Raw genomic sequence first — 57,671 nt, 5'->3', positions numbered from 1 at the left:
TGCTAGAAGACATAATGGTGATATTTTTGTTGCTATTCATGCAGATGCATTTAATAACCCACATTCTCATGGTGCCTCCGTATTTGCATTATCCCAAAGAGGAGCAACGAGTGAAGCTGCTCGTTGGCTTGCTGAAAAAGAAAACTATTCTGAATTAGGTGGAGTGAATTTAGGTGAGTTAGATGATCGAAATGGGGTAGTGCGTTCCGTATTAATTGATTTATCTCAAACGGCTACGATTAATGCAGGCTTACAAATGGGAGGGCGAGTTTTAAATCAACTCGGCAATTTTACTGATCTACACAATCACAAAGTAGAGCAAGCTCGTTTTGTTGTTTTAAAATCTCCCGATATTCCTTCAATTTTAGTTGAAACAGGATTTATATCGAATCCTATTGAAGAGCGGAATCTCACTAGTCCTGCTTATCAAGCTCGTTTAAGTCAAGCCATTTTTCAAGGCATTAAAGGATATTTCTGGGAGCATCCTCCGCATGGATCACGTATTGAAGCAATGGCAACAAATACAATTCATTTAGTTCGAACTGGTGAAACGCTGCCTGCTATAGCGGCTCGTTATCATGTTTCAGTCACAGCACTCCAATCAGCAAATCATTTGCGAGGTATCAGTCGACTTCGACCTGGGCAGAAATTGGTGATTCCTCCAGCATGGGCATGAGAAGTAATAGTTCAGATCCCTCAAACTTATATCTAAGCAAACGGTTGGAGGGTGATCTATGACCATGAGAATTCGACAGCTACCCCCATTAATAGCCAATCAAATAGCTGCTGGAGAAGTAATAGAGCGTCCAGCATCTGTAGTAAAAGAATTACTTGAAAATGCCTTTGATGCAGGGGCTTCTGCAATTACTATTGAAATTAGTTATGGCGGCCTAAATCAAATTAAAATTAGTGATAATGGAATAGGAATTGTGGCAGATGATTTGCCTTTGGCTATTGCGCCCCATGCTACGAGTAAAATTAATTCACTTGATGATTTGTACGCAATTGAGAGTATGGGGTTTCGTGGCGAAGCATTGGCCAGTATTGCTTCAGTAGCTAAAGTCAGTATCAGTTCTAGACCAGCACAGCAAGAAACAGCGATGGTATTGCGTGTGCAAGGTACGGAAATAACGTGTTCTTCTTGTGCCCGTGCTGTAGGAACTACGGTAGATGTTGTTGATTTATTTTTTAATGCCCCGGTGCGAAAACGATTTTTAAAGAGTGAAAAATTAGAGTTTCAAGCAATAGAAACAGTGGTGAAACGTTTTGCTTTAAGTGCACCTGGAATTGCATTAACCCTAAAACATAATGGGAAACAGGTGCTCTTACTTCCTGCGGCAACAAGCGAACAATCTCAATTAATCCGGATAACTCGAATAATGGGTAGTGCGTTTGTTAAAGAAGCGATCCATCTTGATGTGGATCATCATTCAATGAAACTGCGTGGGTGGATAAGTGGTACTAAATTCCAGCGTAGTCAAAGTGATCGTTTATGGGTTTATATCAACGAACGCATGGTAAAAGACAAGTTAATTCATCATGCATTAAAGCAGGTTTATGATGGTTTATTACATCCAGGTCGCTTTCCGGCATGTGTGTTGTATTTAACAATAAATCATGCCGAAGTTGATGTGAATGTACATCCTACAAAGCATGAAGTACGTTTTCAGCAGCCGCGGTTAATTGTTGATTTCTTTACGTCACAATTAACCGCGGCATTGGGCGCTCAAAAAGAGAGGAATCAAGAAACCGTACGTAAATTTCACGCCAACCAAGCAAAAGAGATTTATGAGCCATATCCTAAGCTGACTCTAATGAGAGAGTGCATTAACACGCTTGATCAGCCTTGGATTATTTTAAACAATCACTATATTTTGGTTTTTATTCAGCAACAGCCTTATATCGTTAATCTTATGGCGTTACAACAATATAAGATACAACAACAAATGTCTGGATTGACTTTCCCCCTAGTAAGTAGACCCTTGTTGGTGCCGATTCGTTATCCTCTACCTACCAAGTTTGTTACGAATCGTTCGGATTTTATTTATTGCTTGAGTCAATTAGGAATACATATTGGAGATTTTGGAGATCAGGAGATATCAATTCGGAGTATCCCACTTTGTATGCCCTATTTGGACTTACGCTTATTTTTGGATGCTGTAGCTGATCTGGAGGTAGTTCACTTTCCCAAACTAATCGAACTCATGAGTCAAGCACAAGTTTTTGATCCTAGGTTATTAAGTCTTGAGGAAAAAATGGAGTTAAATGAGTTGTTATTAAACGCTCACGGAGAAGAACATAAAAAAACTGGATTATTTAAAGCATTAACCGTTGAAGATTGTCGGAACTTCTTAGATGTCTAAATTGATTTTTTGTTTAATGGGACCTACTGCTGCAGGGAAAACTGCTTTAGCTTGTGAGTTAGTAACACATTATCCTTTTGAAATTATCAGTGTAGATTCGGCGATGATTTATAGGGAAATGAATATTGGAACAGCCAAACCTAGTCCTAAAGAGTTACATAGTGCTCCTCATCATTTAATTAATATTAAAGATCCCGTGGAATCCTATTCTGCAGCTCAATTTTGCAGTGATTCTTTATCTCTATGCGATGAGATTTTTATGAAAGGTAAGATCCCATTACTTGTTGGTGGGACAATGATGTATTTTAATGCATTACAAAAAGGCCTAGCTGCCTTACCTGAGGCTGATCCGGTCTTACGCGAACAACTAGAAAATGAAGCAGCGATGCATGGTTGGGGAAGACTGCATGAACAATTAATGCAAATTGATCCTGATAGCGCTACACGTATTCATGCGAACGATGCGCAACGAATTCAACGTGCATTAGAGGTATATTATTTAAGCGGAACGACTTTATCCACTTTTTTCGAGCACCAAAAGGAAAAGAACGCACACCATTTTGTCAATTTTATCCTTTTTCCAGAAAATCGAGCATGGCTACATGAACGTATTGCCCAACGTTTTGATCACATGTTACAGGCAGGATTTATTGAGGAAGTGAAACAACTACGGCAAAAATGGCAGTTATCGATAAACTTGCCCTCGATGCGTTGCGTGGGTTATAGACAAGTTCTAGAATATCTTCAAAATGATTATGGCTATTCTACAATGCGTGACAAAGGAATTGCTGCTACGCGTCAATTAGCTAAGCGTCAATTAACTTGGTTAAGGCATTGGGAGGACGCTTTATATTATGATCCGCAAAACGAAGCTTTTCGCGATCAGATTATAGCGAAAACCAGGGAAATATTAGATAATTCTTTTTTTGGATAATCCTAAAAAACCTTTATTAAAGGAACATTATGTCAGAAACTAAACCAATACCCGCGAGTACCCAAAAAAACTATGTGGTACATCATGATGAATTACCTCTGAGTTGTCCAACAAAAGATATGGTGCTATGGAATGCACACCCTAAGGTTTATCTGCCTATAGAAAAAACAGGAGTAGAGGTTTGTCCTTATTGTGGTTCGCGATTTGTTTTACAGAATGATTAAGTAATAGCCTAGGTTCCTTCCCATGTTAATGTTGACTCTAACGGTTGCAAATGCGGCCGTTTCTGACAGAGGTGGATCACCTACATGATTCATTCGATTTGTATTGTAAGATTATCTGCTTTAGGTGATGTTCTAATGGTTGTTCCTCTCATTAGAACTTTACAGGCGAGTTTGCCACAAGCTCGGTTGACTTGGATTATTTCTAAACCGGCTTTTGATTTGGTAGAGGGAATGGATGGCGTTGAGTTCATTTTAATTGACAAGCCCAGTAGCATTAACGATTATTGGTCTTTTAAGAAACAAATGAAAGGACGGGCTTTTGATGTACTTTTAGCCCCACAAGCGAGCCTTAGGACAAATTTACTTTATCCATTAATTCGTGCGAAACGCAAAATAGGTTACGATGACCATAGAGCAAACGATGCTCATGGCTTGTTTGTTAATGAGCGAATTACACCAGGATTGGAACATACTTTAGATGGTTTTTTAAAATTTGCTCAAGCGTTAGGGGTTCAGGAGCGAGTCATTCGCTGGGATTTACCTATTTCTCCTGCTGATTATCAATGGGCTGAACATTATTTGCCCAAAGAGGGACCTATATTAGTCATTAATCCTGCGGCGAGTAAGCCAGAACGGAGTTGGCCTATTGCACGTTATATTGAAGTGTTACAGCGAGCTCAAGCCAGATGGAATGTACACGTGCTCATTACTGGTGGCCCAGGTGATTTTGATAAACAGCTTGCCGAACAAATCACAAAAGTTATTCCAGCAATTAATCTTGTAGGCAAAAGCAAACCGAAACAACTATTAGCGTTGATTAGTAAAGCATCTGTTGTTCTTTGCCCTGATACGGGGCCTTCTCATATGGCTACAGCTGTAAATACTCCTGTTGTTGCATTGCATGCTGTAACCAATCCCCTTATTTCTGGTCCCTATCTTTTTCAACATTTAGTGGTGGATCGTTATCCTGAGGCAGCAAAAAAAATTTTAGGAAGCACATGCATTGAAGAAGTATGGGGACAACATGTACATGGTGATGAACCTATGCAATTAATTTCAGTTGACGAGGTGATGGAAAAGCTGTCTCTGGTTTTAGATTGCTCCAAAAGTACTAAAGTATGTTAATAACGAGTTCGACATAAAAGGCATAGAAAGCCTTTTATGTCGCTAAACGAACGGGATCCAGTTTAATCCACATCTTTGATGAAATCACAGAGCAGAGCAGCTGGATGTGGTTTCTTAAATGACTTTTCGTGTCGTTCACATTCTTAAAAAATACGCGTGCAAAGCATGTGAACCATCCAACTTGCTAAATTACCTAAGCAACCAATTGATAAAGCCATGGCTTCTGCAGCTCAGTTAAAATTTTAGGAAAATATCAAACAACTTATTGGAATATCAATCTAACTTTATCTTAATCGCGAGATAATAAACTAAAAGTACAAATAAAATTCTTGAGCAGAAGTAATCGCTTTTTTTGCTTAGAGTATAAGGAGCTATCACAATGCCAACAGTAAAAGATACATCAAATTCAGATAGGTTCGGGCTTCGCAAAGCTCTTGATACATACTTCGAAGCTCCTAATCCAGATAACCTTACCGCATTTGAGGATATATTATCAAAAGAGGAACATTCCCAATTAGAATCATTTCTTCAACAAAAGCAATGGCTGGTACAACTATCGAAAGTGTTAAAAGATGATCGGGTCAAGGCAATCTTAACTGTTTTTGAAAAATATAACTTTAAAGCTCCAAAACAAGAGGGGTTACCTTCCAACTTAATCCCTTTTTATGTTCATCCCAAAAGAAGAGCGGCTCTAAGGCTCGAGGACTTTATAGCTCATCCGAATGTGCTTACTTGGGATGAAGTATATTCTGATCATAAACCCCAACTAATTCATTGCAGTACTGAACAAAATAAGTCATTTGATGTAGTTACATACAACGTAGCATTAACAGGGCCATTAATAGTGAATGACATCAATGATCCCGATAATAACGTACGAGGCAATTTATGGAAATCGGTCCCTGAGGGTTTTGAAGCAAGCAAAGAAGTTGAAAAAATGTATTTTGAGCGTGAGAAAAGACTCATTCAAACGCTACAAAAACGAGCTATTTCCGCACCAATTCTTTTATTACAAGAAACTACAGAAACTTTTGTTAAGAATTTGCAAAAAAATCTAGGTGATGATTGGGAGTTTAAATTTTCGAAGGGAAATATCGCGACTCTATGGAATACGAAAGAGATTTCTTTTATGAAAATGCAAGAAGATCCTAAGCTCAAAATTAGCTCAATAGAGTTTAACTATCAAGATGAGACTTGTATTATCTCCAACGGTCATCTTTCTCATGCGGATAAGGCTACAGAGGGGGAAGAGGTCCTAAATAATATGTTGAAGGAATCAAACAATCATTTCTTTTGTGGTGATTTTAATCGCCGTCTTCCTCCTCTTGATGATGGCTTTCACCATAATGGTACAGGAAATAACTTCGCTAAGTTTCGTGAAGAATATGATTGTACTGATGGTGGATTTACTTTTAGGAAGAACAAGATAGTCCGCTTACCATCACAAATTATCGATGAACAAACCGGTTGTGTTGTCAAATGTCGTGACGTTTCTGTTGCCGAGGCGTTGAAAAGCGATACCTATCAAGAGTGTATTTTTCCGCAGAATTATGATTTAGATGGATTTCATGAAAAAATTGCTAAATTGAATATCGAAATGAGCTCCATGACGCTTGAGAAAAATATCTATAATGTATCTCGGGTAACCCTTAAATCCCAAAACAACATAATTTATGAACTTGCAAAAGAATTTCCCTATCTAGAAGAGCCGGAAAATAAGAACGGAGAATTTACCTATGTCATTTATACTAGCCCGTTGGTGATGCAGGTTAAATTAATAAACGAAATCAAGCAGAATTCGGATATCAACATTGAGCCCTTAATCAAAGCAATCAAACAAGTTTTAAGCACAAATGTAAATGCCTCTTTAAAACAACAAGCACTTAATGATTTTAAAGCGTGTACAGACTCAATACTCGCTTCAAAAAGTAAACTGAGCACAGGATTTAAAATCTCCACGATGGCGTTAGCTATGGCAACTACAGCCTTAATTGCTCTAGCTGTAGTTTTCTTGCCTCCTTTAGGTATTGCTGCTGGAATTACTGCTTTAATGGGTGTGGGGCTTGTTGGAATAAAGGGAATAGTTGATAGAAAAGAAGCAAAGAAGATAACCGAATTAGTAAACGAAGTACTAATCGCAGGACAACAATCAATAAACAATCAGGTTAAACCAGAAATGCCTCTGGCTCCCACTTCAGCCCGGATATTGCAGCGACTATTGCTGCAAGAGAATAAGGGGAGCTTGCAAAATCTCAGCCCAGAGCAACGGAATAAAGTAAATAGCAAGGATAAAGAGAAAGCCGCGGAGAATTTAAAACAGGCAATGTTGACTAGAACATTGGAAGAGGTCGGAAAAAACAATAATACTGAATTAGAGCAGCAAGAAAAAGATTCAGAGATAGATTCAAAATCAGAAATATGTTTTGGTTATGGTTTAAAATAAGAGCTTGAAACTAGACTGGGCAGAAGAGCTGCCGTATTTAAAGATCATGCTATATTATTTTTGAAACATAAATGTTCTTCGTATTTTTTAATTTCCTAAGCAAAGCCAATGCAGGTAATAAAGCGGTTTCTTCTTCGGGACAAAAATCCATTGCAACAGCAAATCCAATATGCTCCTCCTCAGGTAAAGTTAATTCTCTATTTAAAATAGGCCTCACTCTATCAATCAGTGCTTGCATTGCAATATCATCTATCGAAGTAAAATGCATTTTTCTACTAGATAACATCTTTCCCAAGGTTACATGTAGAGCATATTTTAATAAATATAGAGCATCTTCATGTACCTGATCTAGGTTATTTAACTGAATCAGACCTTCTTCATTATATAAGTGTGTAAAATCGTATTGCTCAGATAAAAAATCTTTGTGAAGAATATCTGATTGTTGCACATGACTCGTCTGGCTTCTAAAGAAAAACAAAACAGTATTGTTACCTTGTAGTTCATTAATTTTAAAACATCCCTGAAAAATAAAAGGGGTTTCCCAAACAGCAACTAACACAAGGGTTTCAACATTAATTCCTATAAAATTTTTCTTAGTTGACATTATACATCAGTTCTGAATTTAATATTGTGGTTGATATTACCATCAGGTTGACACCAACAAAACTTATTTACTGAAGCAAATATTCTTAAAATATCACCATATATTACCTGTGCCTCTAATAAAAATAACTTTCGATCAATATAGTTAATTAGGTACTATTAAATGACATTTTCTTTCCACGTTTTCGGAAGCGTTGTCTGCAGTTATGTTAGAAATACAACCACTCCAAAAAGGATGGGCAGTAGCAGTAGTTTTACTATTTAATGATTTCTGAGTAGCAGAAGGCTCTTGGATACACATTGATTCACTATTATACCTTGGGGTATGTTTGTTTATTTTAATATGAGATCCCTCGAAGGAAGGTTCTTTGAATTCTTGCTTTGTTTTTTCTTGCAAATGCTCCAAAGGCTGTTGTTTAAAGCGATAAACGTTCATGAAGGTGATACAGGCTTGAGTAATCATTAATGCGACACAAATAACAGGGTTAAGGGTAAAAATTGCTGCTGCCGGTATTGCGGCACTGTTATAAATCAAATTCATCGCTAGATTTTGATTTATATTAGCTACAGTTTGTTTTGAAACTGCAAAAGCGGAAGCAATAGGTAATAAAGTGTCATTATGAATGACGATGCCCGCTACTTGTTGTGTCAACTCGTCACTGCCATCAGAGGCTATAGCAATACCTAGATCACTGGCTGCGATTGCCTCAGCATCATTTCCTGCATCACCTATCATGGCTACCCTTCGTCCTTGCTTTTTTAGAGCCTGAATATAGGCTGTTTTTGATCGATGATTGTTTTCCATAGAGCTTGCGATGCAATTGGCATAAACTTTTTCGATGCCAAGAGCTTTTGCATAACGAAGAGCAGTTTCTTCATCAGCACCAGTGCATAAATGAATTTCTTTTCCCATGGTTTTTAATGCATTAATGGTGCGCTGTGCCTCTTTACGTAAAGGATCGGTTACTACCATAACCCCAATGATTTCTTGGTTACGTGCAACATAAACGAGTTGATCACCTGCTGCTAATGGAAGGTGTTTGAGTTCTGATGGGATCGCAACGCCTTTTTCATGCATTAATGCTTTGCTGCCAATGGTATAGTGATTATCCTGTACTACTCCGCTTACGCCTGAGTGATATGTTTCATCAAGCTCAGTTGCCTCTAATTTTGGGTTGTTGTGCTGGCTAGCAAAGGAATAAATGGCTTTTCCTATGGGGTGGCTTGATTTCTTTTCTAAGGATTCGCAAATGGAAAGAAAATCTGCTTCTGAAAGCTTGCTGTTATCCAATAAATAAAGATTTTTTATCTTAGGTACCCCGGTAGTTAAAGTGCCATTTAAGTCAAAAATTACCGTATCGATTTGTTCGGCTTGTTGTAATGTTTTTGCGCTTTTAAATTGCACACCATTTTCTGCAGCCTTATGCATGCCAGTGTTTACTGCTAGCGGGGTAATAAGACCCAAAGTACAGGGGCACGCGCTGGCTAAAATTGAAATCACACATTGAAGTGCTACAGCAGCTGGGAAAAAGAATCCCATAATTACTCCAGAGATAACTGCCAATGCAATTACTGTTGGAATAAAGTAAGTCAATAATTGCTCCGTTTTGATTTCAATGGGTGCTTTTTCTAATATGGATTTCTCTATTGAGGCATCAAGTCGTTTCAGATAAGAGTTGGTATGAGTGTGAGTAACGCGAATTTTTAACGGATTTGTATTTTCAGCTAAGCGCATGCCTGCCAATACTTTTTTTTCGGCTGAAAAATAATGAGGTCGGGTCGCTCCTGTAATAATTGTGTCATAAATAATGCTGTCATTCACACAGATACCATCGAGCGGAATAATTTCCCCTGGATGAATAACGATCACCTCATTTAGTTTAATATGCTCTAATTGAGTTTCTTCAATATCAAGATCAATTTGTTTTCTTGCCATTTTAGGTGCTCTGTCTTGAAATCGAGCAGTACTTATTTTTTCTTTAATCGTTTCTTCTATGGCAATACCTATGTGTCTAAAACCATAGATAAGCAATCCCGCTTCAAACATCATTGGCAGCCACGGGACAAATAACGAAGCAATGGAAACAGCCAAAATGGATAGTGAACTTAGAGCAAATAAACTATCCATGGTTAAGATGCCGGTTTTAGTTAATTTTGACCAAGCTTGGTAATAAGAATTTGCTCCTAAGGCCAATGTGGTTAAGGTACTGAAAATGGCGATTGGAATCATAAATGCAAGAGAGCCCCCTGTAGCAAGACAAGCAATAAGCACAGCAAGTCCAGCAATACATCCTACTGCACCCAGAAACCAATGGGAGGCGACAAGCGCTTTTACTTTGGTAATCAGTGTATTCCAAGAAAGTGCTTGCTGAGGTTGTTCTTGGAGCTTATTTTGAATTGCTCCTTTTGGAGCGGATTCCGGAGTGTATTCGTACTCCCTACAGCTGAAACCAATATCTTCTATCTCTTCTTTTAATTCAGACCAAATTATTTGATGTGCTCGTGTATCTTCGTCGTTATCAAGGGTTACAAGCGTTTTTTTAGGATCAGCTGTTGTCAGGTCTACATGAAAGTAGTGTAGTTTATCGCCAAATTTGCTTCTTAGGCAGTGCTTTATGCCGTTGCTACAATTAACACAGGTCATTCCCTCAACATAAAAAACATAGGTTTTAGACATAGTTTTTTCTTAAAAACATGAAGTTACGATTTGCGTGAAATCATAACACATATAGCATTTTTTGCACCATTTTTTTATGAACATGTACTACACATTTAATAAGAGTGAGTTTGGAAGTCCTGGGCAAAGCGCTTTACCCAGGAAATGGAGTTTAGAAATTTATTGTTGCGGCGGTTGCGAAAAATCAGCAGAAGGTGGAGTGGAACGAAGACTTTGCATTAACAAAATAGTGTTAGTGAGTAAAAGACGCTCATGAATTTGACGATCTAAGTACATTTGGTAATTGATTTCTGCAAGTAAGATGGCGATTTCTTTTTCTACAGATGCAGATGAACCATTATTAATTTGGCCAATCCATTGTGTGTTACCTACTGCACCTGTTTCACCTTCGACCGTTGTGGGATTAAAAATTCGCCATGTTGCCATATTAAATTCATTCAATGCCTGGCTTGTTGATTGAGGTAGTTGCTGGACAAAATTAGTAATAGGAGCTTTGGGGCCCTGTGGTAACCTTTTTGACAAAATATAATATAAGTTACTTATTCCCACTGAATTTTGAGCGGCATAAGTGCGCAAGCTCGCAAGATACCGAGAGAGAGTTGCTTGAGCTTGCATTTGTTGAGTGGGTGTGACCGTAGCGCTATTTGAAGGAGCTGTGGCTTGAGTATACAGATTATCATAATCTTTCCAAACGGGTAATTTTATAGGGACTACACCACCTGTAGCATAGCGAATAAAATTGGCTGCTTGTTGTGCTTGGTTATTTGCGGTTAACCCTTGCGCTCCTTGTCCTCCTCCTGCGCTCGTGGTTGAGTACATCAAAGGAGCAATTAATGAATTGCTATTAACCTGTCCTAAAAACGTTGTAATGTAATCATAAGAAAAATAAGATGGAGCTGTTGAGCTATCTGCAGGAGGAAGAGGGCCTATCACATTGCTCGCAACAAGACTCTCCGTAAGGTAAGGACAGTCTGGTATCACACCACTTCCATCATAGTTTATACAGTAGCTATAATCTGGAGTGCCTAAAATGTTTAATATAGACTGAGATACGGGATCTGATATTTGACCTGTTTGGCTGCCTTGATTTGTTTGGCTGCCTTGATTTTTTTGATCAATTAAGCCATTGACCCCAATTCCAGTTTGCGAGGATGAGGAATCAGGAGAAGAATAACCTGGAAAAGTAGCATTCGCATAAGGATTCAACGTGTCAAAAAGATTTTTGTCCTCCTGAGGCACAAATGTTCCAAGATTACTCATGTTAAGGCTATTAAATGGAATAGCGCCTAAAAAGCTATAAAATAAAGAAACTTGCGCGGATTGCGCTTGATTCAATGTTATGGTAAGAAGGGGGCTACCATTAAGGCCTAACTTATTGGGTTGGGTGATATCATAGCCTAGATATTGTCCCCAATTGGTTAAATAGGTAACTATTTCTTGCAAACTACTAGATGCTTGCTGTTGTTGATACTCGGTCGTTGTATCATCTGCTGTGGCAGGAAATGCAGCAAAGCAAAGCAAATTAAGCAATGCAAATTTAAATTTTAATTTCATTTATTCTTCCCCTTCGAGTGCACGTAAAACAAGTTTTAGACGATATTGGCAAAAAACTCGAGACAATAACCTTAGGCGTTCAAAAACAATATTTCTTTTGAGAAAAATTCCAGCGGGATCATTGCTTCCAGTGCTTGTCTCTTCCGCATGAATTAAAATGCGTGAAGCGCTACCGGGGTGGACGGTATCAATTGCTTGAAGCAAACGAAGTCCTCGACCGGATTTGATGTTTCCTACGATACGAATAAATTTTTCTTCTTCTGCTAAGAGCCCCATATCGATTTTTTCTATGTCATCAAGTTCATTGCCTAATTGCTCCATGGCTCTTTCAAATTCTGGATTTCCATCTAAAGTCCAATCTTCAACGCTCTCCATAAACGTGATAACTCTATAAATCATAGGATCAATATATTCAAACCAGTACTTGGCTGAGGCTTCATGACTTAAATCAGGCATTTTTTACTCTTTCTTTACTGTAAATATGGAATGGACGAACTCTATACTTACTACTATAGTATATTATGAAGGTTAAAATAAAGAAGTAAAAAATATGAAAAAACACCATCATTCACGCATTGTAACTTTGTTTTCACGAATATTTAAGATTCGTAGTTGGTTTGATTGGGAACGGATGAAAGCAATCACTGTATCTTTGGGGAATGGGATTAAACACTTATTTGTGCCTCATCAAAATATTGAAACGGAGGAATCATTTACTGATGCTACAAAGAAATTTGGACTCAGTGATGAACGTTTACTTGCCCAACAAAAAGCACTATTTCGCTTAAGTATGTTAATGATGCTTGCTGCAGTTTTGATTTTATGTTATGCAGGTTACCAGCTTTACTTGGGGTCTCTCAAGGCATTCTTTGTGAGTCTTGTCGTTATGTCAATCGCATTGGTTTTAGCCTTCCGTTATCATTTTTGGTACTTTCAAATTAAACAGCGAAAGTTGGGATGTACCTTCAGTGAATGGTATAGGCAAGGTTTATTAGGGGAGAAGAAATGATTAAACTAGCCGTCTCTGTGCTTCTCTTTTTATTTTCTGGTTTGGTTTTAGCAGCTGATGGCTCTTTGAGTTTTGCTCCTCCTGCCAGTGATTATTCGGTCGTATTTCTTGGCAATTTATTCGGTGTTGTTGACGGGGTGTTAAGCGGTACTGGAAGTCAAATTATGGGAAGTATGTTTGGCGTGTTTAACGCGGCAGTCCTCGCCATTGGTGGCATTGTTATTTTATATACGCTTATAGTAGCCACCATGAATACGGCTCATGAAGGGCAGATGCTTGGGCAAAAGTGGTCGTCCATTTGGATTCCTATTCGCGCTACAATCGGTTTAGCATTATTAATTCCCAAAGCCTCGGGTTATTGCATGATGCAGATTTTTGTGATGTGGGTTGTAGTGCAAGGGGTGGGGGCCGCCGATAAAGTTTGGGAGGCTGCGTTAAGTTATCTAAATCGTGGTGGTGTGATTATTCAAGCACAACAATCAAATCCTGCGTCACAACTTACTTCGAGTCAGGGAGCCGGAATTGGTGGTATTGCTAACGGTGCCGAAACGATACTTGCTGGTCAAGTATGTATGTTAGGTTTGCAGACCCAGCTGGAAAATGTAAGACAATCTTATCTTTCTGCAAAAAGTGGAGGGGATTGCAAGAATGCTACTCCAGGTTCACCAATGGATACATTTTGTAAAACTCCTGTTCCTGATTTTCTAAGCTCGGTCAATGCAGTTGCTGCACAAACGACACAACAAACCGCAAAGCCCACACCCTCAAGTTATAGTGTTAAAATGCCTAATTTTGACTCTGGACCTTACACTTTTTTAAATGGAATTTGTGGTACCCTACAGTGGAACAGTCTTGCAACGAGCTACCCTAAACAATTTGGCGGATTAACTACCAATACGAGTGGGATTAATACAGGAAGTGCAAATCAAGGTACTGGAACAAATAATACTACAATTTCTGGCAAGAATGGTAATCAGGTAACCTTGAATCCTTCAGAAGTTGCTATGACTCAGTTATCTCGTGCTATTGCTGTTCAACAAATGTATACTGATTTGTCTTCAACAGCCCGTTTAATAATTAGTAATGACCCTCAAATGTCGTCAACTGGTAGCAGTGGTACAACTCCTACGCCTCCATGGGCAACTCAACAATTTGGTATCCCTTATACTACAAATGGATCGGCATGCAATGAGACAAAAAATGAATGTGTTACGTGGGGACCTGTGCCGGGTACTGTAGTTGGGGGAGTTTTATTTAACGGAACAGAGTTAACTAACGCGATTAATAGCTATAATGGAGTTATGATGCCGACAATTAACTTGGCACGTATGTTAACTAGCCAAGATAATGAAACCTCAGCTACTAATTTTATTAATCAGGCATCACTCCAAGGATGGATTATGGCAGGTGCTTATTATTACAATTTGGTACAAATCCAAGGAGCTTCTTCAATAAGCAATGCAAGTCAGATAGATCAAAATACAGGTTTGGAGAATAGTAAGTTTGATCCTACTGTTATCACCAGCCCATTCTCAGGCACTAGCTCGTCTAATTGCAGTTCAGGAAAGCTACCAGACCAAGATTTGACGAATCTATGTCTTTGGTTTAATTCTAGCGATACTGCTGTAAACAATTTAGTATCTCTCATAGGGGCAACCTCCACAATGACTAAAGTGCCTGCTCTTGCTACAAATATGACTTTAATGACTAATAATTCAGCATCGACAGTATTTGGCTTTTTAAATAATTCCCTAATGATGCAAACGCCTGGCCAACCAGGAACACAGCCACTGACTTTCGGCGACAGCTTCACCGTGCAGGTGAATACGACTCCAGTTGATTTACCCTCAGTAAGTTTTAGTTGTGGTGCAGTAAAACCCTTTTTCAATATTTGTCTGGGAAGGATTGTAGGTAATGTGGTTTATAACGGGATCATCAGGTTTATATATAATATTTTTATAAAAACAATTCTACAGATTATTTATCCCATTATAGATGCATTCTTAGAAATTCCATTACAAGGTATGGCACAAATCTTTCAGCAAGGCCTTTATATTATTGCCCAGCCAGGAGTTAATCCTGTGGTCGCTTTAGCCAATATGGGAAGTCAGTATATCAATTTTGCAGGTAATTTATGGGTTTATTTGCTGGGATTAGCAATATCTAGCGCATTAATTCCTATATTTGGTGTATTTATTTTTGCCTTACTTACTTTAGCGATGCCTCTAGTTATTGCTTGGGTTGGTATCATGGTTGGTATAGGTTTTATCACGTCATATTATGTGCCTATATTGCCCTATATAATTTTTGTCTTTGCTGGAATAGGTTGGATGATTGCGGTAATTGAAGCGATGGTTGCTGGGCCAATTATTGCATTGGGTATTACTCATCCTGAAGGACATGATGCTTTTGGTAAGGGTGAGGCAGCGATCATGCTCTTGCTCAATGTCTTTTTAAGACCTACGATGATGATCATTGGTTACATTTCCGCTATAGCCTTGTCTTATGTAGGCGTTTGGCTTTTGAATGCAGGTTTTGACCAAGCTATAGCATTTGTTGCACAGGAAACTAATAATGGAGAGCTTTTGAAAGGGAACATACTGTGGAATCAAATGGGAGGCTCGAAAGGTTTTACCGATTGGACTGCAATTTATGCATTCTTCTTCGCAGTATTGAGTTACACGATGTTGTATTTAACCATCATTCAAAAATCGTTTACTCTAATTACTTACTTACCGGATAAAGTGTTGCGTTGGATAGGCGGTACTCCTGAAAGTATTGGTCAAGAAAGTGCACAATGGGGTGAGGAAGTAAAAGGCAAAGTTCAAGAAGCTGGTAAGGAAACACAAACAGCACAAGGTACCATGGAAAAGACTATGGGTGGTGTTGCTATGAAGGGTGTTGGGAAAGTTAAAGGCGCCTTGGGTAAAGCTTTTGGTGGTAGCGGAAGTACATCTGGGGAAGGTATACAAGATGGTGGAGAAGCAGGAAGTAGTGGCGATGCTAAAAATCCTACACCCTCTTCGAGTTCGGTTGAATCAACACAACATGCAGGTGCGCCAGCAGGTGCATCTGGACCACCGCCTGTTTCAAAATAGTAAATGGGGAGTTTTGATATTATGCCCGAATTGTCTGCTCCAAGTAGCACCATAACAAGTCATTCTGACGTTGTTAATGACAAACTAAAAGATAAGCAAAATACAAAAGCAGATGAAGAACGGTTTATGCTCGAATTATTTGTAGTTTTGCAAAAAAAGAATGACTTGCTTTTAAACCAGCAATTTGATCAATTGCAAGTGCCTTTAAAAGAGATTGCTCAAGACTGTGGTTATCAAGATCTTCCTACTGCATTGAGTCTTGCAAAAAATGCTCGCGGGCAGACGGCATTAGTTAAGGCATTACAAGATCAAGAGTTTAGTCTTGCAAATGCGCTACTCATGTCTGGAGCACAATTTGATAATCAAGCCCTAGCTGAATTTGATATTGCGATAGACAGTGAGAAAGGGCGACAAGCACTTGCTGATGGTACCATCCAACTTCCATCTTCTTACAGGCCTTCAGATCGGGAGAATTTGCACTTAGTTAAAGAGTATGGCTTAGTTTTGGGCATAGAAATGACCAGTAAAGATGGTACTCCATCGCAACGAGCACACATAGGTCCTGCTTATAAATTAATGACAGAATCGGTCTCTGATTACAGTAAATCGTGTTCAAGTCAGCCCGTTAAAGATGATTTCAAACAAATTGCCAATGCATTTAATTTTACAAATAGTGTTTCAAAATTTCATGGCAGTAATCCTACTGGATCTCCTGAAGCGGGCAATGCACTAGCGAAACGAATTCAAGCTGGAGAGATCACAACAGTCCCTATAAATTGTAAAGGACACGCTATGGGTTTGTCTTTTGCTCCGGTGGCAGGAGATCCCAATAAAACTTATTTAATAGTAACGAATCGTGGCGAAGGTGCAGAAAAAACAGGGAAATTTGGAACCCAAATCTATGAAGTAGATAAGCGCGATGTTACTCCTGAGTTTATCAATAAAATGATGAATGGTCATTACAAAGGGCAATCACACGATGAAATAATGGGTAGAGTGGCGAAAGTCACTAAAGGAAAAGAGCCTGTTTATGACATTCCTCAAAGTCAACAGAAATACGACAATTGTACTGTTGCCAATTCTCGTTCTAATATCCAGGGAATACTTGCGTGTCAAGAAGCAAATCGTAAAGGAGGTTTTGATAAGGTAAACAAAGAAGAGATCAAAGATCGTTATAAAGGTTTTACCGACGATATGAAAAGTAAAAAAGTTCAAGAGTTAGGAAAAGCTCTTGCAAAAGATCCTGATAATCCCGATTTAAAAAATTTAGCACAAGGCTACTTAGATAAACCAGGTGGTAAATTTAAACATCATTTAGAAACTGCAATGAACAAAGATGTTGAGCCATCCATACGAATGAAATCTCCATAATTTTTTAGGATTATTATTGATCAGAAATCCCACGCAGAAACTCACTTATTTCAATAGGCTCTTGACCGATTCTTAATGAATGACGAACGTAATTTGCCGCTTTTACTATATTTTCTAAATTGTACTTTTTGAATTGAATCGAATGTAAATAAGCAACAAAAAACTCCGTTTTTAAGTTTCCTATTCCTCTCCCCATTCCTGCAAGCGTGACATCAATAAAGCGTACTCCAGCACTTATAGCTGCTAACGCATTGGCTTGTGCTAAACCAAGGTTATCATGGGCATGGAATCCAAAAGATGTTTGATAAGTATTCCTATATCTATCATAAAGCGCTTTAACTTGTGGTGGCAATAGACTGCCATTGGAATCAGCAAAGTAAATAATATCTGGTTCATAATCGCTGAGTTGTTTCATCACTTCGTCCAGATCGTTTTCTTTATAACAAGAAGTCTGGGCAAAATTAATCGCAACCTTCATATGTGCATTTCGAGCCATTTTTATTTTAGGCAAAGCGGATTCAAGTTCACCTTTAGGAACGCAGATTCTTAATAAATCAACATCACATTCCTTTAATTCGATTAAATCTTCTTGAGTTACATTATTGGGATAAATCATCACTGCTATTTTAGCTTGTTTAATTAATGACCTACAAAAAGATAAATATTCTTTTGCGCACCAGCCTGCCCTACCTACGTCAGCGGGTATTAAAGAGCCATTACGATAGCCAACTTCTATGTATTCAATGCCTGAGTTATCAAGAGGTTGAAGGATTTCTTCTAATTCAATGTCTGTAAAATTAAAATTAGTTCTATGTCCCCCATCTCTTAAGGAGGTATCTAAAAGTATTATAGGCTCGCTCATATCATTCCATAGATTAAAAACATTATTCTTTAATAATTATAGCTAAAATAATAAAAGGTATAGAAATGCTTTTTATGTGGTTAAATGAATGTTAGACCAATGGATACTAAGACATGCAGTCGGTGAACAGGAATTGTCAACACACCTTAATCAAAGAAAAATATGAACGGGCTATTGTTGGTATTCTTTTGCGCCGGCAATAATTAATTTATACACTCGTTCACTAATAATACCTTGTTCGAATTTTGCTTTCGCATCCCAAGTCATGAGCTGGCCTTTTTGACGAACTAGTTTACGCGTGGCGGATGTAACTTCGTTAGGATCGCCTTCAAGTAAAATATCCCGAACTTCTTCGTCAAAAACTAAATACTCTCTTAAAGCAACGCGTTTTTCATCGACAGTAGGTACTAATTTTTGCCAAATACACAGTCTAATTGTTTCTAAGATATCAATCGTTCTACCAAGACGCTCTTCACCAGAAAATGAGGTTACAAGTCGACGCATGGTTTCGGCAACTCCTGAAGTATGTAACGTTGTATATACTGGATGCCCGGTGAGTGCTGCTTCTAAAGCGGCACTGATTGTTTCAGCATCGCGACACTCTCCTACCATGATTAAGCGAGGCTTTCTTCGTAAGGCATTTCTTACTCCATCAGCAAAACTTGGTAAGTGTCGAGGAATTTCTGATTGACTGACTACTGCGGATGTTGTTTCGATTTCATCATAGACGAACTCAATAGGTGATTCATAGGTTAAAACTTTGCGGTGGGAGTCTTCAGATTCGATTAATTGCCGAATAATTGATGCCAATAAAGTTGATTTACCTGATCCTGTTGCTCCAGTAATAAATACAATTCCTTCTTGAGGAGCAATTGCCTCAAGAATATTATCTGGCAGATTCATTGTTGCTAATCGGGGAGGAGTTGTGGGAATAGTTCTTAAGGTAATTTGAATCGCATCATGTCCTTCTACCAGACAGGCTGTTGCATTGACCCGATAACGGTACCTAACACCTCGATTAGGACGAAATTCATAGTGTGTATCGATATCCTTACCGGAAAGAAGTTGAGTAGTGGCATTAGGCCCATAAATGGCATTAATTAAATCGCCAAGCTCTGTATTTGATAAACGGCGATTAGTGATTCGGTATAGTTTACCATACACCTCTGCATAAATGGGTTCACCTGTTTGAATAGTGATGTCTGAAGCATTTAAACTCTCAGTATGCTCCAACATCCTATCCATGAATAAGGGAGTAAAGCGAGTTGGCTCATCGGGCATTAAATGAATATTGTTACTCATACGTTTTCATTGATGAAGGTTATTGTTGTCGTTTACTGGGGCAATAACAGGTTGCCACGATTTATCTGTTATTATAATTTTAGAACGATTTGCCAATTTTTCCATATTTTTGAAGTGCTCTAGAGCATTTTCATCTTTAGAAACAGCTGCTCGCCACTGCTCGCTATTCACATTAAGAGCGGGTAATGCAGTTATTCTTAATACTCTATCATCAATATGAATTTCTGATGCATCGCCTGTAACACCTAAGTCAGTATGAGAAACATAGGGAGGAGAGACCATATTCATTGCTAATAATTTTCTATATAAGATCATGCCGCCAAAATCTTCTTTGATTCGGGCTATATTTTCTTCAAGGATAGTATTGGCCTGATCAACCCCTTGTCTCCATCCCTTAGCAGCATAAATACACCATATTTTCTTTTCGACTTTTGTTTTAGGGAGCAGAGTATAGTTAGGATATTCTGGTTTTACATAGTCCAACCATAAATATTGGCGCCAAGTTGGAGGAGTGGTTACAAAATGTGCCTGCTTTGCCACTTTGTAAGTACGATCGGAAATACGAATGGTCTGAGTATCAGCAAGATTAAGTGTATTTCTTCCTTCCAATAATACTGGAGGTAAAATGTTATGTTCCAGTATTAGAGAATTAAAATCATAAATGGCATCAAGTCTTCTTGATTGTCGAATTAGGTGCTCATCAATAACTTTCGCTCTCCAAGCTAGGCCTCCTTGCGCCCCAAGGCTTAAAGCTGTTTCTTTGATGGCCATTTGACGAAATTTACCTTTGAGCTTCTTATTTCTCTGGTTTTTGTTGACATTTGCCATGGCTTGTATACCAGCCAATGAGCCAGTATCACCCATGTATTTTGAAGAGGTGCATGCCAGCAATAATGCAGATAATATAACTGTTATACTACGAATAAATTTTGCCATAGCGTAATTCAACAACCTGACTGTTAGGGTAAACGTGGATATCTGCTTTTTTACCTGCTTGGTAATCAATATCACGCAAAATTTCAGCTAAACTTTGATCTTTTATATTTATACTAATTAAAACAGGAATCGAAGGAGCTTTTCCTAAGACTCGAAATCTGTAATGAGCCGACTTGGCAATACGAGCAGTAAGCTCTTCTATAGGACCTGACCAATCTACACTTGCTCTTGCTTGTAGGTTATATGCGTTAGGTATGGTTAGAGTATTGTCTTTATGAGGAGGTATGATTATCTTTTCAACACGTGCCATTTCGTGCATGGAATCACTTACTGACACTGCAGCTTCTGCAAGTTTAATTGTAGCATCATCACTAGGATTATTAACAGGTGGCTTTTTAAAAAGTACACCAGTCTTACAGCCAGCAAGTAGGACTGAGGCAATAAACAGCATGAGAAGCTTATTGTTCATTCAATTCTTTAAATGTTTGGAAATCTTCGTTTGATTGAAACAGGAGCCAGCCTCCTTGTCAAGCCTATCGATAGTGAATTATTGAATTTAAATAGAAACTGTTTTAAAACTCGCTATGTAAACGGCTTGAGGAAGTGGATGGGCGATTAGGATATTGTTATTGCATTGATCCATTTTGAGATTTAATTCAGGGTACAAAATCTATAATTTTTCAAACAATCCATAAGTTACTTGCCCTGCTTTTTTTATTTTAACTTGTCGCCAGTGATGTTCATCGAGATGAATTGTACCCGCAGACTCTAAATAAACAAGACCACCCACTTTAATGATCTGACTTTGAGTGATCTCTGCAAGGCACTGGGGTAGATAATTCTTCGCAAAAGGAGGGTCAAGAAAAATAAGGTCGAATTCTTCTTGACTTTGTTTCAGGTAGCATAAGGCATCTGTTTTTAAGAGTTTGAGCTTGGAATTATTAAATGCATTGATGATTTTTTGTAGATTTGCACATACCTTGGGTGATTGTTCCAGAAAAACAACGCGTGCTGCTCCTCTTGAAAATGCTTCTAAGCCTAGGGCTCCGCTGCCCGCAAAAGCATCCAGGCAGCGCGCTTCTCTAATATCATGCATCAACCAGTTAAATAAAGTCTCGCGTACTCTATCAGGTGTAGGGCGTAATCCTTCTTCATTTGGAACGTGTAGTTTTTTACCTCGATACAACCCGCCTATAATGCGCACACTCTGTTTCATGATTGCCCTACGGTAATGAGTAATAATTTTTTAGGATTAATTTGCTTTTTAAATGCTTCTTTTACTTGCTCACTGGTTACTGAGTTAATACGAGCGGTGTAATTATCCAGAAAATCATCAGGTAAATGATAAAAAGCCATGCGCAATAAAATGTTTGCAATGTTGTGATTGCCTGATAAAGAAAGTGGAAAACTTCCTGTGAGGTATTGTTTTGCGGCGTTCATTTCTTCATTACTAGGTCCATCATTGATGTAGTCGTTTAAAACCTTTTGAATAATGGCCAAGGAATTTTTAGTTTGTTGATTTTTAGTAGAGGAACTGATGAGAAAAGGTCCTTCTCCTGGCATAGGTACAAATTGACTGTCAATACCGTATGTTAAGCCACGTTTTTCTCTGATTTCAATAGCGAGCCGAGAAACTAAAAGACCCCCACCTAAAATATAATTTCCTACTATAAGAGGAAAATAATTCGGATTATGATGATCAATACCGACTTGACCAAGTCTGATTATCGTTTGTGACGATGGAAATGGGATATTGATTGTTTCAGCCTGAGTCAATTGTTGCGCCTTGGGGATTGCTGGGGCAGGTTGTCCTTTTGGAAGCTCTTGAGTCAATTGATCAGCTAGTTGATGAGCAGTTTCACTTGTAATCGCACCAACCATGACTAAAACGGCATTACTACCTACATAATAGCGCTTATAGAATTCAATAACCTGGCTTTTATTGATTGCTTTAACAGTCTCAGCTGTGCCATTAATAGAATGGGCATAAGGATGGTGTTGATATAATGCTTTGAAAAAATTAAGGTTAGCTACTTCTTCCGGTGATTCTTGGCGTTGTTCAATAGCCAGCAATAGTTGTTTTTTTTCTCTGAGGAAGGCTTCATCAGGAAAATCCGGATGGTTAATAATCTGAGTAAAGGTCTTACTGGCTTGCATGAGCTGATTTTTGCTGACCAGGGTTTTGAGATGGAGAACCGCCATATCCCTATTTACCTCAACATGGTATTGAGCTCCTGTATCTGCCAAGGTTTCAGCAATGGTAGTTGCTTCTTGACCTGAGTTACCTTGATTCATCATTTGGCTCGTCAATGCAGCTAAACCATATTGAGAGCCGTCATTCGCTGATCCTGCCGCAAATGCTAAGCTGATATCCAACATAGGCACTTCCTTAGCCTGATAGAAAATCACTTGAACTCCATTTTGAGTGTTCCACTTCTCTGTCTTAAATATATTCGCTGTCGTTGTTTGTGACAAGCCAATCATTAATGCCATAATGCATGCGCTAAAAATTCTCATGATGTTACCTTCTGTTTTAGAGGCTCTAACAGTGCAATTGTTCTATTTTTTTCTTGAAAATAATGTTGTGCCGTTTGCTGAATTTGTTCTGGGGTAACTGCTTCGATTGCTTTGGTATATTCCCCTGCCTTTTGCCAACCTAGACCAATTGTTTCTAAAAGACCCAGTTCTGAAGCTTGTCCATAAATTGAATCCTGTTCAAAAGTTTTTTGAGCAATAATTTGATTTTTTATTCGTTGTAATTCTTTGTCGCTCACTAGATTTTTTTTCAAATCATCCAATTCCGTAAGAAATGCTTTTTGCAAATCGCTTACTTTATGGTTTTGGCTTGGGGTGCCATAAAGAATGAATTGAGTTTGATATCGTGTATAGGGATTATAGTAAGTATCTGCACCGGCAGCTATATGATTACCACGAATTAAGTTTTTAGCAAAGCGAGAGCCTTCGCCTGCATCCAATATTCCAGCAATGAGTTCCAATGCATAGGGTTCATAGGCCTTTTGAGTGGTACGCACACTTGGAACTGAATAGCCGAGCATGAGCAAAGGTAATTTTGCTGATGCGTGCACATGGACACTTTTTTTACCTAACATAGGAGGTTCTTTTTGTGATTTTCGTTCAGGAAGCGTTTTTTGTGGCAAAGTCCCAAAATAGCGTTCAGCCAAAACACGGACTTGTTCTGGATTCACATCTCCCACTACAACTAAAGTAGCATTATTAGGGGCATAGTATTTTTTGTACCATTCTTTTACATCTTCTACATTCATTTGTTTCAGATCACTCATCCAGCCTATAACAGGATGATGATAGGGAGCACTGAAATGAGCCGTTGCAAGAAAACGCTCAAAGGCTAACGCTTGCGGATTGTCATCAGTACGCATGCGTCGCTCTTCTTGGATTACTTTAATTTCTTTAGTAAATTCATTTGTATCAAGGATTAAATGATTCATACGATCCGCTTCTAACTCAAAGCTAGTTGCTAGTTTGGATGCATCTATTTTTTCAAAAAAAGCAGTATAATCATTGTTTGTAAAGGCGTTTGCCTGACCGCCAATTGCTGCAATTGTTTTGGAGAAGACACCTAAAGGGAATTTTTCTGTTCCTTTGAACATCATGTGTTCTATGGCATGAGAAACACCCGTAATTCCCCCGGGTTCATCAGCAGAACCTACTTTGTACCAAATCATTGATACGGCAATAGGAGCCCTATGATCTTCTTTGACCAATATTTTTAATCCATTATTCAAGATAAACTCTTGAACTTGGCTAAAGGTCTGGCAAGATAGTACCATAAGTAGCGTAAAGAGTATTTTGCGCACAACTTAACCTCAAAGTAAAAAAGATGATAGAATTTCACATTTTTTAGGATTTGTACACTATATGATTAAATGGTTCAAACGAAGTCACACTCCTACTTCTTCAAAAGCCGATGATTCCCAGCATAAAGAAGAGGTACTACCTCAAGTACCTACGAAGGATGAGGAACACGATCAAGATCCTGTAAAAGAAGGATTTTTTGCTCGTTTTAGGAAAGGTTTAAGTAAAACACGTCATCAGTTAGGTGATGGTATTGGCCGTTTATTGTTAGGAAAAAAAGAAATCAGCCAAGATTTGCTGGATGAGTTAGAAACTCTTTTAATCCGTGCTGATTTGGGTATAGAAACCACCCAAGTAGTATTAAAGCAATTGACAGAAAGTTTAGCACGCAAACAGTTATCCGACGGAGATGCGGTTTATGAGGCACTTAAATCTCATTTACAAACGATTTTAAATCAAAAAAATCAATCTCTAACGCTAGAGACTCAAGATCACTCTCCTTTTGTTATTTTAATGGTTGGCGTGAATGGGGCAGGTAAAACCACTACAATAGGAAAATTAGCGAAGCAATTTCAGCAGCAGGGTAAAAAAGTGATGTTAGCTGCTGGAGATACCTTTAGGGCCGCCGCGGTAGAACAATTACTTGTTTGGGGGGAGCGAAATGATATTTCTGTTGTTGCCCAGCATACAGGTGCTGACAGTGCTTCTGTTATTTTTGATGCATTACAAGCAGCAAAAGCTCGAAAAATGGATGTATTAATCGCAGATACGGCAGGACGTTTACATACACAAAGCAACTTAATGGAAGAGCTGAAAAAGGTAAAAAGAGTATTACAAAAACTTTGTCCCGATGCTCCTCATGAAACTATGTTGATATTAGATGCTACTATAGGGCAAAATGCATTAGTTCAAGCAAGGCAATTTCATGAAGCGATTGGATTAACGGGAATTACCATGACCAAATTGGACGGAACAGCTAAAGGCGGAATTTTGTTTGCTATTGCTAATGAACTAGGAATACCCTTTCGTTATATAGGGATTGGTGAGGGAATAGAGGATCTTCAACCCTTTAATGCGGCGCAATTTGTTGGTGCATTATTTAATGATCACATTTGACCAAGTCAGTAAACGTTACCCAGGTGGATTTGAAGCTTTAAGCCATATTAATTTTTCCATGCAAAAAGGTGAGATGGTTTTTCTCACTGGGCATTCAGGAGCAGGAAAAAGTACTTTACTTAAATTAATTGCTCTACTGGAAAGACCTACTTCCGGTCAATTAACGATGAATGGATTGCGTTTGAATCATTTAAAGAAACGCGATGTGGCGGTGCATCGCAGCCAATTGGGAATCACCTTTCAATCACCGTATTTACTTAATGATCGAACCGTTTTTGATAATGTAGCGTTGCCTTTGCAAATTCAAGGCATGGCCTCCCTTATGATAGCCAAAAGAGTACATGCAGCATTAGATATGGTAGGTCTACTCAGTAAGGAAAAAATGTTGCCTATTCATTTATCAGGAGGGGAACAACAACGAGTGGGTATTGCTCGTGCTGTAGTTCATAAGCCGACATTGTTATTAGCTGATGAACCTACTGGAAATCTTGATCCTAAACTTTCAGCAGAAATTATGTTGATTTTTGAACAATTTCATCAAGTAGGAGTGAGTATTTTAATTGCTACTCATGATTTGGCATTAATTGCGGGAATGAAACACCGAATTGTAATGCTTAAAGGAGGCCGGATGTGTTAAAGCGAGCACGAACAATTCTTGCTTATCATCTGCAAGCGGCAATACAAAGCTTAAATTTATTGTGTCGTAAACCTGTAGCAACGTTGATGACTTCTATTGTGATTGCTATTACCTTAGCTTTGCCAGCTCTTTTTTGGATTTTTTCTGATAATTTAGCTAACCTAACAGCAAATTGGCAACGTGGTGGTCATATCTCTCTTTATTTAAAACCTAGTTTGTCTGAATCAGAGCAACAAAATATAGTGCAGGAAGTACGTAAAACCGAAGGAGTAGCACAAGTTGTTTTAAAATCTTCCAAAGAGGGACTGTCTGAATTAACACGACAAGAAGGAATGAACGATATTATGCGTTATCTTCCTGAAAACCCATTACCTGCAGTGATTGATGTTGTACCCGATTTGCTTGTTAATTCACCCGCTAAATTGGACTTATTAGCACGACAATTGCAAACAATCACTCAAGTTGAGAATGTAAAAGTCGATATGGAGTGGATAAACCGCTTGCATGCTCTTTTGGGTTTTGCTGCCAAGTTTGCTGATTCATTACTGGCCTTATTGGCAATGGCAGTAATTGTGATTGTTGGTACCACCTTACGTTTGGCGATTCATAGTCGGCAAGAAGAAATTCAAGTGTTAAAACTAATCGGAGCTCAAGATCCTTTTATCCTTAGGCCTTTTTTATATTCAGGAATCTGGTATGGGGCAATCGGAGCTACTATAGCAATCTTTTTGGTTAATATTTTTATTTTTAGTTTAGGAGCTGCTCTTAATCAATTGGCAGCTGTTTATCAAATGCACTATCCGCTAGAAGGATTGTCAATGCGACAGGTCTTGCTACTTATTTTGTTTGCGATTATACTAGGATGGACGGGAGCACGATTGTCTGTAAAGCGACAATTAGCTTCTATAGAGCCTCAAATATGAGTTCTTATATAACCTTGTTTTACAGAGAAATTTTAGAGGAAGAAGCATGAGTCACTATTTGCAACTTGCCGGAATAAATTTACCTGTGGGCAGTATTGATGCGTATATTCACAGGGTAAACCAAATTCCTATGCTGTCATTAGAGGAAGAGATTGCTTGTGCTGAGCGTTTTCATTCTGAAGGTGATCTCGAGGCCGCAAGACGTTTAGTTCTTGCTCATTTACGTTATGTTGTTCGCGTAGCTCGTGGTTATTTAGGGTATGGTTTACCTCTGAATGACTTAATTCAGGAAGGTAACGTTGGTCTGATGAAAGCAGTAAAGCGTTTCGATCCTAAGATGGGTGTACGCCTTGTTTCTTTTGCAGTGCACTGGATTAAAGCAGAAATCCATGAGTTTGTTTTACGCAATTGGCGTATTGTTAAAGTTGCTACAACTAAAGCTCAGCGTAAGTTATTTTTTAATCTTCGCCAAATGAAAAACCGCCTGGGGTGGATGAGTCATGAAGAAGTGGCTGCTGTAGCCAATGACTTAGGCGTGAGTCGTGAAGACGTACTTGTTATGGAGCAACGCTTGAATGCGATGGACACACCTTACGATGCTCCAGATGCAGATGATCATGATGATTTTTATACAGCCCCCGAACGTTATTTATTTAATACAAATGATGATCCTTCTGTATTGTTAGAAAAAAATAGCGCTGGAGATCAAGGGCGCGAAAAGTTGATGTTTGCTCTAGAACAGTTAGATGAGCGTAGTCAGGATATTTTGCAACAACGTTGGTTGTCAGAAGAAAAGTTAACCCTACATGATTTAGCTAAAAAATATGGTGTCTCTGCTGAGCGCGTTCGACAATTAGAAAAGAATGCTATGAAAAAGCTTAAACAGTATATGGAAAGTTAGATTCATAAGGCAATGATTTATCTTGCTTGGTATAATGAAGAAAACCCGGGTTAGATTTTAATTTTTATTTTCTAAAAAATCACAAACTAATTGTTCCACTCGTTCATCAACTAATACACTGATATGGTTGGCTTCTGGAAGTAAGCATAACTTTGCATCAGGATATTTCTCACAGAACTCGATGGATTCTTTAGTACTGATTGTTTTATCAAGTTCTCCATGGATGCACAAAAAAGAAATATGAGGTGCTTGTGAAATAAAATGGTTTAATCGTATCAGTTTCAGATCAAATTGTGCTTGTTGGCGCATAACTTGTCGTAATTGGAGATATCCATGTCCGCTAAGCCTGAACTTTTTTGCGATACGGTTTATAGGACTTCGCATTTGAGTTGGTGATGCAATTAAAATAGCACGTTCCGGTTTATACTTTAATTGCCAGTCGGGAAGTTGGCCTGACACATTTAAGGTGTTTAGTAACATGGATCCACCAAATGAATGTCCAATAACTGCGTAGAATGGCCCATATTGATTAATGGTATCTCTCAAAATGGCAATGGCATCTGTCCACGGCAACTGTAACCCTTTAGCTTCTCCATGAGCAGGAAAATCGAGGGCATATACTTCGTATCCTAGTTGATGTAAGGGATGGATTAGACGAGCCATGTAAGCCGCACGTGATATCCATCCATGGGCAATCAGTACTTTTTTATTGTTTGAATCTTTTTGAGGAGCGAAGCGATGCAATACATGGTGGCGAGGAAACTCTTGATGAATCACTTCGGTACGTATGCTCTCCATAAATTCACAAGCGAGTTTGGCAAAATCTCTGTATGGTTTTTCCAAAGGAAGAAAGATAGGAGTAATAAAAGCCTGATAACACAATTGAGCATGTAATAAATCTCGTACATGGGTAAATGATGAAGTTATCATGATTAATTCCCCCGTTAGATTTTATTTTAAGTGTAGTCGAAAAATGGGAGCTACTTATAATACTATTAACATGACGTTAGATTTAACCTAGAAAAAGCAGTTGGCCCCTACTGTGCGTGCTAAAAGCACTGAACCTGCTGGATTTTTCTAGGTTTATTCATTTTGTATTAATTTAGGGAGCTTAATATGCATCTTTCAAATCATATATATCGCGATGGAGAACAGGAACTTCTGGGTTTTTTAGCATATGATCGATCTATTGCTGGGACTCGACCTGTAGTATTAGTAGTTCACGATTGGTCTGGTCGTAACGAATTTGCCTGCGATAAAGCAAAAATGCTTGCAGAAATGGGCTATATTGGTTTTGCCGTAGATATGTATGGCCAAGGGAAACTTGGTTCTACTGTAGAGGAAAAACAAGCATTAATGACTCCATTAATGTCAGAACAATCTTTATTACGTCAACGGATAAAGGCTGGATTAGCAGCTGTTTGTTCTATTCCTAAAGTAGATAGTCAACAAGTGGCCATTATAGGTTTTTGTTTTGGTGGTTTATGCGCTCTTGAATTGGCTCGCTCTGGAGCTGATCTTAAAGGTGTAGTGAGTTTTCATGGTTTATTACACAAACCAGGAACTCTTAAATCAGAGTCTATTAAAGCTAAGATTTTAGCGTTACATGGTTATGATGATCCTATGGTTCAGCCAGAGCAAGTACACGCATTTTGCAAAGAGATGACTGATGCCGGTGTGGACTGGCAAATGCATATGTACGGACATGTTCAGCATGCATTTACTAATCCAAATGCACATGATACTCAACTTGGGACTATTTATAATGAGGTTGCTGCACGACGTTCTTGGCAAGCCATGAGCAATTTTTTGCAAGAAATTTTTGCCAAATAAAATTCTAAATAAAAACAGTTCGATATAAAAAACACTTTGTTTTTCATGTCGATCAACAAGTTCCGAATATCATTAAAAAATTATGGTAAATGGGGTCGATTGAATTATAATCCGCAAAAATAATTTTGCTTCTGTGTGCTTTTCCTTAAGTCTTAATATTATTGATGCGAATTATAAGTACTGGAATACAGTTTTGTCTGCTTCGTTATCCCGTAATGTGCAGAATTTATACATAATCCAGTACTAAATAAAAACAGTTCGATATAAAAAGCACGTTATTTTTTATATCGAACTAACAGTAAGCAATAAATCAATTATGGAAAATACGCAATGAGTAGGAGCCAACCAATTTGAGTTTTTCACCCGATTATAACACGATGCACGTGCATCATTTTTTTGAATGTTCGGTAGATCATTATTCAAGCAATATTGCTTTAATTTGCGATAATGCATTTATTTCCTATCAAGAATTAGAAAGTCGTGCGAATCAATTAGCGCATTATCTTTCTGAGAAAAAAATAACCAAGGGTAAGGTAGTGGGGATCCTATTAGAGCGATCTGTAGAATGCTATATTGCCATTTTAGCTCTTTTAAAAACAGGAGCAGTGTATGTTCCTATTGAAGTGGATTATCCAGATGAACGGATTAACTATATTTTCTCTGATCTGGCGTTTGATGCTGTTTTAACAACTTCGTTGCAATTGGCAAACAAAAATCTGGTATGGCCCGTTATTTATGCTCTTGATACGCTTAGTGAGGAGCTTTCGAAACAACCTACAATACGGCTTAAGCCCGATTACGAACGAAGTGCCGATGATTTATGTTACATCATTTACACTTCAGGCTCTACTGGAAAACCCAAAGGGGTGGAAATTACGCAGCGTAGTATTTGTCATTACGTTCGAGTTGCTAGTGAACTTTATAATATGGACAGTAATGACCGAGTGTATCAAGGTTTTTCTTTAGCTTTTGATGCCTCTTTAGAAGAGTTTTGGATGGCCTTTGCCAATGGAGCCACTCTTATTGCATGTACTGCAAAAGAAGTACGTTCTGGGTTGGGTTTAATTTCTTTCTTACAACAATATAAGATCAGCGTTTTTTCAACGGTACCTACTTTATTATCTACATTAGAAGGACAACTACCCAATTTACGATTATTAATTTTAGGTGGGGAAACTTGTCCCTCCAGTTTAGTCAAACGTTGGAGCAGAGATGGACTGCGGATTGTCAATACCTATGGTCCTACTGAAGCAACCATTATCGCTACTTATGCTGAATGTCATCCTGAAAAAGAAATTACCATAGGACGACCCTTGCCTGGTTATGAAGTACTCATTGTGGATGAGCAATTACGAGAAGTAGAAGCAGGGAGTGAGGGTGAGCTATGTATTGCTGGTGTTGCTTTGGCTCGTGGTTATGTGAATCGACCTGAGAGTACTGCAGAAAAATTTGTGTTAAATCCAAAAAATAAAAATCAACGCTTGTACCGTACGGGTGATTTGGTTTCAAGGACAACTCATGGTGAACTACGTTTTGCGGGGCGTGTGGATGATCAAGTCAAGTTACGCGGATTTCGTATTGAGTTAAATGAAATTGAAGCCATCATCATGAAGTATGCGGGAATTAAACAAGCAGTAGTTTCTTTGCAAACATTGGAACAGCCCACTTTAGTTGCTTATTTAATCCTTGATAAAAGTTTTCTATTTGATGCTAATAAGCTTAAGGCTTTTTTAAGATCTTGTCTTCCCGATTATATGATCCCATCAATAATCGACGTTTTAGAAACTTTTCCTGTTTTGGCCAGTGGCAAAGTAAATAGGAAAGAGTTGCCAAAACCGGTACCACAGAAAACCGAAAAATTAAAAAATGCACCTACGTCTGTACTTGGCAAAGAAATCGCACGTGTATGGGAAGAGGCATTAAATTGTTCAACTGTTTCAATGGATGACGATTTTTTCTATGATTTAGGCGGACATTCACTCTATGCAGCTAACGTAATTTCCAATTTGCGCAAAATCGCTGCTTTAAAAAATATATCAATTCTGGATTTATATAAGAATCCTACAATTCGACAGTTAGAACAGAAGTTTAGTGATGCACGCATTTATTCAAACTCCAATAAAGAACAGATAGTTGAAGAAAAATACAGGGCGCCTGCATGGAAATACTATTTGTGTGGTTTAGGACAGATATTGGGTTGTTTATTGCAATATGGCTTAGGAACTTTGCACTTATTAGCAGTGATTTTATGCTATAGCTGGGTAAGTTCTAAATATTCAATTCTCTCAAAAGAGTCTGAGCTTATATTTTTCGCTTTATTTTTAGCAATGCCGTTCATTTCTTTATTTATAACAATAGGATTGAAATGGCTATTATTAGGACAAGTAAAACCAGGAAAATACCCCTTATGGGGGTGGTTTTATTTCCGTTGGTGGTTAGTACGACGACTGCAACATAATTTGTTTTTACCTAAATTTTTAGTTGGCTCTTCGTTGATTAATATCTATTATCGATTATTAGGCGCTAAAATTGGAAAAAATTGTTATATAGGGTCTATGTATGTTGCTACTCCTGATTTATTCAGTGTTGGGAAGAATACTTCTATAGGTACTGACAGTAAATTAAATGGCTATATAGTCGAAGATGGTTGGTTAAAAATAGGGACTATAACTATAGGTGATCATTGTTACATAGGTCCTCGTTCGGTAATTGGGATTAATACAACAATTGAAAATGATGCCGTTCTGGATGAAATGTCCATGCTGCCTGCCCAGAGTGTGATTCCGAAAAAGGCTTATTTTTCAGGTTCTCCTGCAGTAACTGGAACTCTTCCTGTCGATCATATTACCCGACGAAAAGAGAACATTGCAGCGCCAACTAAGGTGAAAAATGTCCTTTTTGGTATTCTTCATTATTTAGGCATAGTCTTTGCTGTTATGATGTATTATTTGTGCCTTATTCCGTCAATATCATTAATTAGCTATTATTACGATCAAGGAAATTATTTTACCACAATGTTTTTTGCCATCCCCTTAGGAAGCATCTTATTTCTAAGCTCCTATTATCTCTGTACCTTAATTTGTAAAAAAATTATTTTGCACCAGGTGAAACCTGGCTATTATCCTTTGCAGAGTTTTTATTATCTCCGTCATTGGACTTTTATGAAAATCTTTGATGTAAATGAAATACACATTTTGGCGGATTCTTTATATCTTCCTGCATTTTTGCGTTTGCTTGGAGCAAAATTAGGCAAGAACGTAGAAATGGGCGAAGCACCCCATCTTCTTCCTGATCTTCTTACTATTAAAGACGGCGGCTTTACTGCCAGTTCGGTTGCCTTAGCTTGGCCTAATGTCTACAATGGGTTTATTTCTTTTGCACCAGTGTCTATCGGGCATGAGGCATTTGTGGGTAATGTAAGCTTGTTGCCTGGTGGTCAATCTATTGGTGACGGCGCACTGTTAGGATGTCTTTCCGTGACTCCTCCCGGTGATCAAGCAAAAGAACCTCATTCTTCTTGGTTAGGTTCCCCTGCTGTTTTTCTGCCCCGGCGGGAATTAGTGGGTGGATTTTCTGATAAAGAACGATTTAATCCTCCTCGTAAACTGTATTTCCGGCGTTTGTTTATTGAATTTATTAGAATTATTTTACCCTCAGTATTTTCACTAATCACTTTATTTAATTTGTTGTATCTTATTGATTACATGCTTATTGAGCACTCATGGTGGGTGACGGCTCTTGTATTGCCTCCAGCGGAATTGTTTTTGACTGCTAGCCTGATTGGTGTATTAATTGCCTTAAAGTGGATAATGTTGGGTAAATTGAAGCCACTAACCAAGCCTTTGTGGGATCCTTTTATTTGGAAAAATGATGTGATTGAATATTCGTACAGCTACTTTATTAATCCACATTTTACTGAAAAAGTGTTAGGAACTCCTTTCGCACTTTGTGTAGAACGTTGTTTTGGAACTAAAGCAGGCAAACGAATTTTTGTAGGTACGGAAGGATTTGCAGAGTTTGATTTAATTACTATTGGTGATGATGTATGTATTAATGATGGAGCAAGAATACAAACCCATCTCTACGAAGACCGAGTATTTAAAGTTTCTTATTTAACAATTAGCTCGGGGTGTAATGTGGGTGTCGATTCCATTGTTCTTTATAATACATTGATGGAAGAAAACTCTACTTTAGGAAGTCTTTCTTTATTAATGAAAGGTGAGCGTTTACCTGAAAGTACTCATTGGGCCGGTATTCCTGCGCAATCAACAGCATGCAGTTTCCCATATCAACAAATTATGAAGCTGCCTGTTATCGAAGAAGATGCAGAAGAACAAGCATGCGCATGAAAACAAGCTTGACTCTACAAGCATATGCTAATTTTCTTTTTTCTTGTTATTAACATCATTGAGACAAAATGCATCGATACTGGCGTTGTTATATCTACATTTACCATGATTTTCAAGATCAAATTTCCATTGATGCCTAGGACATATTAAAAAACAGTCCTCAATCCAGCCTTTTGACAAATCACCGCCTTGATGAGGACAATATCTTAAAATAGAATACGTTTTACCTTTGTAATTAATTTTAATGCGTTCATTCTTTGACAGAATATTTAAAAACACTTGGCAAAAGCGCTCCAAGCTTTCAGTTTCTAGGGTTGTAAATCCATGCATGAGAGTATTATAAATATCAGGCACTCTTTCTATGAGGAGACGAAAAGTTAGAGCAAAATCAGGCCAGCTGATTTCCTTATTAAATACTTTGTTAATTTGCCAGGCAGGAGTAGTAATCCAAAAAAAATCTTTAGCTCGATCAACTTCATTGGTTATATTTACTGTGCCCTCTTGAAAATCGACACAATATATTTCTTTATTACATTCCTCAAGAGAGAAATATAAAAAAGTTGATAAATATTTTCTAACGGACTCCATTTTTTCCAATCTTTTTTTTAATTCAATTCCTAATTGAATAAAAACTTGTTGTGGATTAATTTTTGAGTTTTCAATTTGCCGTTGTTTAAAAAAATTTTCAAACTGTTTCGCATAAGAATAAACATACTCTTTAAAGTCTTTATCATCTATTCTGATAGGAGATAGATAAGTGAATTTTAAATTTTGGGTATCAAGAACATCCCCAGGCATAAGTTCTGGCCACTGCGTTTGGATTTGCTTATCAAGGAAATGCATATCTAGATACTCAATTAATTGCCTTGCTCGCGGATATGTATTTATTTCCTGATTATTAATTGAAAATAAGAGCGGGTCTAAAAAGCAGGGAGGTCCAGACGAAGGTAAATACATTAAAGGCTTCATTGTTTCAATAGATTTGGAAATATATTCAAATTTTCGTAATGTTTTGTTCTTGCAAATAATTGAATATTTTTCTTGATCCATTTGAAAACAAGTTGGATGCCAAACTGCTCCAGAAAATTGACCTGCTAAAATATCTATTGGGCCATAATTTTTATTTATCATCGCCAATCTTTCATGAATTTTACAATCATTTAGATTAAGGAAACTTCCTGAATCTGTTTTTACAAGGATTGCTGAGTCACAATCAAGCTCTACATCTAATATGAATAATGTTAAAAATCCATCTTTGAAATAAAACGATTCGCTATCCTTTAGACTAATAATTTCTTTGCATTGGTAATGGCGTTTTATTAAATTATTTTTAACTACTGGATGATAAAAATCAGCTAGAATGAGCGTAAAATCACGGTTTTCAATAGATTCCAAAAACTCTATGTCAAAATGATCTTTGTGCTCATGGCTAATATAAAGATACTTATCTTTCTTATTAGTATTTAATATCTTTCTTACATGTTCTGCCATATGATGATTTTTAGGGTATTGAAACCAGGCAGCATCAAAAGCCCCATGTGGCGATAGCCAGGGATCCATAATGATTACTGTAGAGTTAGTTTCCAAACAAAAACCAGCATGCCCTAAGTAGGTGATTTGCATGTCTTTAAATTAAGTGATGTTCTATGATATTAAGAATAGGACACAAGTTAAAAAACTACAATTCTGTTCTAAAAATTCTGTGTTCGTGCATCCTTCTTCATAAAATAGGTGAATTAGTGAGATATGGTAAACCAGTTTCTAATAATTTCGATAATTCTTTCAGCGGCATGGCCATCACCATAAGGCATTGTTTTTCGAGCCATTTTTTCCCATAATGCGCGGTTTTGCAACAACGTGCATGCCGCATTAAAAACAGAATCTGTTGACGTACCAATGATTTGAGCGACACCTTCCTCAATACCCTCCGGCCTATCAGTATTTTCCCGTAATACCAAAAGAGGCTTACCAAATGTTGGAGCTTCTTCTTGAATACCACCTGAATCAGTCATAATAAAGTAACTGGCTTTCATCAAAGCAACCTGCTGATCATAGTCAAGAGGATCTGTGAGCAGTATCTGTGGATGATTGCCTAAAATTCTGTGTATCACTTCATAAACATTCGGGTTCTTGTGAACTGGGATAACTACCTGAACTGTATTATTTAGGTCAACAAACTTACGTATTCCTTGGCAAATATGTACTAGGGGCTCTCCAAAGTTTTCTCGTCGATGAGTCGTAACAAAAATCAATTTTTTGCCCGAATCTATTGGGATCTTTAGAGTAATTGGCTTTTTGGCCTCTTCTAATAGGATGTCAATACTCGTATTTCCTGTAACATAGATAGAATCAGCATGAATTCCCTCTGCTAAAAGATTTTGTTTCGCTTTTTCGGTGGCAGCGAAATTAAGTGTGGCAAGACGACATATAAGAATACGATTCATTTCTTCAGGAAATGGATGAAGAATGTCTCCAGAGCGTAATCCCGATTCAATATAACCTAATGGAATTTTGTTGAAAAAAGCAACCATAGCTGCGGCTAAAGTCGTGCTTGTATCTCCCTGTACCAGAATTAAATCAACAGCTTCTTTTTTTAGGGCTTCATCAATTGCAGCGATTAATCGCGCGGTCAATTGGGCGAGTTGCTGATTAGGTTGCATCAGATTCAAGTCGCGTTTTGGTTTTAAATCAAAATAGCCTAATTTCTGATCTAGCATTTCACGATGTTGGCCTGTAGAGACTAAAATAACATTAGCCCAATCAGTTTTTTCCAGCGCTCTTACAATAGAAACAAACTTAATAACTTCAGGTCGTGTTCCACAAATACAGACAATATTTTTTTTTCTCATTATAATTACCTTGACGTAAACATAAATACAAAAAATTATTGTAAACAACTATCGAATGTAATTATAGTAAATATTAAAGCTAAAATGGATTCTCAATATTGATGAAGTTTTTTATTTCATGGTTGGTTTTTTTACGAAATGCTATTATATTGCTGCTCTTTGTGGGGCCTTTTGTATTTATATTGCATATTGGATATTTGCATGCATCATCTACTAATGAATCAAATGCTAATACCCTTCTTACCGATTATTATTCATTAAGGCTAAAAGATCCTTCATCGGCAAGGATGATTTTGTTGCAAGCAGCGCAAAAGTTTCCAGACAACGAGCTGATACAATCTGAACTTGGGTATTTGTTGTTGCAGGAAGAAAATTACCAAGAGGCTCTAGTTTATTTAAAAGCTGCACATCGGATTAATCCCGAAAATTCTGATTATACAATGCAAATAGGCTATACGCTAAACTCACTCCATCAATATGAAGAGGCACTTAAATATTTTCGTGAGGTTGCTGCAACCAATAAAGGAATAAACGGTATTAAAGCTCAGGATATTTTAGATCGCTACGCCAAAAAAAAATCTAGAACGCCTCTTGAAAAACGATTAGCAATAATCTCTACTGCCGCGAAAACAGTAGTAAGAAATATGGGCATCAATAGTAATATTCCCGTTACCACGGATCAGACTCAAGCTCACACTTACCATGTGCTATTAAAGTTTAATCCTAAACAGGCAAAAATATTTCTTGACCATATTCTTTCGTTGTATCCAAACAATGTATTAATGATTCGAGAAAAAGGGATCCAAAAATTGCGGGAAAATGATTATAAAGATGCCATTGTTCTTTTTTCCAAAGCGTGGTCCATTAAGCATGATGACGAGCTTTTGAGCCTTCTTGGAGAGGCTTGGTTACGTTCCGGAAATCTCCCTCAAGCTGAATATTGGCTCTCGCAAGGCGCTAAGTCCTCAGATGATAAGATTAAAAATCAGGCTAAAAACTTATTGGATATGCTGGAAAAAGGTATTGTTTCAACACAATTACCCGATAAGTTAACGCCCGAAGACATCTATTACATTTTGAGGGAACGAAGAACAAAAGAAGCAGTAAAGATTCTATCAGAAATTATTAAGAAGCAGCCTGAAAATGCAACTTTACAGATGGAAATGGGTTATTTTTTTCTTAAGGAGCACCAACCAGAAAAAGCACTCCCTTACATTCTCAAAGCCCACCAGATCGATAGTCATAATTGGGATATTACCTTGCAAGGAGCTTACGTATATTCTTTATTAAAAGAAAATAAAAAAGCGCAAGAGTTTTTTAGTTTAGCATTAAAATCCTCCAACCCAGCCGTTATCAATAAAGCACGCACTGGCTTACGAATGTTAACGGTAGGAAATGAAAATGCAAAAGCTCCATTATCCCTTTATGACCACTTAATGAATAATTATTATGCGCTACAAAAAGAACATCCACAACAAGCCCAAAAAATACTGGAACAGGTTCTAAAACACTATCCTAATGATTATCGTGCCCTCCGGGAAATGGGTTTTTTAATGATTCGCGAAAAAAATAATGCACAGGCTGTAAGCTATCTTATCAAGGCTTGGGAATTGCAACCTGAAAGCTATGATCTAGCATTACAAATTGGTTATTTATTTGATGACTTAGGAAAAAAGCGAGATGCCTTTTTATGGTTCAAAAAAGCGTTTCCCTCTCATGACTCTGATATCAGAGATAAAAGCTATAAGGCTATGATTAATTTAGGCAGTCAACGGTTCCAGTTTTTCAATCCGCCTTGGTTTGCCGATATTTGGTCTGCGCCTTTTGAATATAGCCGATTTTCTCTGTTTGTAATTCCTGAACACTTACGTGTTGGACGAAGCTTTGGTAAACGAAATCAAATTGAGGTCTATTATAATAATTACATAAATAAAGATAGTCGCTCACAAAGTGGGGGTAATGGACAGCTACCTAGTATTTATGATGACAATTATATTTTGAACGGTGCTGGAATTCGATATTACACTAATACAAAAATTCCCCTTATATTTTATTTTGAAGCAGGAATGGCCTACGATCTTATATATAGGAACAGGGATCGTTGGCGAGATGATAGGCGCGGTGGTGTCTTATCATGGTATTACTGGGGGCCGCTACCTAGTTATGCTGAGCGCATAGTGTTTCCTTTTTCCCAAGCAGATGATTTTTATGGGGATTCTTCCTGGTTTTCCAGATACCAAAATGATTGGATTACCTACGGTCGTATTCGAAAAGGATATCGAGTCATGCAATATCGCAATATGAGTCTCATCGCGTATGCTAGAGGATTTCTTATCGTTGATACGAATAAATATTTTTACAATAACCTAGTTGAATATGGACCAGGGATCGCGATCGTTCCTAATAATACTTGGCCGGTTGCATTTCGCCTTGAAAGAAGATTTGGTCAATATATAAAAGTAAATGGTCCCGAAATAAACCCCTATGGATCAAGCTATGCTTCCAATGTAGCTATGTTTGAAATGTATTATCGATTTTAGCTTTGAAGATAAATTAATTACTTGTTATGGCAGGTACATTGAAGCGAAAAAATAGTGAATAAGAAGAAATCCTGATAGGATATAAGGTAGATCTATACATGGCCGTTTAAAAAATCATTGATGTGGGCATGCGATTTGTTTGTGTCGAGAAATTTGGAGAAATGTAACGGTTTTTCCGCTCACTATTACAAATTTCGGGATCCATATACAATTGGCGATATGCTAGATTTGTTAAAAATAGAGGCACTACCTTGTAATATTAAAGGAATCAATCCAAACTTTTATTAAATAGTTAAATAGCGCGATGACGGGGGAAGAATGGATTTTCTTTTTTTCTGGATGTGGTATTTTCTCATGTTTGCGGCTGTTTTCTTTTTCATCTCGGGATTAGATGATTTTTTTATTGATTTAGTATACTGGATTTATTTTCCCTGGCGTAGATTAAAAATGAAAAAATATACGCCATTGAATTTAAAACAGTTGTTTGAAGTTCCTGAACAAAGAATTGCGCTTATGATTGCTTGTTGGCACGAACCTGCGATTGCCAATATGCTGAGGTACAACCTTGATAAAATCAAATATGAAAACTACGATATATTTATAGGTGTATATTCCAACGATCCAGATACAGTCGCAGTAATTAGAGAAGTTCAGGACATATTTCCCAACATTTTTTGTGTTTTTTCACCTTTGCCAGGGCCTACGACTAAAGCAAAAAATTTAAATTCCATGTATAAATATATCCAAAATCGTGAACAAGAATTAAATATAAAATATGAAATTTTTGTAATGCATGACACAGAAGATGTCATAGATCCTTTATCTTTCAAATTATACAACTATGTTATACCTCGTAAAGATATGGTCCAGCTTCCTGTTGTTCCTTTGCCTATTTCGATGAAATACATAACTCATTGGACATATAATGATGAGTTTGCAGAAATCCATACCAAAGACCTTGTGGTTAGGGAGTTACTTCATGGATTTATTCCATCGGCAGGTGTAGGAACCGGTTTTTCACGTAAGGCTTTAGAAACACTCGCACTTCATAATAATGGTGAACCCTTTTCCTTGTTCAGTTTAACAGAAGATTATAGTTGTGCACTTAAATTAAAAGTGCACCGGTTAAACACTATCTTTATGACTTTTTGGGTCAAACGTATTGTTTCGAAACCTTCGTTGCTTTTTTGGGGAAAAACGGTCTATCGCACAAAAAAAATGTTGGTTGCTACTCGCTCATTACGCGTCATGGAATATTCTGCTTCTGTGCGTCAGCGAACACGCTGGACTATCGGTATTGCTTTTCAGGAATGGTATTATTCAGGATGGCCTGGAAGTTTTGCGATAAAATACACTCTATTTCATGATAGAAAAGCAGCCATTTCACATATTATTAACATGTGTGGATATGTATTATTTATTTTCTGGTTTATTTTCTATATTTACTCCCTTTTTGTTCCCGGTTATTTGACGCTGGAAATGATGTTGCATTTGAATCCATGGGTATGGTATTTGATTGTGGCAGATACTTTTTTTATGATTGACCGAATTTTGCAGCGCGTAATTGGAGTTTATCGAGTTTATGGATTGTTACCAGCGCTAACTTGCCCATTTCGTACCATTTATTCCAATATTCTTTATGCGCATGTTCTTATAAGAGCTTATAGTCAGTTTTTTATTAAGCACAAACCTAAAGTCGTACCCAAATGGGATAAAACAGATAATTTTTTCCCGGGACCAGATTTACTCGCTCAGTATGAGCTTCATGTGGGAGATTTATTGATAGAAAAACATCAAATAAAAACTGAACGCTTAGTTCATGCGTTAAAGCAACAGAAAGAAACAGGTGAAAAAATTGGGAAAATTCTTATTAAAAATAAAGATATTGATGAAGAAACACTTTTGTCAGTTCTTGCCTTGCAATACAACATGCAACTTGTGAGAAAGAAGAATTTGCCAGTACTGCATCAGAACCAATTAGCAGAGATCCCTACAGAAAACTATTATTGGTTACTTGACCACCATTGTTTGCTAATCAGTATTGATGAAGGAATAGTTTCTATTGGCCTGGAAGATATACCAGATAAACAATTTCGAAATGAGATCCGTCATAGAGTAGCCCCTCTGCGAGCTAGGCTTTTGCTCTTATATTAACACAGATACAATATAATTAATTTAAATTTATAGAGTTACAAATTGTGATGAGATTCAAAAGCAGAAGATCTTCTGATACAGTATCAAATTATAGGAAATAACAATGAACATTAGAAATATGCGAAAACGAAATAGGGATAGTAATGCTCATCATTTTTTCAGATTGATTGGTTCTAAGACGATTTTATATACAATTAGCTTTTTTTTGCTTTCATGGCTATTAGCATTAAATACGGCTATATCAGCTGAAAATCCAACTTCTCCTGTAGCTACAAGCAACACAAGAAGCTTTAAACTCAATAAGCTTATAAAAGTTGAAACCGTAGTGATGCAGGGAAACAGACCATCCTTTAATTTTTATATCCCTATTCCTAAAAATTGGCAGGTTAATAACCTCGATTTAAATTTAATATTTCAACACTCACCTTTGCTTGAAAATACATCAACTTTAACTCTGAGTGTTGGTGATGTTCCCATTGACTCTATATTTCTCACTAAAGATAAACAGCAACCGATTCACTGGAATGTAACTATACCTAAAGAATATATTTCGCCTAAAGTAACTACAATTAATTTGAATGGATGGTTTAAAATAGGTGATAAAATCTGTCAGGATACTGAAAATAAAGGGAACTGGGTTGCAATTTCAGGAAACTCAGATATTGTCTATCATTATATGAAATCCGATTGGACGCCAGCGCTAGTCAATTTCCCCCAACCTTTTATCCACCTAGATGCTCCATACAAAGATGTAGTTACCCTATTATTGCCAAATCGTTTAACTGATACTTCGTTCTTTCCTTATTTTGATTTTGCAAATATCCTTGCCCAAAAAGCAAGTTGGCGTGGGGTGAGTTTTGATTTAATCCATGTAAACGAGCTAGGACAAAAAACACTTTCACATCCTGCTGTGCTTGCTGCTACAGCGGATAATGTGGATTTTACAGCTATTGGTCAACCTGGTTTATTACGATTAAAAAATCGACAGTGGGTGAATTTAGATGGAACTGTGTTGCCAGAAAATAGTGGTTTTATCTGGTTAACTCAATATCAACAACAACCACTATTAGTTATTTCTTCAAATTCTACAGAAGGCTTAAATAACACCATCCGTACACTTCGTTCTGGTTTGATGCAAAAGATGGTAAACAACCCATCATTTTTTTTGGTTAAGAATAAAATAGATCTCCCTGACAATCTCGAAAATCGATCTTCAATTACTTTTCAGGATTTAGGTTATAAAGATAATATGGTTTTTGGAGTAGGGCAAAATGCATTATCTTACCAATTTAATCTTCCAACCCAGTTTTTTGGAAAAAATAACTCATTAAATCTTGTATATAGTCATAGTCCATTTCTTGAAAAAATAAAATTATCTAGTCTGAGTGTTAACTTAAATGGAGTACCTATTGGTGGAGTAGAGTTGGTTCCAGATTCGGAAGGCATTAAAACTCTGAAACTTCCACTTCCGGCCAATAATTTAGTGGTAGGAAAAAATAACTTAACAATTAACTTTGTTTTGTCTTTAGCCAGCTCATGGTGCTCTAAAGATTATCTGGCTCAAGCTTGGGGAATTATTTATCAGAACAGCAATTTAGAATTCAGCAGTGAGGATGAAGATATATTAGATAGGCCTCAACTCAAAGATTGGCCCTCTTTGATGACGGGAAATGTATTTGTATCACTGCCCTCTGAAGAAGAAGCCTACAACAATAAAAAATTGATCAATAACTTAATAAATTTTTCATCCAATTTGAAAAATAATACCTCTCTTGCACTGCTAAATCACTCCAAATTTGAAAAATCTAAGATCGCTTCTTACAATACTTTACTTTTCACAACCGCAAAGAGCCATTCATTATTCATTGAGGATCTGAAAAAACTGTTCAAGAACTTCCTAGTTTCTTTGAAAAATACCAAAGATCCGGTGCTTACTGATATAGATAAATCTGTTTTTGAAAATGCATTTTTAGAAAGTCAGGGAATAGGCTTTGCAAGAATTTGGGAAAAGGAAACCGATCCAAATACTCATCAGATGATCCTTTATGGTTATTCCCCTGCAGATCTGAATCTTGCCGTACGACTCTTGGATAATGGTTTTAAACGAGAATCGCTTTCAGGAAATCTTGCAGTATCATTTGAAAATGGAAGCTTTACGAGTTTGTCACCAGAAGATATACAAAGCCAAACAGAATCTGAAGCAACCATGAAAAAAGTCACCCAGATTACTTCGCATTTGGTTTTATACGTGCTAGCTACGTTTCTTGCCTTAATTATTATCGGTCTTATTTTGAGAATATTCCGAAAAAAATCAGGCGATTAAAATGATAATGCGTAATAGCTCAGCCCCCTAGTTTAAAATTATTAACTTAGGGGCGTCCTTATTTTCAAAAAGAGCGGTCATGGATTCTTTAAGGAACTCAAAAGAGTTTCTTGCTTGCAGCTTACAGGTCATAATGAAAGACATTGTTTTTGCTACGTAGTCCGAACCATAATCAGAACGAGTTCCAAACGATTTTTTACGCCAAATCACCGCGGGTCTTAGACATCGTTCTGCATGATTATTGGTGGGTTCAACACCCTGAATAAAAAGAAAAGTCCACAATGCTGAAAAGTGCTCTAATAAATTTTTACAAAAGCGAACAATCTTCAGTTTAGGGTCAGTATAAGTACCTTGTTCTAAGTATTTATCGGTCTGAGGTAACAATATGTTCAAATCCTGCCATAAGACGATGAATCACTTTTTTACCTCGTGATTTTTCAATAGAGAAAAATGCGGCCTTAGGTGACATCATGCCCCAAAGCCATTGAGTTGTACCGTTTCGTCGGTGGCTTGTTTCATCCATATTGACGCATATACTTTGTTTCATTTGCTCTAAGAGCTCCTTGACTGGCTCATTTAATGCTTTATTGACAAGTTTTTGTTTATTAAACACGCTGCCTAAACTTAAATTAAATCCATAGTGCTCTTTCAAAAACTCGACAAGCTCTCGACGTGATAGTTTGTATTTTGAAACCATGTGCGACATAAAACGTGTTAAATGAGGCCCGGTAATACTCCATGTGACTCCTTTCGGAAGACGAGCTACATGATTTAAGGCACAGCATGAACATTGCCCCTTGACCAAACGATATTCTGTTACATGAAGTTTTATCTGGGGTAGCTCATAAACTGTTGTAGTTTTTGATTTTCAAGGGAGTCACCTCTTTTTTTGTTGTGCTTTCCAGGAATATAATAAAGCTTCTGATAAACCAAGATCTTTAACAACCTGACGAACATCATCTTTAGCTATTCGCTCAAGTACCGGATCTTTAAACTGGGGACTATATTTTTTTCTAACTAACTGTTTTTTGACTTATTAGTACTCATTATTCACCTCTGCTTTAGATTTTATTCTCTTAACAAGGTGTCCGACAAATCAGAGAAGGATCAGTAGGAACAGTGATTTATGCACAGACCAATGCCCTCTGGAAAACCACTGTTTGAATGGTTTATAGAAAGATATGCCCTAACGGAGATATTCTGTTGGCTGATTGACCTTCAAAGCACCTATTTTGCTATAATATTATCTATTAAAAGGAAATTTAATATTCGATGACAATCACGATGATTTTGGGAATATATTATTTTGCCTGGATATTCCTTATTATTGCGGCTATATTGTTTGCTATTTCAGGCATTGATGATTTATTTATTGACATCTACTACTGGCTCCGATACGGATGGCGATTTTGGAGTACTCGTAAATATCCTAAATTAAATTATGAAATGTTAAAGTCAAACCCCGAAAAAAATATTGCAGTGTTGCTTCCCTGTTGGCACGAAGCAGGTGTCATTGCCACTATGTTGATCCATAATTGCAATAGTATTGATTATCAGTGCTACGATATTTTTGTAGGCGTATATCCTAATGATCCTGATACAGTTAATATTGTTCAAGAGATTGAAAAAATTAACCTTCACGTACATTGTGTCATCGGAGAGAATCCAGGGCCAACCAATAAAGCTTCTAATCTTAATCAGATATACAAATATATAAAAAAATATGAGCTAACAAATGATAAGCACTTTGATATATACGTTTTTCATGATTCAGAAGATATTATTCATCCACTGTCGTTTAAACTCTATAATTATTTAATTCCTCGTAAAGATATGATTCAGATTCCTGTCTTTCCTCTCGAGGTAGGGTATTTCAAGTTCACACATTGGGTCTACAACGATGAATTTTGTGAAAACCATACCAAAGATATAGTAGTCAGAGAATCGATCAAAGGTCTAGTTCCTTCTGCAGGAGTAGGCACCGCCTTTTCATCTCATGCATTGAAGATTCTTGCAGAGGGAAACGATGGTCAACCTTTCGCCACATACTCTTTGACTGAAGATTATAAAACAGCATTAACAATCCGGCTTAAAGGATTGTCTCAAATTTTTGTGTATCAAAGTATTTTACATACTAGCTGGAAACGAAAATGGGGCTTCTGGGGAAAATATGTAAAAGTCAAAACGCATGAGTTTATTGCAACTCGAGCTCTTTTTCCTATGGAGTATATGAAGGCTGTACGCCAAAAAGCTCGATGGATTATGGGTATCAGTTTGCAAGAGTGGACTCAGACTGGATGGGTAGGCAATATTAGTACACGCTACACTCTATTGCATGATAGAAAATCGGCATTTACTTATTTTGTTAATATATTAGGTTACGCCCTTTTTATTTTTTGGGTACTTTATTGGTTTGTTACCCATGATAATCCACAATTTCCAAGTTTACAAGAACAGTTTAATCTGCATCCATGGGTTTGGTATTTAGTTTTATTTGTTACGTTTCTGATGTTAGAACGCTTATTTCAACGCTTTATAGCCACATGTAGAATTTATGGATGGATTCCTGCTTTTTTGTCTATTCCCCGTATTTTGTATGCAAATGTCATCAACTTACATGCGTTACTTCGGGCTTATCGACAGTTTTTTTTCACTCCAAAAAGAGTCAGCAAAAGCCCTGTTTGGGATAAAACCGAACATCAATTTCCTGGAAGTCATATCCTTATTTCATATAAACAGCGATTGGGTGATTTGCTCGTTCAAAGCAACTTGATAACTCTTCACCAACTGGAATTAGTTGTCGCAGAACAGAAAAAGACAGGGGAACAAATTGGCGATATTTTACGAAGAAAAAACTATGTTAATCAATATCAGCTTATGAAGACAATTGCTCAACAATATAAACTCTCTTTGAACACATTGGGTGACTTAAAACCACTTATTCGTCGGGATATGCCAGGTATTTCTTTTTATAATTACTACTGGCTCAAACGATACAATATTTATCCTATTCAATTTGATCGAGATAAAAAAAAAATAACTGTCGCGATACCAGATCCTAGTAATGAAAAATTAATTAATGAAATTATAAATCATTTAAAACCATATCAAGTTCAATTTGAATTGTATGTTTAGGATAAGATGGCCACTTTTTTTCGGACTAAAAATCTTTGATTTTTGTTAATTTCGCTGACTCGGCTTATTTGTTTCGGATACCTCGAAGGATGAACCATGTCAGACCAAGAAGAGTTAGCCCTCCCAAAACAAATAAAACTATATAAAATGTTATTTGGCCTGATTTTTTAAGTTTGAGTTCCTTTTCAATTTGTTGATTAATTTCTTCGCTCGAAAGACTAGTATAGGAACCATTTTGAAAAGAGACGGCAATATTCCCATGAAGATTATCACGTTTGTATTGATCATTCATTAAGGCAAGTGCTAACTCCAATTCAGTGGGTGTATAACCAAATAAAATTAAATGAATACTGTTCTCAGTATCTTTGGTAATACCAACAAAACCTATATTTTGATTTTTATCAAATGCATTAAGAAACAAGTTTTTGTCAATTGATTTTAAAGTGTTATTGGATGTCAAGTTTAAATGTTCAGTCATATCAGTAAACGTTGTTTTCAATTCTTGCAAAAAAGGAGATTTCTCTTTACCTGTTCCTAAATAAACCACGTTACCGTCTATGTAAGAGTCTCCAAGTTGTGTATTTTTCACTACGGAGATTTCCGAGCTATTTTTAAAGGAAGTAGCAAATTTTATTAATTCCAACAACAATTTTTTATTTTCATAGGTTTTAGCATTTTGGGGTAACCCGATAGTAACTTGGTTATCCATAAGATATGGATAATATTTTATCCGTAAATCACCTAATGCTTTGTTAGGGGTAAAACTCAAATAACTGTCATTATAAATTGTACCCCAAGCAAGACTTAAGTAGTTTTGTGAGCAATATTTATCAGGAAGTCGTAAATCAAATATGACATCGAGTTTGTTTTTTCCTGGTTTTAATTGTTTCGAAGGCAGTACAATTTCGATAATCGATTTTTTTGCATCATCTGACAATAATTTTACTCCATCTAATGGTAAATCATTTAAACGTACCATCAAATATGAGGAATGATCCGGATCCAAAAAGGGGCTATGATTATAAGTTAAAACCAATTTGACAGGTTCGTTAATAAATTCTTTGGGAAGATCAAACTGATAGGTGATTGTTTGTTGTCCGTCACCATATACTACATTATCTAGATACCCCATATCAGCGAAGCTAAGGCTGGGTTTACTCAATTTGTTATCGAATGGATCTTCTGGAATTCCCGCAATATAATAGGAGTCTGTATTTGCAGTAAAATTCAACACATTATTGCTCAAGCTATTTAAGGCTGTATTGATACCCTCTTGGCTATTAGCAGTGACAATCAATAATGCTTGTTCTGGTTGCTTCGGATAGGGCACTAGAAAAATCAGGCCACGATTATTTGCTAATGGTGTTCCATTATCGGTGTACCAAATATTGTTTTTAAGTTCAAAAGGAACTTCAAGTTTAATTTGATTAAAGTCAAAATCAGAAGGCATTGCAATTAATATTGCATTATAAGGTGTTGAAGGGAAAATATTTCCTTTTCCTTGGCCTGCAAAATCAAAAGATACACCTCGCCAACTTGCTTTTTTTGACAAAATATTTGCCGTTTTAAGGTAAGGACCTATAGTTTCAGCATTTAATGGGTTTGGCAAAATAAATGAAATCTTATCTTTTATCGGCGAATCTTTTTGTATAAACGGATAAGGGAACCGAGCTAAATCTAATGGTTTATTTATTTGGTTAAAATTATAAGTGACTGTTGAATTTCCTGATATAGTCAGCCAGTTACCCTCATTTTCCATATCCTGGCATGGATCCTCACTAATTTTTAGATAACCTACAACACGAATAGTTGTGATTTTTTTCTCTAATAATTTTTTGGGAACGGTTACTTTCCAGAAAAAAGCTTGTTGTTTTTCTGCTGTCAGCTTGATTGTATCTAGCGGTACATTTTCAACCATTACAGTAAGCGTTGAAGAGGAAAGCAGGATGGGGGAAAACTGAATAACAAAATTGAGATCAAGTGAGTTCATTGACCATTGAGCTGGAATTGGAATGTAAAAAGAATAGGATGGATTTTGTCCTTTAATAACAGCGGTATTGATTTTTGAAAGCTGATAGAGCGTATAAGTTTGGCTATTAGTGAAATTAGAGTCTCCCTGACCAGTTTGAGCGCATGACAAAGTGACTGAAAACAATAATATTATGATTTTAAAAATTTTTGTATGCATGTCTTCATGGAAATTTTAATAAATCCTTGATAATTTATGATATTAGTATATTAAAATAATATTATCCATGCGTCATAAAAAATTAGTATACATTATTTTGTTTATTATTTTTTTAAGCATTATTGGAATTATAATTTCTAAAAAAATCAAATCAGTACAACGTGACATACCCTCGCTACTCAACTTTTACAATCAGTATAAGGAAAACAAACCTTGGCAAGCAAAAGAAGCACTCGACTTAATTTTGTTACAAGAGCCAAATAATTTATCAGCAATTTATAAATTATCAACGTGGTATCTTCAGCAGGGAGATACTCATTCTGCTTTAGAGCATCTTGAAAAAAATCATCAACGCTTTCCTAATGATCCACAGATCTGCCTAGATCTTGCTCAGTTATATATTATGATGGACAAAAAAGAATTGGCGAAGCCATTGATAAAACAAGTTATGATTTCGGATCAAGTGGCACTGCAGAAAAAAGCATCCGCTTTATATCAGTCAAATTTTGTACCAAGTGTAGATTCAACAGAGATTACAAACTATATATCCAGAATTGAGCCTATCCATTGGAACAATAAGGAAGATCTTACTCCGTTGTTCAATAAAGCCATGGAAATAATCAATTTGCAACCAAATGAAGCACGGTCCTATCTGTTATTGATTATAAAAAGAAATCCTAATTATAAAGAAGCATATCAAACATTAGGTTATCTCGAACTTAAAGAGAACTATTCTGTTCGGGCATTACAATATTTTCTGAAGGCATTTTCTCTTGATAGTCAACCAAAGCTAGCATTACAAATCGGGTATTTATATTTACAATTAGACGATAAAATCAAGGCAGAACAGTATTTTGAGTATGCTTTGTCTCATGATGAAGGTGATATTCATTCACAGGCCAGGCAAGCCCTTGCTTATCTTAAGTCCCCTGAATCCATATCGTTTCAACAAGGACTACTCGTTCAAGCCCCATTAAGTAGGCGGGACAAATTGTTAATGAGTTTTTATGAAGAAAAGAAAAAAGAGCCTCAAAAAGCGTGGATTGCGTTAAATACTCTTTTAAATTTGTATCCTAATGATGTGCTTTTGTTAAAAGAAGCAGCTTATTTTGCTACGGCTCAAAATAAAAATGAGCTTGCTATTAATTTGTGGAAACGTCTTTATTTCATCGAAAGCAAGCCAGAATATGCACTTAACATTGGTTATTTATATGATAAATTGAATAAAAAAATCCAGGCATTCCAATATTTTAAGTTAGCATCAAAAACAATAGACCCTAAGCAACGTTATAAAGCTGAAATAGCGATGACAAATATGGGTGGTATACAAACTAAATTTCTTCCTTCTCCCTATTTTGCTGAATTTTATACTGCACCTTTTTACTTCAGTCGGTTTGATCTCGGTGTTTTACCTATAATCGCTCATGCAGGGAAAGTAGTTAATCAAACATATCAAACAGCAGTTTATTTGACTTATAGACGAACAAAAGATAACCGATCGGGTACAGTTCAGAATTATATTTCACAAATTTTTGAAGATAATGTTGCCATTTATGGCTTTGGTATTCGAGCTTATCCGTTTAAAACGATCCCCTTGTTATCTTTTATTGAAGCTGGTGAAGCAGAAGACTTGGTTTATCGAAATCGATCAAAATGGAGAAAAGACCTAAGAGGAGGGCTAGTTTATTATAATGCTTGGGGTGTAAAACCTGACTTTTCGTTTCACTTAGAGTTTCCATGGAAATGGCGATCGACTCTATATGGGGATTTAATTTACTATTCACGTTATAATAATAACGTTATTGGTACATCCTGGTTTAGGCCAGGTTTTCGTGCTGTAACGCTCCATAGCGCTTCATTAGATGTTTATTTGGCTAATTATTTAATTCTTGATACAAATCATGAATTTTTTAATAATACGTACTCTCTAGGTCCAGGGATTGCCTTTCAACCGTCTAACCACTGGAATATTGTTGTACGCTATGAATCATTGCAGGGATATTATATTCCAGTCAATAGCCCAACACCTAATCCATATCGTTCAAAATACTACAATAATGTAGTTTTCTTAGAAGCATTTTTTACCTTTTAATCACTGATTTTATCTAATAGATAATTCTGCATTCAAGGATGGGCGAAGAGATTAACTCTCTCACATCTTTTCTTTGATAATATTTACAATTTGTATGGCAGCAGTTCCATCCCCATACGGTAAGATTGTTTTCGACATTGAATTGTATTTATCTTTAAACTTAAGAAGCTCAGCAGTTTCCTTAAATATTTCTTCTGAATTCAACGGCACTAGCTTTGCTACCCCTGCATCTACGCTTTCTGTATGCTCCGTTGCCTCTCTTAACACCAAAACAGGTTTACCCAGCGCGGAGGCTTCTCTTGTACACCGCCAGAATCAGTCAAAATCAAATAAGATTGCTTCAGAATAGCGATAAAAATATTATAATCCAATGGAGGTACAAGAAGTATTTGTTTTAGTTGACTCAATTCTTGATATACAACTTGCGAGACATTTGGATTAGGATGCACGGGGAATAAAATTTGGATGTCTTTAAATTCATTGGCTAATTTACGAAGAGCGATACAAAGCTCTTTCATGGGTTTTCCAAAACTTTCCCGTCTATGACATGTTACAAGAATTATACGTTTGCTCGTATCAATCCCCAGATTATAATTTACAGGTTGCGTAGCTATGTAACGCAGCGCATCAATAATAGTATTACCTGTTATAAAAATGGAATCTGGAAAAATCCCTTCTGCTAATAAATTATTTTTATTGTTTAATTTTGGAGCAAAATGAATGCGTGTAAGCCTCGCGGTCAAAACTCTGTTCATTTCCTCAGGAAAAGGATGTTTCATGTCCCAAGAACGTAAACCTGCTTCAGCATGATAAAAGGGTATGTCTAAATAAAATGCGGCTAGAGCTGAAACAAAAGTGGCTGTCGTATCTCCTTGAGCAATTACTGCATCAGGGAGTTCGCTTCAGAAAAAATTATCTAATTGATAGAGTATTTTTGAGGCAAGGTATGGAAGAGATTGATTATACTTCATGATGTCCAAATCAACATCGGGTTTGATATTAAAAAGCGCTAACATTTGATCCAGTATTTCACGATGTTGGGCTGTAGCGACTACTCTTGTATTAACCCATGTTTGTGTTTTAAGGGATAATATAATAGGGGCCGTTTTAATCGCCTCTGGCCTGGTACCGACAATACAAAGAATTTTTTTTCACTTGAATTTCTTGTGTAAAATAGATATTTATAAAACCTAACCTGTACTCAATTAATTGTCAATTAAGTTCATCTTTTAGAAATGCGTTGTTGAATAACTCGAGCGCTATATTAAATAATTATCAATTAAGCGAACATCACCAATACGGATTGCCGCAAATCGACGACCTAGATGTTCTTCGATGTACTCGACAACAATGTTTTTTTGCGTTAATTCTTCAATGATTTGCGAGCAGGATTTATGGTTTTGCTGAAATAATTGGGCAAATTCCTCCGCTATGGATTTTTGCTCGCTGCTGAGGCGATTATTGCGCGAACTGTATGCTAAGCCACTGGACTCACGTATGGTTGGGCATACTTTGATTTCTACATCCAGAAAGAACGCTTTAGCCATTCCTTGGATTAATTGATATTGTTGATAATCCTTTTCCCCGAAATAGGCTCTATGAGGTTTGACCAGATTCAATAATTTCATGACCACGGTTAATACACCATTAAAATGTCCGGGTCGATGTTTGCCTTCCATTAATTGACCTAGTTGTTTTTCATGTACTTGATAATTATACTCGTCGGGATACATTGCTTTGTCATCAGGAAGAATACAAAAATCTACACCTGAATTTTCCATCATCTTCAAATCTGTTTCCAACGTGCGTGGATACAATTTAAAATCTTCAGCTTGGTTAAATTGCGTTGGATTTACAAATAAACTGGAAACAGTGCGGTGATTTTCTTTTTGGCTTGCTAGAAATAAAGATGCGTGTCCTGCATGCAAATTTCCCATAGTAGGTGCAAAACCTAGGGTTAATTCAGTGGATAATGTTTTACGGAAGGCTATCCATTCTTCTAGGTTATGAAAAATTTGCATGGTGCTATTCCTCACTCAAAATGTATGTTCAGATGCTGGAAAACTAACCTGCTGTACTTGTTGTGCATAGGCGTTTAATGCATTCAACACAATTTCTTTGCCCTGTATGTATCTTTTGACAAATTTGGGATTAAAATCAGTTTGTAAACCTAACATATCATGCCAAACAAGTACTTGACCATCAGTATCTGAACCTGCTCCAATTCCAATAGTAGGTATGCTCAATGATTGAGTAATGGTTTGAGCCAACAGTTTGGGCACACACTCAATTACAAGTGCAAAACAGCCCGCTTTTTCTAAACGAAGTGCCTGCTGAATCAGTGTTTCTGCTTGTTCTGGGTTTTTCCCCTGTACTTTATAGCCTCCTAGTTGATGAATGGATTGAGGTGTTAAACCAATATGACCCATAACAGGAACACCTGCATGTACTAAATAGGAAATAGTTTGGCAGGTATCTGCATCAGCCCCCTCGATTTTTACAGCATGTGCACCTGCACGTAAGAGACTTTTCACATGTTCTATCGTTTGAGCCAATGAGGTTTTATGACTTAAAAAAGGGAGATCGCTGATTAAGAATTGCTGTTTTAAGCCACGTGCTACGGCTTGGGTATGAAGTACCATCATCTCTATAGTAGCCATAATGGTTGTTTCGTGGCCATGTACTGCCATAGCTACTGAATCACCAACAAGAACACAATCTACATTAGACTCAGCTACAATACAGGCAGAGGGATAATCATAACAGGTGAGCATGACTATTTTTTGTCGTTCTTCTTTTTTACGTTTGAAATCATGAACTTTCATTTGTGTTACTCCTTAATTAGAAAAATGGAGTAAGCATGATTAGGAAAAGCAAAATACACTTCAGGTACCTGTCGCATGGATCAAGTCCTCCAAAAATTAAAAAGTTAAAGTCACTGCCCTACGGGTCAATGCATTGCGTATCATAGTTTAAATTCTGTGCGTTGAGAAGTAGATGTTAAATCTGTTGGTTATTTAATGTCAGCTCGATATAAAATAAAGTGATTTTTGTATGTCGAGCCCACGTTATTTAAGCGGTCTATTTTGTTCATTTATAATTCTGAGGTATTATTCCTGCTTCACAAGACGAGCATTTGTAGTTGTGACTAATAACATACTTCATATGAACAGGTTTTCTATGCAAATCACTGAAAAATTAGCCATCCCTGGTGAGCATCCTCTATTTTTGCAAGGTATCATGGGGAAGTTGGAAGCAGTTTTGACTGTTCCTGAACAAAACGATACCGAGTTTATTGCTTTTTTAGGACACCCTCATTCACTGCAAGGCGGTACGATGAACAATAAAGTCGTTACTACTCTGGCGCGTGTCTTTAAAGAATTAGGCATTCCTTCATTACGTTTTAATTTTAGAGGAGTGGGGAAATCTGAAGGAGTTTATGATGCAGGTCAAGGTGAAAGTGAGGATATGCTTGTTTTAGTTCGTGAATTGCAAAAAGAGCAGCCGGAAAAAAAATTAATTTTTGCGGGTTTTTCGTTTGGTTCTTATGTTGTCTATCGGACTGCGGCACAAGTCGATTCAAATTTATTAATTACGGTAGCTCCACCGGTACATCACTATAATTACCGCGAATTTAATCCTGCACCTTTCCCCTGGATCATTGTCCAAGGTGATGAAGATGAGGTCGTTCCTCCTGATTTAGTTGTTGATTTTGCAGCACAGTCGCACCCTGAAATTCCAGTCATTCGTTTTGCCGATACGAGCCATTTTTTTCATGGGAAATTGATAGAACTTAAAACAAAGCTGATTGACTGTATCACTTCCCAGGTAGTTGTAAAATGACATTGATCACCCAATATGAAGCAGCAATTTCTCGTGGAGAAATTGACGATGACTCTGTACAAAGAGACATGTTGCAGCATTTTCAGCGGCTTGCTGATGAGGTTAAAACGTCAAATTCTTCATGGCTTTATCCTTTGATTAAGACTCGAATAAAAGGAATATATCTTTATGGCCCTGTTGGTGTGGGAAAAACTTATTTGGTCGATCTCTTTTATGAGTTTCTTGAGGAAAAAAAGAAAGCCCGGTTTCATTTCCACCATTTTATGCAACAAGTTGATGCACAATTAAGGGTGTTACAGGGACAAAAAAATCCGCTACTTCAGATTGCTAAAAAGCTTGCCAAGCAAACTCGTGTACTCTGCTTTGATGAATTTATGGTTCATGATGTTGCTTATGCCATGATTTTGGCTGAGTTACTTAAGGCTTTAGTTGCTCGTGGCGTTATTTTAGTAATTTCGTCAAATATTCCTCCAGACGATTTGTATCGAGACGGTGTTCATCGCAAACGATTTTTACCTGCTATTGCAGCTATTAAAGAAAATTGTGAGGTTCTTTATTTGAATGAACAAAGAGATTATCGAGTTGGCCGTGCGCCCTTATTGGATGCCTATCTCTGTCCATTGAATGCTCAAACGAGCCAGGCTATGGAAAAGCAATTTATGTTATTGACCCATGAATTTCAAGATAATGGTGTGATTACGATACAAAATCGAGGAATTCCTTATCTAAAATGTGGCGTAAAATCAATTTGGTTTGCTTTTGATATTTTGTGCAATCTTCCGCGTAGCCAATTAGATTATTTAGAGTTAGCAGATAAATTTGACACTATTTTTCTAAGTGATGTGCCTATTTTAACAGTAAATCATACACTACAAGCCATTATGTTTATTCACTTTATTGATGTGATGTATGATCGTGGTATTAATATTATTATTTCTGCTGAAGTTACAGCAGAGAAGTTATATGTTGAGGGTGAAATGCAAGAAACCTTTAAACGAACTTTGAGTCGTTTGTTGGAAATGCAGTCGGTAGATTATTTGGCACGCCATCCGAAACGAGAATTGCACGAGTTAATTTCGGGTGATTCTGAATCGTGATATAGCTTAGTCGTACTTGATCCAGGAAATTCCCACAGAGCCTCTTGTTTTGTTTCCATTTATCTAAAATCTAATTCTTAAGAAGTTATAATTTTTTTTAACTATCTGAAAAAAAACAATTATTTATAAATTTCATATGAGAAATCAAAATGTTTAATTGGATTAAAATTGCCCAATTAGACTAATATGAGGATGCGATTAAAACTTTAGAGTTTAGGTAATAATCAAATTAGCATTCGAGTATATCATGTTTAAGTATGATCCTTCGTTACATCATGTAAAAATACAGTTCTGGGGAACAAAAGAAAAAACAAGTAACGGAATAGATAATTTTGTAGAACAGGAGTTATTTGGCGGAAATTGTGGACATGTCTCTATAGTTATGTCACTCCCAATAAATGAAGAAACCAAAAAATGGATTGCAACCTATTGTTATGAGCAAACATATGAACAATTCAATGCAATTTTACCTAATTTGACCATTGAGAACTTCTTTAAAATCGCGAAACAAAGAATACCAACTACTCATATCCAACATAGTACTCATTCAGCAAAATACAATAAAGAAATGTTTGAGAAAACAAAAGAAATTGTATCAAACATTGAATTTGCTCAAATAGAATTTAGTTGGTGGCCAAGTAAAGATGAAAATTTTTTTTTATCCGATACAGATGAGGATATGGTTGATGAGCGAAAAGGAAGAAGTTTTAATTACAGTAAAAACGCAAAAGAATATTTACATCCAGAAGAGAGAATGCACGCTGGAAAATTAGGGGCGCAAATAATGACTTACGCTCCTTCAGTTATAGTCCATCAAAGAGATTTATCTGATACACAAGTAAAAAAAATTAATATTGGTTTGCAATTAGAGCGAATCAATGAATATTTGGGTGTTAAAGACTTATTAATATCAAAAATCAACGCGATGAATACATTTAAGGTTGAAGGTAGTTTAACGCTAATATGTAAAAATATTGGGCTAAAAAGTGATGCATTAATAAGAGATTATTTAGAGAAAAATCCAGGAAAAGTAGCTGTTCAAAAGTTCAAAATTTTTTTTCTAAAAAAAGTTGAAGAACATATAAAAACGCTTGAAGAACAAGAAACTCTGCTAAAAAAAGAATTAGAAACTCTAGAGCATGAGGAGTTCAATAGTGAGTATATTACTAAGGGTATACCTCCAGATCATGTAGTGACCTTACCTTTTTTGACTGATGACAGAAGAGGTCTATCTCCTGAAGCGATGCTCAAGAAAATGCGTGAAGTAACAAATCCGAATGCGCCAAAATTTGATTTACATACTAAAAATTGTTCGAAAATAACTACTGATATATTAACAGCTGGTGCTGATCATGA

43 protein-coding genes and 2 pseudogenes (2 of these 45 only partly in view) are annotated in these 57,671 nt (G+C 36.9%); 23 read left to right on the top strand and 22 right to left on the bottom strand.

Translation table 11 applies throughout. The features are described from left to right. The 6 genes from Lgra_RS03470 to Lgra_RS03445 form a co-directional block, all read left to right on the top strand. Positions 1-676, top strand: the end of a protein-coding gene (locus Lgra_RS03470) for an N-acetylmuramoyl-L-alanine amidase family protein (RefSeq protein ID WP_058497894.1). It extends 767 nt beyond the left edge of the window; the window shows 676 of its 1,443 coding nt (coding positions 768-1,443); its start codon lies beyond the left edge, outside the window; it ends in the stop codon at positions 674-676. A gap of 58 nt (positions 677-734) precedes the next feature. Then, the gene (gene mutL / locus Lgra_RS03465) at positions 735-2,363 is read left to right on the top strand and encodes a DNA mismatch repair endonuclease MutL (protein ID WP_058497893.1); all 1,629 of its coding nucleotides are present in this window, start codon (positions 735-737) and stop codon (positions 2,361-2,363) included. Beyond that, positions 2,356-3,297, top strand: a complete 942-nt coding sequence (gene miaA / locus Lgra_RS03460; RefSeq protein WP_058497892.1) for a tRNA (adenosine(37)-N6)-dimethylallyltransferase MiaA — start codon at positions 2,356-2,358, stop codon at positions 3,295-3,297. The genes mutL and miaA overlap by 8 nt, the downstream gene beginning before the upstream one ends. A 29-nt stretch (positions 3,298-3,326) precedes the next feature. After that, positions 3,327-3,521: a zinc-finger domain-containing protein gene (locus tag Lgra_RS03455; RefSeq protein ID WP_058497891.1), complete on the top strand. Its 195-nt coding sequence runs from the start codon at positions 3,327-3,329 to the stop codon at positions 3,519-3,521. A gap of 84 nt (positions 3,522-3,605) precedes the next feature. Beyond that, positions 3,606-4,646: a glycosyltransferase family 9 protein gene (locus tag Lgra_RS03450; protein ID WP_058497890.1), complete on the top strand. Its 1,041-nt coding sequence runs from the start codon at positions 3,606-3,608 to the stop codon at positions 4,644-4,646. 379 nt (positions 4,647-5,025) lie between these two features. Beyond that, positions 5,026-7,089 (top strand): exonuclease/endonuclease/phosphatase family protein, encoded by a 2,064-nt coding sequence (locus Lgra_RS03445; RefSeq protein ID WP_058497889.1) that lies wholly within the window; start codon positions 5,026-5,028, stop codon positions 7,087-7,089. 49 nt (positions 7,090-7,138) lie between these two features. On the opposite strand, the gene Lgra_RS03440 is transcribed toward Lgra_RS03445, so the two are convergent. The 4 genes from Lgra_RS03440 to icmW all read right to left on the bottom strand — a co-directional run bounded on the left by Lgra_RS03440 (position 7,139) and on the right by icmW (position 12,379). After that, positions 7,139-7,693, bottom strand: coding sequence for a hypothetical protein (locus Lgra_RS03440; protein WP_058497888.1), 555 nt, complete (start codon positions 7,691-7,693; stop codon positions 7,139-7,141). A gap of 144 nt (positions 7,694-7,837) precedes the next feature. Beyond that, positions 7,838-10,369: a heavy metal translocating P-type ATPase gene (locus Lgra_RS03435; RefSeq protein ID WP_058497887.1), complete on the bottom strand. Its 2,532-nt coding sequence runs from the start codon at positions 10,367-10,369 to the stop codon at positions 7,838-7,840. A 159-nt stretch (positions 10,370-10,528) separates the two neighbouring features. Continuing rightward, complete coding sequence (icmX, locus tag Lgra_RS03430) at positions 10,529-11,923, bottom strand: type IVB secretion system protein IcmX (RefSeq protein ID WP_058497886.1); 1,395 nt, start codon at positions 11,921-11,923, stop codon at positions 10,529-10,531. Next, complete coding sequence (icmW, locus tag Lgra_RS03425) at positions 11,924-12,379, bottom strand: type IVB secretion system protein IcmW (RefSeq protein WP_058497885.1); 456 nt, start codon at positions 12,377-12,379, stop codon at positions 11,924-11,926. A gap of 94 nt (positions 12,380-12,473) precedes the next feature. Between icmW and icmV the strand changes: the two genes are divergently transcribed. The 3 genes from icmV to ankD are packed head-to-tail and all read left to right on the top strand — an operon-like array spanning position 12,474 to position 17,401. After that, a complete protein-coding gene (gene icmV / locus Lgra_RS03420) occupies positions 12,474-12,932 on the top strand; it encodes a type IVB secretion system protein IcmV (protein ID WP_058497884.1) in 459 nt (152 codons plus the stop codon). Further along, positions 12,929-16,030, top strand: coding sequence for a type IVB secretion system protein DotA (gene dotA / locus Lgra_RS03415; RefSeq protein ID WP_058497883.1), 3,102 nt, complete (start codon positions 12,929-12,931; stop codon positions 16,028-16,030). The genes icmV and dotA overlap by 4 nt, the downstream gene beginning before the upstream one ends. Before the next feature lie 21 nt (positions 16,031-16,051). Then, complete coding sequence (ankD, locus tag Lgra_RS03410; RefSeq protein WP_058497936.1) at positions 16,052-17,401, top strand: Dot/Icm T4SS effector AnkD/LegA15; 1,350 nt, start codon at positions 16,052-16,054, stop codon at positions 17,399-17,401. Between the two features lie 13 nt (positions 17,402-17,414). Here ankD and Lgra_RS03405 read toward each other — a convergent pair whose 3' ends face one another. From Lgra_RS03405 to Lgra_RS03375, 7 genes are all read right to left on the bottom strand, one after another. Next, positions 17,415-18,263, bottom strand: coding sequence for a beta/alpha barrel domain-containing protein (locus Lgra_RS03405; protein ID WP_058497882.1), 849 nt, complete (start codon positions 18,261-18,263; stop codon positions 17,415-17,417). Between the two features lie 171 nt (positions 18,264-18,434). Further along, on the bottom strand, positions 18,435-19,565 hold the full coding sequence (gene dotB, locus Lgra_RS03400; protein ID WP_058497881.1) for a Dot/Icm type IV secretion system ATPase DotB: 1,131 nt from the start codon (positions 19,563-19,565) through the stop codon (positions 18,435-18,437). Between the two features lie 6 nt (positions 19,566-19,571). After that, on the bottom strand, positions 19,572-20,501 hold the full coding sequence (locus Lgra_RS03395; RefSeq protein ID WP_058497880.1) for a type IV secretion system DotC family protein: 930 nt from the start codon (positions 20,499-20,501) through the stop codon (positions 19,572-19,574). Further along, positions 20,482-20,970, bottom strand: coding sequence for a type IVB secretion system lipoprotein DotD (dotD, locus tag Lgra_RS03390; protein WP_058497879.1), 489 nt, complete (start codon positions 20,968-20,970; stop codon positions 20,482-20,484). Before dotD ends, Lgra_RS03395 begins: the two co-directional genes overlap by 20 nt. A gap of 201 nt (positions 20,971-21,171) precedes the next feature. Next, entirely contained in the window at positions 21,172-21,717 is a 546-nt protein-coding gene (rsmD, locus tag Lgra_RS03385; RefSeq protein WP_058497878.1) for a 16S rRNA (guanine(966)-N(2))-methyltransferase RsmD, read from the bottom strand. Next, positions 21,714-23,018: a M16 family metallopeptidase gene (locus tag Lgra_RS03380; RefSeq protein WP_058497877.1), complete on the bottom strand. Its 1,305-nt coding sequence runs from the start codon at positions 23,016-23,018 to the stop codon at positions 21,714-21,716. Before Lgra_RS03380 ends, rsmD begins: the two co-directional genes overlap by 4 nt. Further along, on the bottom strand, positions 23,015-24,310 hold the full coding sequence (locus Lgra_RS03375) for a M16 family metallopeptidase (RefSeq protein ID WP_420795196.1): 1,296 nt from the start codon (positions 24,308-24,310) through the stop codon (positions 23,015-23,017). Before Lgra_RS03375 ends, Lgra_RS03380 begins: the two co-directional genes overlap by 4 nt. An 88-nt stretch (positions 24,311-24,398) precedes the next feature. On the opposite strand from Lgra_RS03375, the gene ftsY reads away from it, so the two are divergent. The 4 genes from ftsY to rpoH are packed head-to-tail and all read left to right on the top strand — an operon-like array spanning position 24,399 to position 27,912. Then, on the top strand, positions 24,399-25,451 hold the full coding sequence (gene ftsY, locus Lgra_RS03370) for a signal recognition particle-docking protein FtsY (RefSeq protein WP_058497875.1): 1,053 nt from the start codon (positions 24,399-24,401) through the stop codon (positions 25,449-25,451). Continuing rightward, positions 25,438-26,088, top strand: coding sequence for a cell division ATP-binding protein FtsE (ftsE, locus tag Lgra_RS03365; protein ID WP_058497874.1), 651 nt, complete (start codon positions 25,438-25,440; stop codon positions 26,086-26,088). Before ftsY ends, ftsE begins: the two co-directional genes overlap by 14 nt. Further along, positions 26,082-27,011, top strand: coding sequence for a permease-like cell division protein FtsX (gene ftsX, locus Lgra_RS03360; RefSeq protein ID WP_058497873.1), 930 nt, complete (start codon positions 26,082-26,084; stop codon positions 27,009-27,011). The genes ftsE and ftsX overlap by 7 nt, the downstream gene beginning before the upstream one ends. A gap of 46 nt (positions 27,012-27,057) precedes the next feature. Further along, the gene (rpoH, locus tag Lgra_RS03355; protein WP_058497872.1) at positions 27,058-27,912 is read left to right on the top strand and encodes an RNA polymerase sigma factor RpoH; all 855 of its coding nucleotides are present in this window, start codon (positions 27,058-27,060) and stop codon (positions 27,910-27,912) included. 57 nt (positions 27,913-27,969) lie between these two features. Here rpoH and Lgra_RS03350 read toward each other — a convergent pair whose 3' ends face one another. Next, on the bottom strand, positions 27,970-28,842 hold the full coding sequence (locus tag Lgra_RS03350) for an alpha/beta hydrolase (RefSeq protein WP_058497871.1): 873 nt from the start codon (positions 28,840-28,842) through the stop codon (positions 27,970-27,972). 186 nt (positions 28,843-29,028) lie between these two features. On the opposite strand from Lgra_RS03350, the gene Lgra_RS03345 reads away from it, so the two are divergent. Both Lgra_RS03345 and Lgra_RS03340 read left to right on the top strand, forming a co-directional pair. Beyond that, entirely contained in the window at positions 29,029-29,745 is a 717-nt protein-coding gene (locus Lgra_RS03345; RefSeq protein WP_058497870.1) for a dienelactone hydrolase family protein, read from the top strand. A gap of 350 nt (positions 29,746-30,095) precedes the next feature. Beyond that, positions 30,096-34,094, top strand: coding sequence for a Pls/PosA family non-ribosomal peptide synthetase (locus tag Lgra_RS03340; protein ID WP_238584336.1), 3,999 nt, complete (start codon positions 30,096-30,098; stop codon positions 34,092-34,094). Positions 34,095-34,121: 27 nt separating this feature from the next. Here the strand turns inward: Lgra_RS03340 and Lgra_RS03335 are convergent, their stop codons facing one another. Beyond that, on the bottom strand, positions 34,122-35,717 hold the full coding sequence (locus Lgra_RS03335) for a Rieske 2Fe-2S domain-containing protein (RefSeq protein WP_058497869.1): 1,596 nt from the start codon (positions 35,715-35,717) through the stop codon (positions 34,122-34,124). Positions 35,718-35,830: 113 nt separating this feature from the next. Continuing rightward, complete coding sequence (wecB, locus tag Lgra_RS03330) at positions 35,831-36,943, bottom strand: non-hydrolyzing UDP-N-acetylglucosamine 2-epimerase (protein WP_058497868.1); 1,113 nt, start codon at positions 36,941-36,943, stop codon at positions 35,831-35,833. A gap of 101 nt (positions 36,944-37,044) precedes the next feature. Here wecB (Lgra_RS03330) and Lgra_RS03325 point away from each other — a divergent pair, with 101 nt between their 5' ends. The 3 genes from Lgra_RS03325 (at position 37,045) to Lgra_RS03315 (ending at position 43,960) form a co-directional block, all read left to right on the top strand. Then, on the top strand, positions 37,045-39,483 hold the full coding sequence (locus Lgra_RS03325) for a tetratricopeptide repeat protein (protein ID WP_058497867.1): 2,439 nt from the start codon (positions 37,045-37,047) through the stop codon (positions 39,481-39,483). 318 nt (positions 39,484-39,801) lie between these two features. After that, a complete protein-coding gene (locus Lgra_RS03320; protein WP_058497866.1) occupies positions 39,802-41,637 on the top strand; it encodes a glycosyltransferase in 1,836 nt (611 codons plus the stop codon). A gap of 103 nt (positions 41,638-41,740) precedes the next feature. After that, the gene (locus Lgra_RS03315) at positions 41,741-43,960 is read left to right on the top strand and encodes a cellulose biosynthesis cyclic di-GMP-binding regulatory protein BcsB (RefSeq protein WP_058497865.1); all 2,220 of its coding nucleotides are present in this window, start codon (positions 41,741-41,743) and stop codon (positions 43,958-43,960) included. A gap of 27 nt (positions 43,961-43,987) precedes the next feature. On the opposite strand, the gene Lgra_RS03310 is transcribed toward Lgra_RS03315, so the two are convergent. The 3 genes and pseudogenes from Lgra_RS03310 to Lgra_RS18580 all read right to left on the bottom strand — a co-directional run. Continuing rightward, positions 43,988-44,344 carry an IS66 family transposase gene (locus tag Lgra_RS03310; protein WP_058497864.1) on the bottom strand — a complete coding sequence of 119 codons (357 nt, stop codon included), beginning with the start codon at positions 44,342-44,344 and terminating at the stop codon, positions 43,988-43,990. Beyond that, a complete protein-coding gene (locus tag Lgra_RS03305; RefSeq protein WP_131743527.1) occupies positions 44,325-44,765 on the bottom strand; it encodes an IS66 family transposase in 441 nt (146 codons plus the stop codon). Before Lgra_RS03305 ends, Lgra_RS03310 begins: the two co-directional genes overlap by 20 nt. 72 nt (positions 44,766-44,837) lie before the next feature. Continuing rightward, positions 44,838-44,963 (bottom strand): annotated as a pseudogene (locus tag Lgra_RS18580) (hypothetical protein); the annotation flags it as partial. Positions 44,964-45,232: 269 nt separating this feature from the next. Here Lgra_RS18580 and Lgra_RS03300 point away from each other — a divergent pair. After that, on the top strand, positions 45,233-47,095 hold the full coding sequence (locus Lgra_RS03300) for a glycosyl transferase family protein (RefSeq protein ID WP_058497862.1): 1,863 nt from the start codon (positions 45,233-45,235) through the stop codon (positions 47,093-47,095). A gap of 64 nt (positions 47,096-47,159) precedes the next feature. On the opposite strand, the gene Lgra_RS03295 is transcribed toward Lgra_RS03300, so the two are convergent. After that, positions 47,160-49,283, bottom strand: coding sequence for a cellulose biosynthesis cyclic di-GMP-binding regulatory protein BcsB (locus tag Lgra_RS03295; RefSeq protein ID WP_058497861.1), 2,124 nt, complete (start codon positions 49,281-49,283; stop codon positions 47,160-47,162). Positions 49,284-49,350: 67 nt separating this feature from the next. Between Lgra_RS03295 and Lgra_RS03290 the strand changes: the two genes are divergently transcribed. Beyond that, positions 49,351-51,375: a tetratricopeptide repeat protein gene (locus tag Lgra_RS03290; protein ID WP_058497860.1), complete on the top strand. Its 2,025-nt coding sequence runs from the start codon at positions 49,351-49,353 to the stop codon at positions 51,373-51,375. A 60-nt stretch (positions 51,376-51,435) separates the two neighbouring features. Here Lgra_RS03290 and Lgra_RS18450 read toward each other — a convergent pair whose 3' ends face one another. From Lgra_RS18450 to panB, 4 genes and pseudogenes are all read right to left on the bottom strand, one after another. Next, on the bottom strand, positions 51,436-51,642 hold the full coding sequence (locus tag Lgra_RS18450) for a UDP-N-acetylglucosamine 2-epimerase (RefSeq protein WP_202967161.1): 207 nt from the start codon (positions 51,640-51,642) through the stop codon (positions 51,436-51,438). Beyond that, a pseudogene (wecB, locus tag Lgra_RS18100) lies at positions 51,636-52,262 on the bottom strand (non-hydrolyzing UDP-N-acetylglucosamine 2-epimerase); the annotation flags it as partial. The gene Lgra_RS18450 and the pseudogene wecB (Lgra_RS18100), both read right to left, overlap by 7 nt. 372 nt (positions 52,263-52,634) lie before the next feature. Continuing rightward, the gene (gene panC / locus Lgra_RS03280) at positions 52,635-53,396 is read right to left on the bottom strand and encodes a pantoate--beta-alanine ligase (protein ID WP_058497859.1); all 762 of its coding nucleotides are present in this window, start codon (positions 53,394-53,396) and stop codon (positions 52,635-52,637) included. 15 nt (positions 53,397-53,411) lie between these two features. Beyond that, a complete protein-coding gene (gene panB, locus Lgra_RS03275) occupies positions 53,412-54,200 on the bottom strand; it encodes a 3-methyl-2-oxobutanoate hydroxymethyltransferase (RefSeq protein ID WP_058497858.1) in 789 nt (262 codons plus the stop codon). A gap of 355 nt (positions 54,201-54,555) precedes the next feature. On the opposite strand from panB, the gene Lgra_RS03270 reads away from it, so the two are divergent. From Lgra_RS03270 to Lgra_RS03260, 3 genes are all read left to right on the top strand, one after another. Next, the gene (locus tag Lgra_RS03270) at positions 54,556-55,218 is read left to right on the top strand and encodes an alpha/beta hydrolase (protein WP_058497857.1); all 663 of its coding nucleotides are present in this window, start codon (positions 54,556-54,558) and stop codon (positions 55,216-55,218) included. Next, positions 55,215-56,315 (top strand): cell division protein ZapE, encoded by a 1,101-nt coding sequence (gene zapE, locus Lgra_RS03265; protein ID WP_058497856.1) that lies wholly within the window; start codon positions 55,215-55,217, stop codon positions 56,313-56,315. The genes Lgra_RS03270 and zapE overlap by 4 nt, the downstream gene beginning before the upstream one ends. Before the next feature lie 247 nt (positions 56,316-56,562). Then, positions 56,563-57,671, top strand: the 5' portion of a protein-coding gene (locus Lgra_RS03260) for a hypothetical protein (RefSeq protein WP_058497855.1). Its footprint extends 877 nt past the window's final position; 1,109 of the gene's 1,986 nt are visible here — the first part of the coding sequence; its start codon is at positions 56,563-56,565; the stop codon falls past the right edge of the window.

Origin of the sequence: Legionella gratiana (assembly GCF_001467695.1) — a bacterium.
Taxonomy (GTDB): Bacteria; Pseudomonadota; Gammaproteobacteria; order Legionellales; family Legionellaceae; genus Legionella; species Legionella gratiana.
The sequence above is the reverse complement of the archived record's forward strand: the minus strand, read 5'-3'. Positions and strand labels throughout refer to the sequence as shown.

Coding starts and splice junctions, on each gene's coding strand:
- mutL (WP_058497893.1), top strand. CDS start 735: ATGACCATGAGAATTCGACAGCTACCCCCATTAATAGCCAATCAAATA.
- miaA (WP_058497892.1), top strand. CDS start 2,356: ATGTCTAAATTGATTTTTTGTTTAATGGGACCTACTGCTGCAGGGAAA.
- Lgra_RS03455 (WP_058497891.1), top strand. CDS start 3,327: ATGTCAGAAACTAAACCAATACCCGCGAGTACCCAAAAAAACTATGTG.
- Lgra_RS03450 (WP_058497890.1), top strand. CDS start 3,606: ATGATTCATTCGATTTGTATTGTAAGATTATCTGCTTTAGGTGATGTT.
- Lgra_RS03445 (WP_058497889.1), top strand. CDS start 5,026: ATGCCAACAGTAAAAGATACATCAAATTCAGATAGGTTCGGGCTTCGC.
- Lgra_RS03440 (WP_058497888.1), bottom strand. CDS start 7,693: ATGTCAACTAAGAAAAATTTTATAGGAATTAATGTTGAAACCCTTGTG.
- Lgra_RS03435 (WP_058497887.1), bottom strand. CDS start 10,369: ATGTCTAAAACCTATGTTTTTTATGTTGAGGGAATGACCTGTGTTAAT.
- icmX (WP_058497886.1), bottom strand. CDS start 11,923: ATGAAATTAAAATTTAAATTTGCATTGCTTAATTTGCTTTGCTTTGCT.
- icmW (WP_058497885.1), bottom strand. CDS start 12,379: ATGCCTGATTTAAGTCATGAAGCCTCAGCCAAGTACTGGTTTGAATAT.
- icmV (WP_058497884.1), top strand. CDS start 12,474: ATGAAAAAACACCATCATTCACGCATTGTAACTTTGTTTTCACGAATA.
- dotA (WP_058497883.1), top strand. CDS start 12,929: ATGATTAAACTAGCCGTCTCTGTGCTTCTCTTTTTATTTTCTGGTTTG.
- ankD (WP_058497936.1), top strand. CDS start 16,052: ATGCCCGAATTGTCTGCTCCAAGTAGCACCATAACAAGTCATTCTGAC.
- Lgra_RS03405 (WP_058497882.1), bottom strand. CDS start 18,263: ATGAGCGAGCCTATAATACTTTTAGATACCTCCTTAAGAGATGGGGGA.
- dotB (WP_058497881.1), bottom strand. CDS start 19,565: ATGAGTAACAATATTCATTTAATGCCCGATGAGCCAACTCGCTTTACT.
- Lgra_RS03395 (WP_058497880.1), bottom strand. CDS start 20,501: ATGGCAAAATTTATTCGTAGTATAACAGTTATATTATCTGCATTATTG.
- dotD (WP_058497879.1), bottom strand. CDS start 20,970: ATGAACAATAAGCTTCTCATGCTGTTTATTGCCTCAGTCCTACTTGCT.
- rsmD (WP_058497878.1), bottom strand. CDS start 21,717: ATGAAACAGAGTGTGCGCATTATAGGCGGGTTGTATCGAGGTAAAAAA.
- Lgra_RS03380 (WP_058497877.1), bottom strand. CDS start 23,018: ATGAGAATTTTTAGCGCATGCATTATGGCATTAATGATTGGCTTGTCA.
- Lgra_RS03375 (WP_420795196.1), bottom strand. CDS start 24,310: ATGGTACTATCTTGCCAGACCTTTAGCCAAGTTCAAGAGTTTATCTTG.
- ftsY (WP_058497875.1), top strand. CDS start 24,399: ATGATTAAATGGTTCAAACGAAGTCACACTCCTACTTCTTCAAAAGCC.
- ftsE (WP_058497874.1), top strand. CDS start 25,438: ATGATCACATTTGACCAAGTCAGTAAACGTTACCCAGGTGGATTTGAA.
- rpoH (WP_058497872.1), top strand. CDS start 27,058: ATGAGTCACTATTTGCAACTTGCCGGAATAAATTTACCTGTGGGCAGT.
- Lgra_RS03350 (WP_058497871.1), bottom strand. CDS start 28,842: ATGATAACTTCATCATTTACCCATGTACGAGATTTATTACATGCTCAA.
- Lgra_RS03345 (WP_058497870.1), top strand. CDS start 29,029: ATGCATCTTTCAAATCATATATATCGCGATGGAGAACAGGAACTTCTG.
- Lgra_RS03335 (WP_058497869.1), bottom strand. CDS start 35,717: ATGCAAATCACCTACTTAGGGCATGCTGGTTTTTGTTTGGAAACTAAC.
- wecB (WP_058497868.1), bottom strand. CDS start 36,943: ATGAGAAAAAAAAATATTGTCTGTATTTGTGGAACACGACCTGAAGTT.
- Lgra_RS03325 (WP_058497867.1), top strand. CDS start 37,045: ATGAAGTTTTTTATTTCATGGTTGGTTTTTTTACGAAATGCTATTATA.
- Lgra_RS03320 (WP_058497866.1), top strand. CDS start 39,802: ATGGATTTTCTTTTTTTCTGGATGTGGTATTTTCTCATGTTTGCGGCT.
- Lgra_RS03315 (WP_058497865.1), top strand. CDS start 41,741: ATGAACATTAGAAATATGCGAAAACGAAATAGGGATAGTAATGCTCAT.
- Lgra_RS03300 (WP_058497862.1), top strand. CDS start 45,233: ATGACAATCACGATGATTTTGGGAATATATTATTTTGCCTGGATATTC.
- Lgra_RS03295 (WP_058497861.1), bottom strand. CDS start 49,283: ATGCATACAAAAATTTTTAAAATCATAATATTATTGTTTTCAGTCACT.
- Lgra_RS03290 (WP_058497860.1), top strand. CDS start 49,351: ATGCGTCATAAAAAATTAGTATACATTATTTTGTTTATTATTTTTTTA.
- panC (WP_058497859.1), bottom strand. CDS start 53,396: ATGCAAATTTTTCATAACCTAGAAGAATGGATAGCCTTCCGTAAAACA.
- panB (WP_058497858.1), bottom strand. CDS start 54,200: ATGAAAGTTCATGATTTCAAACGTAAAAAAGAAGAACGACAAAAAATA.
- Lgra_RS03270 (WP_058497857.1), top strand. CDS start 54,556: ATGCAAATCACTGAAAAATTAGCCATCCCTGGTGAGCATCCTCTATTT.
- zapE (WP_058497856.1), top strand. CDS start 55,215: ATGACATTGATCACCCAATATGAAGCAGCAATTTCTCGTGGAGAAATT.